Raw genomic sequence first — 57,671 nt, 5'->3', positions numbered from 1 at the left:
CCAATGCGGTCGATCAGGCCGCGGCACGCGTGTCGCTGCGTTATATCGATGGCGATGGCAACGTGGCCACGCAGTACCCGCTGAATCCGAACGGCTCGCCCGACGGCATCACCGGCCTGACCACCACCGATGGCCGCACCACGATCATGATGCCGCATCCGGAACGCACCCCGCGTGCGATCAACCTCAGCTGGCATCCGGTCGATTGGAACGGCGATTCGCCGTGGCTGCGGATGTTCCGCAACGCAAGAGTATGGTGCGGCTGATACTGCGCACCGCATCGCTTTCGATGCGGTGAAAGTCGCGTGAAGAAACCGCCGGCCTGTCCGGCGGTTTTCTTTTGCATGGCCGACAAACTGATCGACAGCAATGAGTTACATCGCGTTACAGCGTGAAAACGCGTTATGGCGATTGCTCACATACAGCTAACAAAATCACGCAATAACACGTCGTTTCTGTGACGCAATTCGCGGTCATATGAATTTCAATGTCAAAGTCTTGACGTTGTTCAAACTGTACGTTAACACTGCATGCTCATTTCGACAGCGTTCAGTTCCGCAGTAAGCGCATGGATGGCGTGCACGCTGTAGGTATCTGCCAGCCATTGCGCACAACGCAGTAAATCAAGCGAAAAAACGCCCCCAGGGGACGTTGGACCACGCGGTCCGGCGTTGGCGTCGCTTTGCCTAAAACCAGCCTAATCAGGAGCCGCATCGATGAATCGGATTTATCGCAAGGTCTGGAACAAAGCACTGGGGCAGATGGTCGTTGCCTCGGAATTGGCCAGCAGCCAGTCCTCGGGTGTCGTCATCGATCAGCGCCGAACCTCTGGCGGACGCAACACCGCACTGCTCTCGGCCGCCATCGCGTTGACGCTTGGATGGGGCGCGGCAGGCGCCGTGCAGACGGCGCACGCGCAATCGGTGGAAGTGGGGGGCAATGCGAACTGCCTGGTGCTCAACAGCGGCATCGTCGACAGCTGCGTGGTCGACGGCAACGCCACGGCTTCGGGCACCAACGCGGTCGCCATCGGCAGCAACAGCACGGCGTCGGCGGCCAACAGCGTGGCGCTCGGCGCCGGCTCGAAGGCCAACCGGGCCAACACCGTTTCGGTGGGGGATGCCGGCAAGGAACGCCAGGTCACCAACGTCGCCGCCGGTACGGCCGCGACGGACGCGGTGAACAAGGCACAGCTGGACAAGGTGGCGGTCGCCGCCGAAGGCGCGACCCGCTATTTCAAGGCCGACGGTGACGGCAGCGACGCCGATGCAGCGAAGATCGATGGCGAGGGTGCACTGGCCGCAGGCGCCAGCGCCAACGCCGATGGCGACGGCGCAACCGCGCTGGGTCGCAGCAGCCAGGCGGTCGGCAATGCCACCACGGCAGTGGGCAGCGAAGCGCTCGCGATCGGCCTCGGGGCGAGTTCGTTCGGCCAGGGCAGCATGGCCTTCGGGGATGCCAGCATCGCGCTCGGCCAGAGTGCCGCGGCCTTCGGTCTGGGCGATGTCGCCCTCGGTGCATCGGCCGTGGCGGCCAGTGAAAATGGTGCGGCCACCGCGATCGGCGGCCTGGCGGAAGCCAGTGCCGATGGCGCGACCGCGATCGGTGGGGGTGCCTTGGCCATCGGCCCGGGCAGCACCTCGCTCGGCCGCGGTGCGGCCAGTGCCGGTGAAGCCTCGGTCGCGGTCGGCGCGTTCAGCGTCGCGGTCGCGGATTTCAGCGCGACCCTCGGCGCGAACTCGGCTGCGGTGGCGGTGGGAAGCGTGGCGCTCGGCGCCGGTTCGTACGCCGATCGCGTCGATACGGTATCGGTCGGCAATGCGGAAAACGGCCTGCGTCGCCAGATCACCAATCTTGCCGATGGCACCGAAGACAGCGACGCGGTGAACAAGGCGCAGCTGGATCAGGTGGGTGCGGTCGCAGCCAACACCGACAAGCGCTTCCAGGCCACCGGCAGCAGCGACAGCGATGCCGGTGCCCTCGCAGCAGGCGACAACGCGACCGCGATCGGTGAAGCCGCCAACGCGCTGGCCAACGGCGCGACCGCGCTCGGCAGCGGTGCCACGGTCACCGCGCAGAACGCGACGGCCGTCGGCTACAACGCCAGTGCCACCGGTCAGAACAGCGCGGCGTTCGGCACCAATGCGCAGGCCAATGGTCCAGGCAGTGTGGCGGTCGGCGGTGCAGCGGTGGATGCCGATGGCAACCCGCTGATCACCAACGGCGGCGTGCCGGTGGATACCGGGGCGACCAGCGCCGGCGTCGGCGGCACGGCCGTCGGTGCGAGCGCGGACGCCTCGGGTTTCGCCGCTTCGTCGTACGGCGTCGGCGCATACGCGGCCGGTGCGCAGGCCTCGGCGTTCGGTGCAGTGGCCAATGCCACCGGCGACTATTCCACCGCCGTCGGTACGCAGAGCGTGGCGACCGGCAACAGCAGCACCGCCATCGGCGGGCCGGCGGATCTGCTGCCGGGCCTGGGCTTCTTCGTGCAGACCCAGGCCAGTGGCGAAGCGGCCACCGCGGTGGGTGCGGGCGCGATTGCCAGTGGCGATTACGCGGTGGCCAACGGCACCCTGAGCGAAGCCTCGGGCACCGAGGCTACCGCCGTGGGCTACTTCGCCTACGCCCCGGGCGAGGGCGCCACGGCGCTCGGCGCGGAAACCTGGGCCAGCGGTGAACTGAGCACGGCGGTGGGCTTCTACAGCACTGCGCGCGGCGCGAACAGCGTTGCGCTGGGCGCCAACTCCACCGCTACCCGCGACAACACGGTCTCGGTCGGTGATGTCGGCAACGAGCGCCAGATCACCCACGTCGCCGCGGGCAGCGAAGCGACCGATGCGGTCAACAAGGCGCAGCTTGATGCAGTGGCAAGCTCGGCCTCGGCGACCTCGACGCAGTTCAAGGCCAACGGCGCTGCCAGTGGTGCGGTCGGCGCCTTTGCCGATGGCGAGGATGCACTGGCGGCCGGTGAGGCCAGCAATGCGCTGGGTGCCGGTGCCACTGCCGTGGGCGGTGGTGCGACCGCCGTCGGCGATGACACCGTCGCGCTGGGCCGCAACAGCAGCGCGACCGGCAACGGCAGCGTGGCCATTGGTGGCCTCGGCCAGGCGTATGACGAGTACAACCAGCCGCTGGTGGATGACCAGGGCAATGCGATCCTGATCGGTGCCACCGCGGCGCCGGACAGCGTCGCGGTCGGTGCCGGTGCACAGGCCACCGGCACCACCAGCAATGCATTCGGCAGCGGTGCACAGGCCACCGGCAGCAACAGCCTGGCCAGCGGCTACAAGGCCCGCGCCACCGGCGATTACAGCGTGGCGCAGGGTGACAACGCCTTCGCCAGCGGCGAGGAAACCACCGCGACCGGCGCATATGCGTGGGCCACCGCGGATGGCGCCACCGCCTTCGGCTCCAGTGCGTGGGCGACCGAAGCCAACGCCACGGCGGTGGGTCAGTCGGCCTGGGCCAGCGGCACCGGCTCGACCTCGATCGGCTACAACAGCTGGGCGCGCGGCAGCAGTTCCACCGCGCTCGGCCGCGGTGCTTTCGGCTACGGCGACAACAGCGTGGCCGTCGGTTTCCAGGCATTGGGCAACAGCATCAACAGCATCGCCATCGGCACCAACGTGGTCGCCGGCGGGGAGAGCGCGATCGGCATCGGTGCCGGCAGCAGCGCGACGGCGTCCAATGCGGTCGCGCTCGGCGCGGGTGCGGTCGCCGACCGTGCCTACACCGTCTCGGTCGGCAACGATGATCGGCAGCGCCAGATCACCCAGGTGGCCGCCGGTACCGAGGGCAGCGATGCGGTCAATCTGGATCAGCTGACTGCGGCGACCGACCAGTTCCAGGCCAGTGGCGAGGGTGTTGCCGTCGCCGGTGGCCAGGAAAGCGTGGCCGCCGGTGCTAACGCGGCCACCGATGGCGATTACGCCACCGCGGTCGGTTCAAGCAGCTTCGCGGCCGGCACGGGCGCGTCGGCGTTGGGCAGTGGCGCCTTCGCCCTGGCCGACAACGCCAGTGCCGTCGGCTTCAATGCCGTCGCCAGCGGTGCCAATGCGATCGCGGTCGGCGCCAATGCGCAGTCCACTGCCGAATACGCGACGGCGACCGGTGCCGAAAGCCTGGCCTCCGGCGAGCAGAGCACGGCGACCGGTGCGGCGAGTGTCGCCTCCGGCGCCGGCAGCCTGGCCGGCGGCGCGCTGTCGGAGGCCGCCGGTGAAGAATCGGTGGCCCTGGGGTACTTCAGCAGCGCCAGCGGCGAGGGTGCGACCGCGGTCGGTGCGGAAAGCGTGGTCAGTGGGACGCTGTCGGCCGGTTACGGGTTCGCCTCCGAAGCGACCGCCAACTACACCACCGCGATCGGTGGCTACGCGGTGGCGTCGGCCTTCAACGCGACCGCACTGGGCAGTTTCGCGCAGGCGACCGGCTCCAACAGCGTGGCACTCGGTGGCGATGCCGAAGCCTCCGGTGCGTACAGCACCGCCACCGGCCAGGGCAGCCTGGCCAGCGGCATCAACAGCGTGGCCGTCGGTGGTGCGCTGTTCGGCCTGCTGCCCACCGAGGCCTCCGGCAACTACTCCACGGCCGTCGGCGGTGGTGCATGGTCGCCGGGCGTCAACAGCACCGCGCTCGGCAATGCGGCCACTTCGAGCGGGGCGAACAGCGTCGCCCTCGGCGCCGACTCGATTGCCGACCGCGATGACAGCGTCTCGGTCGGCAGTGCCGATGCGCAGCGGCAGATCACCAACGTCGCGGCGGGCACCGACGGCACCGATGCGGTCAACGTGAACCAGTTGAATGCAGTGGCCGATGCGGCCGCCTCCACCAGCAAGTACTTCCAGGCCAGTGGCAGCGCCGACAGCGATGCCGGTGCCTACGTGGAGGGTGACAACGCGCTGGCCGCCGGTGAGGCCTCCAACGCCATCGGCAACGGTGCCACCGCGCTGGGCAGCGGCAGCACCGTGATCGGCACCGAATCCACCGCGCTGGGCTTCAACGCCACGGTCACCGGAGACAACGCGGTGGCGATTGGCAGCAATGCGAGCAGCAGCGCCGCAGGCGCGGTGGCCCTCGGCGATCTGAGCGCGGCCTCCGGCGCGGCCAGCGTCGCCATCGGCGGCGGTTCGTTGTCGCAGGGCTTCGGCGCGGTGGCGATCGGTGCCGGCTCCGAGGCTGCGGGCCTTGCCGCCACGGCCGTCGGTTACGGCGCCTGGGCGCTGGGGCGTGAATCCACCGCGATCGGCAACTTCGCTACCGCGGACGGCTGGCAGGCCAGTGCGTTCGGCGCGAATGCCACCGCAGGCTTCTTCGGCACTGCACTGGGCAGCAATACGCAGGCGGCCGACGTGGCGACCGCGGTAGGCCAGGGCACGCGTGCGGATATCGCCGGTGCCGCCTTCGGCGTGCAGGCCAATGCAGGCCTGTATGGCGTGGCGGTGGGCAACAACGCCGTCACCGGGGAAGACGGCGTGGCCGTCGGCTTCAACGCGCTGGCCGGTGCGGATGCGGGCAGTGTCACGCAGGGCATCCAGACCACCGCGATCGGCAGTGAAGCTTGGGCGACCGAAGACGGTGCCACCGTCGTCGGCTACAACAGCTACGCGCAGGCGGTGAATTCCACCGTGGTGGGCAGCAACACCTGGACCACCAAGGACGCCGACAACAGCGTCGCGCTCGGTGCCGGTTCGCTGGCTGATCGTGCCAACGCCGTCTCGGTGGGTGCCGCGCAGGCATGGACCGACGCGGCGGGCGTGGTGCATGAGGCCATTGATCGGCAGATCACCAATGTCGGTGCCGGTACGGAAGACACCGATGCGGTCAATGTCGCGCAGCTGAAGGAGGTGGCAGCAACGGCTGAAGCCACCAGCAAGTACTTCCAGGCCAGCGGCAGCGCTGACAGCGACGCCGGTGCGTACGTGGAAGGCGACAACGCGCTGGCCGCCGGTGAGGCGTCCAACGCCATCGGCAACGGCGCCAGCGCGCTCGGCAGCGGGGCAACGGCCGTCGCCGACAACGCCACCGCGGTCGGCTTCAACGCCTTGGCAAGCGCCGAAGGCGCCGTGGCCCTGGGCAGTGACGCGCAGGCGACCGGCGAAGACAGTGTCGCGGTCGGCAACGGCGCCAGTGCCAGCGAGATCGGTGCCAGTGCCACGGGCGCCGGTGCGCAGGCGGGCGGTGCTTACGCCACGGCGACCGGCAGCCAGTCCACGGCGGCGGGCCAGCAGGCCACCGCCAACGGCTTCCGCGCGAATGCCTCCGAAGCCGGTGCATCGGCCTTCGGCAGCTACAGCGAAGCGACCGGGCAGCTCTCTTCCGCGCTGGGCTACGGGGCGGTTGCCTCCAACGCCTATGCCGTAGCGGTGGGTGCCGCCTCGACCGCCTCCGGCGCGGGTGCGGTGGCGGTGGGTGAATCGTCTGAAGCCACCGGCGATGAGAGCGTGGCAATCGGTGGCACGACCTTCTACGGTCTGCTGCCGTCGCGCGCCTCGGGCACCGGTGCTTCCGCCTTCGGTGCAGGTGCGTGGGCAACCGATGATTACGCCACCGCGATCGGCTGGAACTCGTGGGCCGATGCGGGCAATGCCACCGCACTGGGCGCCAGTGCCAGCGCGGAGGGCGTGAACAGCGTCGCGCTCGGCGCCGGTTCCACCGCGGATCGCGACAACTCGGTCTCGGTCGGTACGGCCACCGCGCAGCGGCAGATCACCAACGTCGCTGCCGGTACTGAAGGCACCGACGCGGTGAACGTCGACCAGCTCAATGCGGTCGCCGATGTCGCGGAAACCACCAGCCGGTACTTCCAGGCGTCAGGCAGCGGCAATGGCGATGACGTCGGCAGCTATGTCGACGGGGCGTATGCCACCGCGGCGGGCGAAGCGGCCAATGCGTTCGGCACCGGGGCCTCGGCCTATGGCAGCGGCGCCCTGGCCTCCGGGCGCAACGCCTCGGCGTCGGGCTTCAACGCCTCGGCCACGGCCGATTCGGCGACCGCCATCGGTGGTGCGCTGTATTACGAAGATGACAATGGCAACGTGCTGCTGGACAAGGCCACCAGTGCCAGCGCCGTCGGTGCCACCGCACTCGGTGCGGGGGCGCAGGCGGACGGCAGCTTCAGTACCGCCACCGGTGCCGGCGCCACGGCAGCAGGGTTGCAGTCCTCGGCCTTCGGCTACAGCGCCGAAGCCGGCAGCGACTACAGCACTGCGGTCGGTACCTTCAGCGCCGCCAGCGGCGTGCGCACCACGGCGTTGGGCTACGGCGCCGAAGCCAGTGGGGATTACGCGTCCGCACTGGGCTGGGGCAGCGCCGCCTCGGGCAGCTACGCCAATGCACTGGGCTACGCGTCGCAGGCCAGCGGCGACAACAGTGTGGCTGCCGGTTCCAACGCCTGGGCCACCGCGGCACGCACCACGGCGGTCGGGCAGCTGGCTTGGGCCACCTCGCAGGGCGCCACCGCGATCGGCCAGGACAGCTACGCGTACAGCGGCATCAATGCCACGGCGCTGGGCACCAGTTCGTCGGCCAGTGGCGCAGGCAGCGTCGCACTCGGCGCCGGTGCCCGCACCAGCGAGGCCAACGTGGTCTCGGTCGGCGGCGGCAACGGCACCACCGGCCCGGCCACGCGCCGCATCACCAATGTCGGGGATGCGGTCAACGCCAGTGACGCGGTGACCAAGTCGCAACTGGATACCGTGGCTGCCACCGCCGATGCGGTCGGCAAGCACTTCCAGGCCAGCGGCAGCGGTGTGGCCACGGCCAGCGGCAGCGATGCGCTCGCCGCCGGTTCCGGCGCGACCGCCAGCGCGACCCGCAGCAGTGCGCTGGGTACCGCCGCCGTCGCCTCGGCGACCGGTGCCACCGCGGTCGGCGCCGATGCCTCGGCACGCGGTGCCAACAGCACCGTGCTCGGCCGCCAGGCCTCGACCAATGCGACCAACGGTGTGGCGATCGGCAACGGCGCGTTCGCCAGCAACGGGGCCAACAGCATCGCGATCGGTTCGGCAGCGGGCGTCTCCGGTGCCAACGCTGTGGCGCTGGGTTCGGGGTCGCGCGCAGTGGAGGCCAACGTGGTCTCGGTGGGTGGCGGCAACGGCACCGACGGCCCGGCCACGCGCCGCATCGTCAACGTCGGCGCCGGCCGCATCGCGGCAGGCAGTACCGACGCGGTGACCGGTGGCCAGCTCAACACCACCAACCAGCGTGTCGGTGCGGTGGAAACCCGGGTCGGTGATATCGACACCCGGATCGGCTCGGTCGAGAACGTCACCGCCAATGCGCTGACCTATGACGACAGCAGCCGCGACACACTGACCCTGTCGGGTCTGCAGGGCACCACGCTGGACAACGTCGGCAGCGGTTCGATCGCGTCCGGCAGCCGCCAGGCGATCAACGGCGGACAGTTGTTCCAGTCGCTGACCGATGTCGCCACCTTCCTCGGCGGCGGCGCCAGCGTGGGCATGCAGGGTGTGTTCGTCGCGCCGAACTATGTGATCCAGGGGGCGACGTACAGCAACGTGGGCGACGCACTGGGTGCGCTGGACCGCAAGGTCAGCGACCTGGACCAGCGCGTGGCCGGTGGCGGCAGTGGCGGTGCACGTGCACGCACCGCCGCAGTGGCCACCGCCAGCGTCGCACCGGACGCCAGTGTCATGAGTGCTGCCAGCGAGGACGCGATTGCGACGGTACAGGGCACGCCGACCGCGGCGAGCGTGGGCAGCAGTCAGCCGCTCAGCGCGCCCGCCGCCGCACCGGCCGCGGTCAATGCGGTGGTGATGGGCGACGGTGCCGTGGCCAGCGGGGCGTCGGCCACGGCGATCGGCCAGGGCGCGACCGCCTCGGCCGCCAACTCCGTGGCACTGGGCCAGGGCTCGGTCGCGGATCGTGCCGATACGGTCTCGGTCGGCAGCGTCGGCAACGAGCGTCAGGTCGCCAACGTGGCGGCCGGTACGCAGGCCACCGATGCGGTCAACAAGGGCCAGCTGGACGGTGGCATCGCGACCGCCAACAGCTACACCGACCAGCGCTTCACCTCGATGGCCGACAGCTTCGATATCTACAAGGGGGAGATCGACCAGCGCCTGCGTCACCAGGACCGTCGCATTGATCGCCAGGGTGCGATGAGCGCGGCCATGCTCAACATGGCCACCAGCGCCGCCGGCGTGCGCACCCAGAACCGCGTCGGTGTCGGCGTCGGTTTCCAGGGTGGCGAATCGGCGTTGTCGCTGGGCTACCAGCGCGCGCTCAGCGAGCGCGCCACGGTGACCCTGGGCGGTGCCTTCAGCAGTGATGACAGCTCGGTCGGCGTGGGTGCCGGCTTTGGCTGGTAAGCCGTTTCAACGCGGGGCCGTGCGCGGCCCCGCTGCAACGTAATGCAAGGCCTGAGGGGGCGGGTCACGGGAACCCTGGCCAGGGCCGGCCAGGGAGCTCGCATGGAGTGTTGGCCTGAACAGTCGTTTGATCCATGACCTTGAAGAGGACGTCAACGTGACCAGTAAGCAGAACCTTCGCATCAATGTGCTGGCAGCCGCCGTGCTGTCGTTGTCCGCAGGCGCCAGCGCCTATGCCGCGGGCCTGCCGGCCAAGGAGTCGGTGCGCCAGCCGGCGGCCGCCCAAGGCGCAGAGCGCATCATCGTCAAGTACCGCACGGGGACCGCGGCGGCCACGGATCGTTCGGCCAAACTGACGGCCGTGCAGTCGGCGGTCGCCCGCGCCAGCGTCGGTGGTTCCGCCGCCGGGCGTGCCAGTGCGGTGAACCCGCAGATCGTGCGCAAACTCGGCGTCGGTGCCGACCTGATCCGCCTGCAGGGCCGCCTGAGCCCGGCCGAACTGCAGAAGGTGCTGGCCGAGATCAAGGCCGATCCCTCCGTGCAGTACGCCGAAGTGGACGTGAAGCTGCAGCGCACCGACGTGCGCCCGCGGAATGCCACACCGCAGCTGGTGCCGAACGATCCGTACTACGCGCAGTACCAGTGGCATCTCAACAGCGCCACCGGCGGCATCAATGCGCCAGCTGCGTGGGACGTCGCCCAGGGCGAGGGCGTGGTGGTGGCGGTGCTCGACACCGGCATCCTGCCGCAGCATCCGGATTTCTCCGGCAACCTGCTGGCGGGTTACGACTTCATCAGCGACGCGGAAACCTCCCGCCGCGCCACCGATGACCGCGTCCCGGGTGCGCTGGATTACGGCGACTGGGTCGAGAATGACAACGAGTGCTACGCCGGCTCGCTGGCCGAGGACAGCTCCTGGCACGGTACCCACGTGGCCGGCACGATCGCCGAGTCCACCAACAACGGCGTGGGCATGGCCGGTGTCGCGTACAAGGCGCGTGTGTTGCCGGTGCGCGTGCTCGGCAAGTGCGGCGGCTACCTGTCCGACATCGCCGACGCGATCACCTGGGCCTCCGGTGGCACCGTCGCCGGCGTGCCGGCCAATGCCAATCCGGCCGAGGTCATCAACATGAGCCTGGGTGGCGGCGGCGCGTGCGATGCGCTGTACCAGGATGCGATCAACGGTGCCGTCTCGCGGGGCACGACCGTGGTGGTCGCGGCCGGCAACTCGGCCTCCAACGCGGCCAACTTCCGTCCGGCCAGCTGCGCCAACGTGGTGGCGGTCGGTGCGGCCCGGATCACCGGTGGCATCGCCTACTACTCCAACTTCGGCACGGTGGTGGACCTGTCCGGCCCGGGCGGCGGCGGCAGCGTGGACGGCAATCCGGGCGGTTATGTATGGCAGGCGGGCTATGACGGCGCGACCACGCCGACCTCCGGTGCCTACAGCTACATGGGCATGGCCGGCACCTCGATGGCGTCGCCGCACGTGGCGGCGGTAGCAGCCCTGGTGCAGGGCGCGGTCACCGCGGCCGGCAAGGACCCGCTCAGCCCGGCCGCGCTGGAAACGCTGCTCAAGCAGACCGCGCGCGCCTTCCCGGTGACCATCCCGACCGCCACGCCGATCGGCTCCGGCATCGTCGATGCCAAGGCCGCGCTCGACAAGGCGCTGGAAGAAGAGTGCACCGAGAACTGCGGCCCGGTCGCCACGCCGCTGACCAACAAGGTTGCCGTCGGTGGCCTGAGCGGCGCCGGTGGCAGCGAAGCGCTGTACAGCTTCGAGGCACAGGCCGGCAAGGTGCTGAGCCTGCTCACCTACGGTGGCAGTGGCAACGTGTCGGTGTACGTGAGCCAGGGCAAGGAGCCGACCGCCACCGCGTTCGACGCCAAGTCCACGCGCCCGGGCAACAGTGAAACGGTGCGCTTCACCGCGCCGGTGGCCGGCACGTATTACATCAAGGTGGTCGGCGAGTCCGCGTTCAGCGGCGTGAGCATTCTGGCCAACCAGTAATACCGCAGCACCCCGAACGGGAGTCCGTCATGTGACGGGCTCCCGTTTTTGCATCTGGACGGTGTGCAATACCGCGTAGGATCGCGGTGAACTGCTAAAGTCGCAGCGGTTGCCAGGAGAATGTTCTTGAACGCGGTTGCCCAGGATTCCACTGCAGCATCCCCGGCCGAATCCCGCATCGTTGCGGTATTGCTGGAGAAAGGTCGGCTCAAGGACGGCGACCTGGCCCGTGCGCGCCCGCTGCACCGTGAATCCGGCGGCAGCCTGCTGGGCTTGCTGGTCCGGCTGGGGCTGGTCTCCGAGCGCGACCATGCACAGACCAGCGCCGAGGTGCTTGGCCTGCCCCTGCTCGACGCCAAGGCGGTGCCGGAATCGCCGCCCGAAGCCCTGCTCGATGGGCTGCCGCTGACGCTGCGGTTCCTCAAACAATTCCATGTCTGTCCGCTGGCGCTGCACGACGACGCGATCGATCTGTGGGTGTCCGATCCGCAGGACCCGTATGCGGCCGATGCGGTCCAGCTGGCGATCGGGCTGCCGGTGCGCCTGCACGTCGGCCTGCGCTCGGAGATCGATGACCTGATCGAGCGCTGGTTCGGCCAGGGCCGCAGTGCGATGGGCGCGATCATCGAGACTGCCGACGGCGAGGGCGCCGCGGTCGACGACATCGAACACCTGCGCGACCTGGCCTCCGAAGCGCCGGTCATCCGCCTGGTCAATCTCGTCATCCAGCGCGCGGTGGAACTGCGCGCCTCGGATATCCACATCGAGCCGTTCGAGAATCGCCTGAAAGTGCGTTACCGCGTGGACGGCGTGCTGATCGAGGGCGAAAGCCCGCCGGTCAACCTGACCGCCGCGGTGATCAGCCGCATCAAGATCATGGCGCGGCTGAACATCGCCGAGCGCCGCCTGCCGCAGGACGGCCGCATCATGCTGCGCGTGCAGGGCAAGGAGCTCGACCTGCGCGTGAGCAGCGTGCCGACCGCGCACGGCGAAAGCGTGGTGATGCGCCTGCTCGACCGCGATACGGTGGTGTTCGATTTCCATCGCCTGGGGTTCACCGACGCCTTCCTGCCGCAGTTCCGCAAGGTGCTCGAACAGCCGCACGGGATCCTGCTGGTCACCGGCCCGACCGGCTCGGGCAAGACCACCACGCTGTACACCGCGCTGAGCCAGCTCAATACCGCCGACGTCAAGATCATCACCGTCGAAGACCCGGTCGAGTACCAGATCGAAGGCATCAACCAGATCCAGGCCAAGCCGCAGATCGGGCTGGATTTCGCCAATGCGCTGCGCAGCATCGTGCGCCAGGATCCGGACATCATCATGATCGGCGAAATGCGCGATCTGGAAACCGCGCGCATCGCGATCCAGTCCGCGCTGACCGGCCATCTGGTGCTCTCCACGCTGCACACCAACAACGCGGCCGGCGGCATCACCCGCCTGCTCGACATGGGCGTGGAGGATTACCTGCTCACGTCCACCATCAACGGTATCCTGGCCCAGCGCCTGGTGCGCCGGCTGGAGCCGCAGCACGCGCAGCGCTATGCCGCCTCGCCGGAGGAGATCGAGAAGTTCGGCCTGCGCCGGCTGCAGCCGGACGGCGAGATCTTCCTGTACCGCGCGCAGCCCTCGGCGATCGCGCCGACCGGCTATCTCGGCCGGACCACCATCGTCGAATTCCTGGTGATGAACGATGCGCTGCGCAGTGCGGTGATGCGTCGCGCCGGGATGGGCGAGATCGAGCAGATCGCCCGCGCCGCCGGCATGCGCACGATGTACGAAGATGGCCTGTCCAAGGCGCTGCAGGGCCATACCACGCTGGAAGAAGTGCTGCGCATGACGGAGGAATCCTGATGCGCGTGCGCGACCGAAAGCGGGAGCACGGCTGAGCATGGCCCAGTACCGCTACAAGGCGCTCAACGCCCATGGCGAACTGTTCGATGGCCAGATGGAGGCGGCCAGCGAAGCCGAGGTGGCCGCGCGCCTGCAGGACCAGGGCCACATGCCGATGGAAGCACGGCTGGCCAGCGAGGGCGTGGCTGGTGCCTCATCCTGGGCGGCGCTGCTGCGCCGGAAGCCGTTCGACGGCGGCGGGCTGGTGCAGTTCACCCAGCAGCTGGCCACCCTGCTCGGTGCGGGGCAGCCGCTGGACCGCGCGCTGAGCATCCTGCTGGAGCTGCCCGAAGACGAGCGTACACGCCGGGTGGTCACCGACATCCGCGACATCGTGCGCGGCGGTGCGCCGCTGTCGACCGCGCTGGAACGCCAGCACGGGGTGTTCTCGCGGCTGTACATCAACATGGTGCGCGCCGGTGAAGCCGGGGGCAGCCTGCACGACACGCTGCAGCGGCTGTCGGATTACCTGGAGCGCAGTGCCGAGCTGAAAGGCCGCGTCATCAATGCGCTGATCTACCCGGCGATCCTGCTGGCGGTGGTCGGCGGCGCGCTGTTGTTCCTGCTCGGCTACGTGGTGCCGCAGTTCGCGCTGATGTACGAAAGCCTGGACGTCGCCCTGCCGTGGTTCACCCAGTGGGTCCTCACCGCCGGCCTGGTCGTGCGCGAAGGCTGGATCATCATGATCGTGGTGCCCGCGGTGATCGCGCTGGTGGTGGAGCGCCGCCTGCGGCAACCGGCCGCGCGCCTGGCCGTGGATGGCTGGCTGCTGCAGCGCAAAGGCATCGGCCCGCTGCTGGCCAAGCTGGAGACCGCGCGCCTGGCCCGCACTCTGGGCACGTTGCTGCGCAACGGCGTGCCGCTGCTGTCCGGCCTGGGGATCGCGCGCAACGTGCTGGGCAACCGCGCGCTGGCCGCCGATGTCGACACCGCCAGCGACGAGGTCAAGAACGGCAACGGCCTGTCGGCGTCGTTGTCGCGCGGCAAGCGTTTTCCGCGCCTGGCGCTGCAGATGATCCAGGTCGGCGAGGAATCCGGTGCGCTGGATACGATGCTGCTCAAGACCGCCGATACGTTCGAGCAGGAAAGCGCGCGTGCGATCGACCGTCTGCTGTCGGCACTGGTGCCGGTGATCACTCTCGTGCTGGCCTCGGTGGTCGGCCTGGTGATCGTGGCCGTGCTGGTACCGCTGTACGACCTGACCAATGCCATCGGCTGACCGGCCGCTGGAGAATACCCCCGTGATTCGATGCAAGGAGCCTGCCATATGCAACGTCGTCGCCTGACCCGCTTCACTTCCGCGCGCCACCAGTCCGGCATGAGCCTGCTGGAAATCATCATCGTGATCGTGCTGATCGGTGCGGTGCTGACCCTGGTCGGCAGCCGCGTGCTCGGCGGTGCCGATCGTGGCAAGGCCAACATCGCCAAGGCACAGGTGCAGACCATGGCCGGCAAGATCGACAACTACCAGCTGGACACCGGCAAGCTGCCGGCCAAGCTGGATGATCTGGTCACCCAGCCGGGCGGCAGCGCCGGCTGGCTCGGCCCGTATGCCAAGCCGGCCGACCTCAATGATCCGTGGGGTCATGCGCTGGAGTACCGCGTGCCGGGCGAGGGCCAGCCCTACGATCTGATCAGCCTGGGCAAGGACGGCAAGGTGGGCGGCAGCAGTTACGACGTGGACATCCGGTACGAGTAACCGGCCTTGGGAGCACCGTGGCCCGTGTCGAGCAGACCGCCGCATCGCGTGTCCACGGGCAGCCATGCACGCGGTCTGTCGCTGCTGGAGATGCTGCTGGTGGTCGCCCTGATCGCGATCATCGGCGTGGTCACCGCCACCGCGATGAACGGTGGCATCGAGGGCCTGCGCCTGCGCAATGCGGGCAAGGAGATCGCCACCCAGCTGCGCTACACACGCACCCAGGCGATCGCCACCGGGCAGACCCAGCGCTTCGTGATCGATCCGCGCGCGCGCAGCTGGCAGGCCGCGAACGGTCGCCATGGGCAGATTCCCGCCGCGCTGGACGTGCAGTTCCGCGGCGCGGGCCAGCTCAGCACCGCGCCGGGGCAGGGCAGCATCGCCTTCTTCGCCGACGGTGCCGCCAGTGGCGGCAGCATCGCGCTGAGCACGCGCGGTGCGGTGTGGGACATCCAGGTGGGGTGGATCACCGGCGAAGTCCGTGCGGGCCCGCGTCGGGAGGGCCGATGAAGAAGCACCAGCGCGGCTACTCGCTGCTCGAGGTGATCATCGCGTTCGCCCTGCTGGCGTTGGCGCTGACCCTGCTGCTGGGCAGCCTGTCCGGCGCGGCGCGCCAGGTTGGGCAGGCCGAGGTGCGCAGTCGCGCCACGTTGTACGCGCAGTCGTTGCTGGCCAGCACGGGCGTGGAGGCGCCGCTGCAGGAGGGCAGCACGCAGGGCGAGTGGGAGCAGGGCAAGTACCGTTGGCGGCTGCAGGTCGAGCCGTATGCGGAGCCGCGCACGACCACCGCGCCGGTGACGACCGACGTCGGCGGCCCCACCCTGGCCCAGATCACCCTGCAGGTGCGCTGGGGCGAAGGCAACGGCGAGCAGCTGCAGTGGCGCAGCCTGCGCCTGCTGTCCCCCGTACCGGGCACACCGCGATGACGCTGCGCGCGCGCCGTGTCCGCGGTTTCACCCTGATCGAAATCCTGCTGGCCACCGCGCTGCTGGTGGGCGGCCTGGCACTGGCCTTTGCCACCGTGCGCTCGGCGATGATGATCAGCCAGCGCGGCGAGCGCATGGCCGCGCAGAACGAGCGCATGCGCGCGGTCGAAGGCTTCCTGCGCCGCCGCCTGTCGACCGCGTTGGTGATCGCGACGTCGCCGCCGGATCCCACCCGCGACCCGGTGTATTTCCTGGGCGAGCCGCAGCGGATGTTGTTCGTCTCCGATCTGCCCGGGTATCTCGGGCGGGGTGGGCCGTATGCGCATGAACTGCAGGTCCGGCGCGCGGGCGCGCAGCAGCAGCTGGAGGTCGGGTTGACCCTGCTGCAGAACGGCGAAGCGATCGAAGAAGCTCCGCCGCGCCCGCCGGAGATGTTGGCCGATCAGCTGCGCGAGGTGCGCTTCCGCTATCGCGGCACGGATCCGCGCACCGGCCAGCTCACCGAGTGGCTGGACCGCTGGGAGGACACCCGGCGCCTGCCCTTGCTGGTCTCGATCGAGATCGTGCCGCTGCAGGGGCCGGCGTGGCCGCCGATGATCGCCGCATTGCCGCCACCACGGACGGATCGCCCATGAGGCCGGCGCGCGGTGCGGCGCTGGTGCTGGTGCTGTGGTTGATCGCCCTGCTCACGGCGGTGATCGGCGCATTCGCGCTGAGCGCGCGCGTGGAGCACATGCAGCAGCGGGTGATCGGCGATGACGCCATCGGCCAGGAATATGCGCGTGCCGGGCTGGAATACGCCCTGCATCGCCTGCAGCCGCGCGCCAGCCAGCCGGCGTGGGTGGCCGATGGCCGCCGCTACCGGTGGACCTTCGATGCGCGCCGGATCGATCTGGCGATCCTCGATGAGAACGGCAAAGTGAACCTGAATCTGGCCGATGCCAGCCTCCTCAGCGCCTTCCTGCGCGCGATGGGTGAAGCGCCGGACCGGGCGCAGCTGCTGGCCGGGGCCATCGTCGACTGGCGCGATGCCGACAGCCTCAAGCAGCCTGGCGGGGGCGCGGAGACGCCGGATTACGTCGCGGCCGGCCTGCCCTATGGCGCGCGCAATGCGCGCTTTGAGACCGTGGGGGAGCTGCAGCGCGTGCTCGGCATGGATGCGGACCTGTATGCGCGGATCGAACCGATGCTGACCCTGTACAGCCGCCAGGCACGGCCGGACCCGCGGTTCGCGGCCGGCCCGGTGTTGACCGCGCTGGGGCTGGATGCAGAACGCCTGCTGGCCGAACGCGAGCGCGCCGCGGCCGCGGATGACGCCGGATTGCCGGTCGCACCGCTTGCAGGTGGCAGCGGCACCTATAGTATCGAGAGTCGCGCCACGGACGAACGCGGCCGGATATCGGTACTGCGCGCCGTGGTGAGGATGGGGTCGGCAGGCACGCCGGGAACGGCATACACAGTACTTCGCTGGGAACAGGGAATGGCAGCAAGATGACGGCATGGCGTGACAGTCTGGTGCGGGCCCGGGGGCGCGTGTCGCCTGGCGTGGGCAGCAGCCTGCGCTGGTGGCGGCAATCATTGCTGGCCTGGCTGCCGGTGCGCTGGCAATGGGCGATGGGCTGGTCGCGCTCGCGCCTGCTGCTGCAGCGCGACGGTGACGTCCTGCGCCTGCAGCGCCAGACCGGCGAACAGATCGAGGCGATCGCCGACCTGCCGTGGCCGGTCTCGCCCGGCGCGGTCGATGGCGTTCTGGATGCGCGCCTGCGCGGCCTGCCGCGGCATTGGCTGCTGCCTGCCGACACGGTGCTGCGCCGCCCACTGCGCTTGCCGGCGGCGGCCGCCGAGCGGCTGCGCGACGTGGTCGGTTTCGAGATTGATCGGCAGACGCCATTCGATGCCAGCCAGGTCAGCTACGACGTACGCGAGCTGGGGGCGTTGCCGGATGGCCAGCTGCAGGTGGAGCTGGTGGTTATCCCGCGTCCGCAGCTGGAACAGTGGGCACAGCAGGCCGGGCCCTGGGCACAGGCCGTGGCCGGCGTGGATGCGGTCGACGCCGAGGGCCGTCCACTGGACGTCAATCTATTGCCGGTCGCGCAGCGGCAGCCGTATCGGGACCCGATGGCGCGCTGGAACGCGATCCTGGCGATCAGCGCGATCGTACTGATCGCGCTGGCCGGTCATCAGCTGCTCGAGAATCGCCAGGCGGCGGCGGATGCGCTGCGCGCGCAGGTCGATGACGCCGCACGCGATGCACGCCGGGTCGCCGCCGAGCGGCAGCAGGTGCAGAGCCTGGTCGAAGGCGCTGCGTTCCTGGAGGGCAAGCGCGCCGAACATGCCAGCACGGTGGAGATCTGGAATGAACTCACCCGCCTGCTGCCGGACGGCACCTATCTGGAAAAAATGTCGATCGAAGGCACGACGCTGCAGCTGATCGGGCTCAGCCGCGAAGCCTCGCAGCTGGTGCCGCTGCTGCAGGATTCGCCGCTGTGGCGCAAGGTCAACCTGACCGGCGTGCTGCAGGCCGATGGCGCGACCAGCGGCCGCGACCGCTTCACGCTGACGGCCGAGCTGCAGCCGCTGCCCGGCGCCACGCCACCTGCGAAGGAGGTTGCCGATGGCAGCACAACCGACGCGCCGTGATCGCTGGCTGGCGCTGGGTCTGCTGCTGGCGGTGATTGCCGTGGCCTACCTGCTGCTGGTGCATCCGTGGTTGACCCGCCCGCTGCTGGCGATCAACGCCGATATCGCCGCCGTGCAGGAGCGCCAGCAACGCGTGGACACGCAGTTGGCGCAGCGTGGGCAGATCGCCACCCAGCTGCGTGAGGTGCAGGCGGCGCTCGAAGGCCGCCCCGGCTTCCTGCGCGAGGCCACCGCTGAATCCGCCGCGGCCGCGCTCTCCAGCCGCCTGCAGGATGCCGTGGCCTCGGCCAGCCCGGGCAACCGCAGCTGCACCATCAGCAACCGCACGCCGCTGCCGGATGCCAGCCGTGAGCCGGCGTTCCCGCGCGTGGCGCTGCAGGTGCGCCTGCGCTGTGGCGTGCCGGAGATGGCCGCGGTCCTGCATACGCTGGAGACGGGCACGCCGCGCCTGTTCGTGGACAACCTCAATCTGCTCGCGCAGCGCTTCCAGCAATCCCCCAGCGAAACCGGTACGGGCCTGGACGTGTCGTTCGAACTGGTCGGGTATCTGCGCCCGGGCGCCGCGCTGGAGCCCGGTGCGGCGCCACCACCGCCGCCATCGCCGTTGCCGGCCGGGCCGGCCGCCGACCCGGGCGCGGCACCGCCCGCCGATGCGGCAGAACCCCCGTCGGGTGATGCGGCCGACCCAGCGCCTGCACCGGCCGCTGCCGAGGAGGTCGAGCATGAAGCTTGAAGCAGCCGGCCTGCGCACCTGGTGGCTGGGTGGCATCGCACTGTGGGCGCTGGCGATCTGGGGGGCGACGCTGTTCGGGATGGGCAGCCGCATCGCCCCGGCCACCGATGGCGATGCCGGGGCCGCGCCGTTGCCGCGACTCGGGCCCGCTGCGCCCGAACGCATGGCCTCGGCCAGTACCTATGCACAGATCGGCGCGCGCCCCTTGTTCGCCGAAGACCGTCAGCCGCGCCCGTACCTGCTCGGTGGCACCGAGCAGGGCACGGCCAGCAGCGTATCGCTGACCGGCGTGCTGCTGACGCCCGGCTTCGGCATGGCGATCCTGACCACCGACCAGCGCCAGTCGCTGCGGCTGCGCTTGAACGGTGAAGCGGTCAACGGCTGGCAGCTGCTGGCGCTGGAACCGCGCCGCGCCACCGTCAGCGGCCCGGGCGGCACGCAGACGCTGGAGCTGCCCGTGTTCAACGGGCAGGGCGGCGAACCACCGACCGTGCTGGGCGCCACGCCACTCACCTCGGTACCGCCGGCCGGCACCGGCGCGCGTCCGATCAACAGCGTGGCAGCACCGATGCCGCCACCGCCGGCTCCCGCGCCTGCGCCCCAGGCCGCCGCCGCACCCTCGAATGCAGCGCCCACCGCGCAGAATCCGCAGGGGCCCAGCGAAGAGCAGATGAAGGCGATCCGCGAGCGCATCCAGGCGCGCCGCCAGCAACTGCAGCAGCAACAGCAACAGCAGTCGCAGCAACCGCCCGCGGGCGGCTCCGGCCACAACCCTTAGAGTGACAGCATGACCCTGCGCCTTTTCCCCGTGTCTTTCCTCGTCGCCCTGTTGGTGGGCTGCACCACCGTGCCCGCGCCGGAGGTACGCCGCGATGCGGTGCTCGACAGTCACCAGGTGGTTGCCGGCGACGGCTCCGGCGCGGGCATCGAGGCCGAACCGCTGGGCAACCATGGCGCCCCGCAGGCGGTGATCCGCCGCGGCACCGGCACCATGATCAACCGCAGCGCCGCGGCCGCACCGCAACCCTCGCTGGGCAATGCCTCCACCGGCAACGCCACGTTCAACTTCGAAGGCGAATCGGTGCATGCGGTGGTCAAGGCGATCCTCGGCGACTTCCTCGGCCAGAACTACGTGATCGCGCCGGGCGTGCAGGGCACCGTGACGCTCGCCACGCCCAAGCCGGTGTCCTCCGCACAGGCGTTGAACCTGCTGGAAATGGTGCTGGGCTGGAACAACGCCCGCATGGTCTACAGCGCGGGCCGTTACAACATCGTGGCCGCCGACCAGGCGCTGGCCGGGACGGTCTCGCCGAGCACCGCCTCGCCGGCCAATGCGCGTGGCTTCGAAGTGCGCGTGGTGCCGCTGCAGTACATCTCCGCCACCGAGATGAAGAAAGTGCTGGAGCCGTACGCGCGCCCGAACGCGATCGTCAACGTCGACAACGGCCGCAACGTGATCACCTTGGGCGGCACCCGCAGCGAGCTGGAAAACTACCTGCGCACGGTGGAGATCTTTGACGTGGACTGGCTGTCGGGCATGTCCGTGGGCGTGTTCCCGATCCAGTCGGGCAAGGCCGAGCAGGTCGCCGCCGATCTGGAAAAGGTGTTCGGCGAGGAGAGCAAGACGCCCAGCGCCGGCATGTTCCGTTTCCTGCCGCTGGAGAACGCCAACGCCGTGCTGGTGATCACCCCGCAGGCACGTTACCTCGACCAGATCCAGCAGTGGCTGGACCGCATCGATACCGCCGGCGGCAATGCGCGGCTGTTCTCCTACGAGCTGCGCTACGTCAAGGCCAAGGACCTGGCCGAGCGCTTGGCCGAGGCGTTCGCCAACGAGAACGGCCGCGGTGGTCGTGGCAGCAGTTCGCTGGCGCCGGGCGCGTCGCCGATGGACATCGGAAGCCGCGATGGCAACAGCAACAGCAACTTCTCCAACACCGGCAGCAGCAACGGCAGCAGCCGCGGCGGACTGGGCGAAGGCACGATGAGCCTGCCGCAGCGCCAGTCCGGCAACGCCAGCTTCAGCCTGGAAGTGCAGGGCGATACCGTCGGTGTTTCGGCGGTGGAGGAAACCAACACCTTGCTGGTGCGCTCCACCCCGCAGGCCTGGCGCTCGATCCGCGAGGTCATCGAAAAGCTCGACGTGATGCCGATGCAGGTCCACATCGAAGCGCAGGTGGCCGAAGTCGCGCTGACCGGCGACCTCAGCTACGGCGTGAACTGGTTCTTCGAGCAGGCCGTCGCCACCGGCAAGACCGAGAGCGGCATCGACCTGCCGAGCGCGCTGGGCCGCTCGATCTGGGGCAGCATCTCCGGCACCGTCGGCAACGACGGCGTGGGCTGGACCTTCCTCGGCAAGAACGCGGCCGCCGTGGTCAGCGCACTGGACAAGGTCAGCAACCTGCGCCTGCTGCAGACCCCGTCGCTGTTCGTGCGCAACAACGCCGAAGCCACCCTCAACGTGGGCACGCAGATCCCGATCAACTCGGTGTCGGTCAATACCGGCGTGGGCGGCGACAACACCTACAGCCAGGTCCAGTACCTCGATACCGGCGTGATCCTCAAGGTGCGACCGCGCATCACCCGCGATGGCGTGGTGTTCCTGGACATCGTGCAGGAGGTCAGTTCGGCCGGTGCGATCCCGGCCGGGTGCGACCCGACCCGCACCACCTGCAATCCGCCGATCAATACCCGCAAGATCTCTACCGAAGCGGCGGTGCAGAGCGGCGACACCATCATGCTGGCCGGCCTGATCACCAACTCCGACGACGACGGCGCCAGGGGTGTCCCGGGGCTGAGCAGGATCCCGGTCATCGGCGCGCTGTTTGGCAGCAAGACGAAGAAGTCCGAGCGCTCCGAGGTGATCGTGCTGCTGACCCCGACCATCGTGCGCAACGCGCAGGAGTCGCGGAACCTGACCGACGAATACAGCAGCCGCTTCCGCGCGATGGAGCCGTTCCCCGAGCCCAAGGCCAAGCGCTGAGTGTTGCCCGGCCCCCGCTGTCACCGCGGGGGCCGATCTTGTTACGCTGGCCGCGCCCAAGGGAGGCTGCGATGACACAGCGACACGGCGAAGACGGCAGCACGCGGAGGTCCGCATGAGCACGGTCATCCTGCTGCCGATCGGGGTCGATGATGCCGCGCTGGACCGTTGCCTGGCCGCGCTCGATGCCGGCACCGCGCGCGCTACCGCGATCTGGCTCGCCGACGATGGCCAGGCCGGGCCACGCGCGCAGGCGGTGATCGAACACTGGCTCGCGCAGACGCCCCTGCAGGCCGAGTACACCCGCCGCGCCCGCGCCATCGGTGAAGTGGCCCACCTGGATGAGATGCTGGCCGCGTGCACCGGCGCCGATGTCGTGGTGCTCGCCCCGGATGCGATCCCGGCACCGGGATGGCTGCAGCAGCTGCAGGCCTGCCTGGCCCGCGATCCCTCGATCGGCTCCGCCACGCCGTGGTGCAACGCCGGTGAGACGGCGGCCTGGCCGCGGCTGGGCGAGATCAACCCTCTTCCGGACGACCTGGATCTGGCCCCGCTGGCGCAGGCCTGCGCGGCGATGCCGCCGCTGCATCCCGAGCTGCCGTCCGCGGTGACCCACGCGGTGCTGTTGCGTGGCAATGCGCGGCGCAAGGCGGGCGGCCTGGACATGCACAGCTATGCCTCGTGGAATGCCGCCCTGATCGACCTCAGCCTGCGCATGGCCGGGCTCGGCTGGCGGAATGCACTGTGCGAGACCGCGTTCGTCGCCCGGGTCGCCGAAGGCGTGACCGGCGAGGGCGACATGGAGGCGCTGGCAACGCGCTGGCCGGCCTGGCCGCCGCGGCTGGCCGGCTTTCTGATGGCCGATCCACTGCAGCAGGCGCGCCACGACCTGCAGCAGCATCACCGGCAGGCGATAATGCCGAAGGCGCAGGGCGATCTGTTCGCGCCGCCCGTCATTGCCGCCCCGGAGTCGCCTGTTTGAGCCCTGCCATCGCCGCCATCATCGTCAGCTACCAGAGCGCCAGCACCTTGGACGCCTGCCTGCTGCGCCTGCGCGAGGCGCGCGACATCGCCGAGATCCGCGTGGTCGACAACGACTCCACCGACGGCACCCTGGACATCGTGCAGCGGCATGCCAGCGCGGATGCGCGGGTGCGCTTCATCGCCAACCCGGACAACCCCGGCTTCGCCGCGGCCAACAACCAGGGCGTGGCCGACAGCCAGGCGCCGTGGCTGGCCTTCATCAACCCGGACCTGATGGTCGGTCCCGAGACCCTGGCCGTGCTGCGCGAACGCGCGCTGCCGCTGGGTGACTGCGTCCTCGGTGTCGAGCAGGTCGACGAAGACGGTCGCCCGGACGATGCGGTGCGCCGTCGCGACCCGGATTTCGCCGCGATGCTGCGCAACCCCGGGCAGGGCGGGAAACTCGCCATCCCTGTCGACCGCAGCCAGCCGCTGCAGATCGTGCCGGCCCTGTCCGGCGCATTGCTGCTGATGCCGCGCGCGCTGTTCGACCGGATCGGGGGATGGGATGCCGGCTATCGCCTGCACGCCGAGGACCTGGACCTGTGCCGTCGCGCGCGCGAGGCCGGGGCGGTGATCGCCATCGCCAACGACCTGCAGGTCACCCATGTGCGTGGTGTCTCCAGCCGCTCGCGGCCGTTCTTCGTGGAGTGGCACAAGCACCGCGGCCTGTGGCGGTACTTCCGCCGGTTCGAGGCGCCGCAGCGTCCCTGGCCGGTGCGCTGCGCGGTGTGGGGCGCGATCTGGGCGCATGCCCTGGTGCAGGTGCCGCGCCTGCTGCGTCGCCGGTAGACTTCCGCTGCCCGGCCGTTGGTCGTACACAGTGGCAGGCGCATACTCTTCAGCATGATCATCCAGTCCCTGCTCGACACCGACCTGTACAAATTCACCATGATGCAGGCGGTGCTGCATCAGTATCCCGGCGCGCAGGTGCAGTACCGGTTCAAGTGCCGGACCCCGGGCATCGACCTGGCGCAGTTCATCGACCAGATCAACGCCGAGATTGACCACCTGTGCAGCCTGCGCTTCAGCGCCGAAGAGCTGGACTACGTGCGCGGCCTGCGCTTCGTCAAACCGGACTTCGCCGATTTCCTCGGCCTGTTCCACCTGGACCGCAAGTACATCGCGCTGCGCCCGTCGACCACCGTTCCCGGTGAGATCGAGCTGGACATCACCGGCCCGTGGCTGCACACCATCCTGTTCGAAGTCCCGCTGCTGGCGATCATCAACGAGGTCTGGTTCCGCAACACCACCAACTCCGATTTCAGCGAAGGCGAGCGCCGCCTGCAGGCCAAGACCGCGCTGCTGCGCGATACCCCTGGTTTCGAGCTGTGCCGGATCGCCGATTACGGCAGCCGCCGCCGCTACTCGCGCGCGTGGCATGCGCGCATGCTGCCGATGCTGCGCGACGCGCTCGGTGCGCAGTTCGTCGGCACCAGCAACGTGCATTTCGCCCGCCTGTACGGCATGACGCCGCACGGCACCATGGCCCACGAATATCTGCAGGCGTTCCAGGCGCTGGGCCCGCGGCTGCGCGATTCGCAGGTCGCCGCGCTGGAATCGTGGGCGCGCGAGTACCGGGGCGACCTGGGCATCGCGCTGTCCGACGTGGTCGGACTGGAGGCCTTCCTGCGCGATTTCGACATGTATTTCTGCAAGCTGTTCGATGGTGTCCGCCACGACTCCGGCGACCCCTTCACCTGGGGCGACCGCATGCTGGCGCATTTCCACAGCCGCCGCGTCGATCCGCGCAGCAAGGTGCTGGTCTTCAGCGATGGCTTGAACATCGAAAAAGTGATGCAGCTGTTCGACTACTTCCGCGGCCGTTGCCAGGTGGCGTTCGGGGTGGGCACGCACCTGACCAACGACCTGGGGCCGACCCCGCTCAACATCGTGATCAAGATGGTCCGCTGCAACGGCCAGCCGGTCGCCAAACTGAGCGATTCGCCGGGCAAGAGCATGTGCGACGATCCGGGCTATCTGGCGTATCTGCGGCAGGTGTTCGAGCTTTCACCCGAGTGAGACGCCTTAAAAAGCGACAATGGGACGTCATCCGCGTCACTAAGTGACCTTGAGCGTCACTTTTCCGAGAAAATGTGATCTTCATCACGTTGCACTGGCTAGCTCCGGCAACTTGGCCTACGATTTGCGTGATGGAAGTCACATTCGTTGGTCATCACATGGAGCTGTCTAGTGAAGGTGCTATCTGTTTTCGGAACGCGTCCTGAAGCTATCAAGATGGGGCCGCTGGTGCGCGCACTGCACGCCGCGCCGGGAATCGAGTCCATCGTCTGCATCACCGGCCAGCACCGGGCGATGCTCGACCAGGTCATGTCCCTGTTCGAGATCCACCCGGATCACGACCTGGATGTGATGGTCGCCGACCAGACGCTCAACGGCCTGTGTTCCCGGCTGTTCGCCAAGCTCGACGCGTTGTACGAAGCGGTAGCGCCGGATCGCGTGCTGGTGCACGGCGATACCAGTACGGCGATGACCGCCGCGTTGGCCGCCTTCCATCGCCGCATTCCGGTGGCGCATGTGGAAGCCGGGTTGCGGACCGGTGACCTGCAGCAGCCCTGGCCGGAAGAAATGAACCGCCGCGTCATCGACGTGGTCGCCGACCATCTGTTCGCGCCGACCGACAGCTCACGCTACAACCTGGAACAGGAAAACCTGGCCGGGCGCATCAGTGTCACGGGCAACACCGTCATCGATGCACTCAAGCAGACAGTCAAGCGGATCGACGAGGATGCAGCGCTGCGCGCATCGATCGATGCGCAGTTCCCGTTCCTGCAGCCCGAGCGCAAGCTGCTGCTGGTCACCGGCCATCGCCGCGAGAACTTCGGTGGCGGTTTCGAGAACATCTGCCGCGCGCTTGCGGAACTGGCACGGCGCGAAGACCTGCAGATCGTCTACCCGGTGCATCTCAATCCGAACGTGCAGGGGCCGGTCCATGCGCACCTGGGCGGCCTGGACAACGTGCATCTCATCGCGCCACAGGATTACCTCAATTTCGTCCGCCTGATGCAGCGCGCGCACGTGGTGCTGACCGATTCCGGTGGCGTGCAGGAAGAAGCCCCCGCGCTGGGCCGCCCGGTGCTGGTGATGCGCGATGTCACCGAGCGTCCCGAAGCGGTGCAGGCCGGCGTCGTACACCTGGTCGGCACCGATCCCGACCGCATCGTTGCCGCCGTGCACGCGGCCTGCGACCGGCCGGCCGTGGCCGCCCACTTCATCCCGGATGCCAGCCCCTACGGCGATGGCCGTGCCTCGGCACGCATCGTCGCCGCGCTGCGCGGTGAGCCGTTCGATGAGTTCGTGGCCGCCCACGTCTCTGCCGTTTCCCACTCCTCCCTTTCAGAAGTGACGCCATGACCCAGACCAACCGTAGTACCGATCGTTTCCGCAAGGTATTACCGCTGGCCCTGGTGATGGCCCTTCCACTCAGTCCTGTCCACGCTGCCGACACCCCGGCCGGTCAGTTCACGGAGTGGGCCGCCGATGCCACGGTGACCCGCAGCATGACGCTGCGTGAGTTGGGTTTCCGTCAGCCGCTGACCCTCAGTGGCCAGGAAAGCCAGCGTGAGATCTATCTGCCGGTACCGGCGGGCGTGCCGACCCGCGACGCGCAGCTGCAGCTCGATGGGCGCTACGTGCGCGGCCATACCGGCCGCAGCTCGGGGTTGTGGTCGGTCGATGGCGACCCGGTCGCCGCGCGCTCGATCACCGATGCGCAGGGCGATGCCAGCCAGCTGCTCGGCATCGACGGCCTGCCGCGCGACAACGGTTTCGTCCGCGTGGGCGTGGGCTGGTGGTCGGTGGTATCGGATTACCGATGCGCCGATCAGAGTGCCCCGGCCAACGTATTGCGGTTGTCGCCGGAGTCGCGTTTCAGCTACAGCTTCGATGGTCGCGCGGTGAACACCGTGGCCAAGGCCTGGGGCGCACTGCCCACACGGGTACGCCTGCTGGTCGATGGCAAGGCGCTGCAGGCGCCGGCCTATGACGCGGCGTGGCGGGTAGGTGCGGCGCTGCGCAACGGCGGCAAACAGGTCGACGTGGTGGCGCTGCCGGTGGTGGGTGGCACGGTCGATCTGACCGGGATCAGCATTCCGGCCAGCCTGCAGGCTGTTCCGGCCTACGCGGCGCTGGCCGCCGGCGGCAGCCAGCATCGCATCGCCTCGCTGGCCGAAGTCGGCGCCCTGCTGTCGCTGCGCGACAGTGGTCCGCTGGCCGTCGACGTGGCCATCAGCACCGATCCGCTGCGTGCCGCCGTACGGGCCGCGCTGGATGCGCTGGCGGTCGAGGTGGGGGCCAGTGGCGGCGATGCCGCCGCGGCGTTCACCGCGTGGCGCGGCAGCGACATGGTCGCGCTGGAGAAGGGCGCCGGCGGCGCATCGGTCAGCGTTGCGGCGGTGGCCGGGCGCCCGACCCTGGTGGTCGCCGCCGAGGCCGGGGCGAAGGTTGCCGGGCTGCTCACCGAGCAGTGGCGCGCGTATGCACTGGGCCGCACCCTGCAGGTGGCCCAGGCCACCCCGCCGGCGGTGGGCGAGAACGCGGTGCTGCTCAGCCGCCTCGGCAACATGTCCGGTACGCTGGACATCGTGACCCGCGGCGACCGCACCGCCAGCTTCGAGCTGGGCGCATTGTCGGCCGATGGCCGCCTGCCCGACCAGGTCGTGGTCGATGTGTCGGCCGCACCCAACGCGGCCGGGCAGGGCGCGGTGGCCAGCATCTATTTCAACGATTACCTGCTGGGCGCCAGGGTGCTCGCCGCCGACGGCAAGCCGCAGCGGCTGGTCGCCAAGGTTCCGGCCTATGCATTGGCGGCCCGCAACGAAGTGCGCGTGAGTTTCCTGCGCCAGCCGGCGCGTCCGTATTGCCACGATCCGGCCACCGCGTTCCCGGTGTCGATCCTGCCCAGCAGCCACCTCACGCTGGCCAAGCGCACCCTTGATATGGACTTTGTCGGCGCGGCCAGCCAGCTGGCGCATGCCAACGAAGTGTTCGTGCCGGCCACCTGGCTGCAGGACGCCCCGGCGTCGTTGGCCAAGGTCATCGCCATCGCCAGCGCGGTTGGCGTGTCGGCGCAGGCGGCCGAACTGAAGGTGGTCGATGCCGGCACCGCGATCACCCCGGGTCACCCGTACCTGGCCTTCGCGCTGGCCCCGTCCGGCGTCGACCCGGCCGGACTCAAGGACGGTCGCCTGGTGGTCGGCGGCGGCAAGCAGCCGTTGCTCGATCTGGCCGGACTGGACCGCGCCGCTGCGGTGCAGGTGGTGGATGCCGGCGGCCACACCGGCGTGATCTACAACGACCTGGGCGCGCAGGGACCGCTGCTGGACCAGCCGTTCCGCCTGCTGCGCGGTGATCTGGCCGTGCTGGATGGCAGCGGTGTGGTGACCGACTTCGACAGCAAGGATCCGTATGGCGCGCGCGTGGCCGATGCCGGCAACCCGCAGCCGTGGTGGCAGCAGCACATGGTGTGGTTGCTGGTCCTCGTCGGGTTGGTCGTGTTCGCGCTGCTGGCCGCCCGCGTCACCCAGATCCGCCGCCGCCGCAAGTCCGGCAACACGGGGCACTGACCGCCGTGGACGGTCTGTCCTGGAACATCCAGCTGGCCAACTACTACGCCACCCTGGAAACGGTGGCGGCGGCAGTGGCCGTGCTGATCCTGATCTCCAGCCTCGATGACCTGTTCATCGATGTCTGGTACTGGGTCCGCGAAAGCTGGCGCACCCTGACCGTCAAGAAGCGTCGCGAGTATCGTCCGCTGACCCAGCAGGACCTGCTGCAACGCCCCGAACAGCCGTTGGCGATCATGGTGCCGGCCTGGGCCGAGTACGACGTGATCGCGCAGATGGTGGAGAACATGATCGATGTGCTCGACTACCGCGAGTACATCGTCTTCGTCGGCACCTATCCCAACGATGCCGAGACCATCGCCGAAGTGGAGCGCATGCGCCGGCGTTACAAACGCCTGCGCCGGGTGGAGGTGCCGCATGCCGGCCCGACCAGCAAGGCCGATTGCCTCAACTGGCTGATCCTGTCGATCTTCGATTATGAAAAGCGGCACGATATCGAGTTCGCCGGGGTGATCCTGCATGACAGCGAGGACGTGCTGCATCCGATGGAGCTGCGCTTCTTCAACTACCTGCTGCCGCGCAAGGACATGATCCAGCTGCCGGTGACCTCGCTGGACCGCGAGTGGTACGAGCTGATCGCCGGCGTGTACATGGATGAGTTCGCCGAATGGCATGCCAAGGATCTGGTGGTGCGCGAGAGCGTGTCGGGCATGGTGCCCTCGGCCGGCGTCGGCACCTGTTTTTCGCGCAAGGCGCTGCTGGCCTTGAGCGCGGCCACCAACAACCAGCCGTTCAACACCGACAGCCTTACCGAGGACTACGACGTGGGCGCGCGCCTGGCGGCGATGGGCATGCATTCGATCTTCGCCCGGTTCCCGGTGCAGTTCCGCGTGCGCCGACCCTCGTGGTTCGGCTGGGGACCGGTGCGTGAAAGCACCCAGTCGATGGCGCTGTGCGTGCGCGAGTATTTCCCCGACAACTTCCGCGCCTCCTACCGGCAGAAAGCGCGCTGGGTGCTTGGCATCGGCCTGCAGAGCTGGGAAACGCTGGGCTGGCGCGGCTCGCTGGCGACCAAGTACCTGCTGGCGCGCGACCGCAAGGGCATCGTCACCTCGTTCGTCAGCATCATCGCCTACATCATCTTCCTGCAGCTGCTGCTGTTCTGGCTGCTCAAGGTGACCGGGGTGTGGACCACCCAGTTCCCGACCATCTTCCAGGCCGGTACCTGGCAGATGAACATCGCCCTGATCACCACCGCCGCCCTGGCCAGCCGCGTGGTGCAGCGCTTCTACTTCGTCAACAAGCTGTACGGGTGGGAACACGCGTTGATGTCGATCCCGCGCATGGTGGTCGGCAACATGATCAACTTCATGGCCACCGCGCGTGCGTGGCGCATGTTCCTGCTCTACCTGCTGTTCGGCAAGCGCATGGTGTGGGACAAGACCATGCACGATTTCCCCAGTGCTTCGCAGCTGGTTCAGACCCGCAAGCGGCTGGGCGAACTGCTGACCACCTGGCAGGCGGTCGAGCCGGAGCGCCTGGAACAAGCACTGCAACAACAGCAGGGCGGGCGCCAGCAGCCGCTGGGCCGCATCCTGGTCTCGCAGGGCTGGCTGGACGATGAAACGCTGGCCGAAGCCATCGCCTTCCAGGGCGACCTGGCGCGTGCCGTCATCGACGTGGACTACCTTCAGGCCGGGCAGTTCCCGCTTTCGGTGGAAGCGTGCGTGCAGTGGCGCCTGTTGCCGCTGCCGGGCAGCACGGCCGATACCCTGTCGATCGCGGTGGCCAACCCGCTCAGCGAGGCCGAGCAGGCGCAGCTGCTGCACGACGTGCACGCGACTGCCGTGGAGCAGTCGATCGCGCGCGAGAGCGAGATCAATGCCGGCCTGCGTCTGATCAGCGGTGAAACCTACCGCATCGACGCGGTGCCGTTGCTGGGCGATCTGCTGGTGGAAATGCGCCTGATCGCCCGGGACCAGTTCGAACGCGTGCTGGACGAGTACAAGCCGCAGCGCGATGGGCGCATCGGCGACTACCTGGTCAAGCACGGCGTGGCCACCGAAGCGGCGATCGCCGAGGCGGTGCGCGAGCAGCATCGCCGTTCCGGCCAACCTCAATACAGCGCCGACGGAGAGCTGAAGGTATGAGAACCACCCTGCTTTCCAGCGTGATCGCGCTGGGCCTGATCGGCCTGGGCAGCGCCACTGCCTTCGCGCAGGAACCGCTTCCGCTGTCGGGGAACGCGTACCGCATCGCCGAGCAGGCATTCGGTGCGTACGACCGCGGCGATTTCCAGCAGGCCTACCGCACGGCCAGCGAAGCAGTGCGCCTGCGCCCGGACGTGGCGCGGCTGCGGCTGCTGCAGATATATGCGGCGCAGAAGCTGGGCCGTGCCGACGAGGTGCGTGCGCTGGCACGGCGCGCGATCGCCGATGGCATCGCCGATCCGGCCCTGCCGGGGCTGGCCGCCGCCGCGCCGCGTGGCGGCACCGCTACCGGCACCGGCGTGCGTGGGGCTGCCGCGGCCCGCCCGACCGCGGCCGAGCTGGCCTACCAGCGCGCGTTCCCGCTGGCGGCACAGGCCTATGAGGCGTTCAACAGCGACCGCATGGAAGAAGCCGCCAGCAAGGCCGAGCAGGCGTTCCGCCAGCAGCCGCAGCAGGGCGCCTGGGCGATCCTGTGGGTGGCCTCTTTGGAGGCGGGCGGAAAGCTCGATGAGGCGCAGCAGGCCGCCGCCACGGCATTGACGCTGGGCGCACCGAACCGCACCGATATTCTCGCCGCGCAGCTGCGCATCCAGCGCGAGCAGGCCGTGGTGCCTGCGCAGGAAGGCTACCAGGCGCTGATCGCCCTGCGTCCGCAGGATGCAGTGGCGCCCGCACGCCGGGCCGTGGCACTGGCCCCGGAGTCGGGCAGCCATCGCCTGCTGCTGATGACCGCGCTGCTGCTCAGCGACCAGCTGCCCGAGGCGGTCGATGCCGCCTCCGACGCGATCGCGCAGGACGCCGACGACACCAATGCCCTGGTGATGCGCGGTTACCTGCAGCAGCGGCTGGGACGCAGTGCGCAGGCCAATGCGGATTTCGACCGCGTGCTTGCCCAGGATTGGCTGGATGGCCAGCAGCAGCGCAACGTGCGGCTGCTGGCGGTGGATGCGGCCCTGGCCGCGGGCGACCGCGACCGTGCCGAGCAGCTGCTGGCACCGCTGAAGGCCGATCCGCTGACAGATGAAGATGCCGATACCCGCCGCGCCATCGCTGATGCGGTGGCCCTGCGCACCCGCGCGCTGCGCTCGACGCGGCCGGGCCTGGCGCTCACCGAGGCGACCTATCCGGCACCGATCCAGCAATGCCGTGAAACGCCCTATGGCACGCAATGCGAGCTGACCCCGACCGACCTGCAGGGCGAGGGCGGCGCAGCCCAGCGTGCCTATGCGGCCTTTGGCCGGCAGGACTACCAGCAGGCCATCGAGGAGGCGCGCAAGGCCGTGCAGGCCGCGCAGGACAGCGCGCCGCTGCAGGCCTTGTTGACCACCTCGCTGGCCGCGGGCGACCGCAGCCAGCAGGCCGAAGCACGCCAGCGCCTGGATACCGCACTGGCCACCACGCCGGAGGATGCCGGCCTGCTGATGCAACGTGGCTATCTCAACCAGCGCGCCGGTGATCCACGCCATGCACTGGGCGATTTCCAGGCGGCGGAGGCGACCGGCAAGGCACCGCCGACGGTGGTGCTGGACCAGGCCTACGCCAACGCTGCACTGGGCCAACACACCGAGGCGGTGACCCTGCTGCGCGGTGCGATCGACAGTGCCGACGCAGGCACGTTGCCGCTGGACACCGCGCAGCGCTACAACACGCGCAGTTCCATCGCCAACTACTCGCGCGAGTGGGGCATGACCTTGTCGGCCGGCTACCGGGGCGCACGCCAGGCGGCGACCAATCTGGGCGGTGCGGCGATCAGCACCCCCGGCGATTCGGTGTTCGGCACGCTCGAAGCGTTCTGGCGACCCGAGAAAACCAACAACCGCCATGGCACGCTGGAGCTGTATGCGCGCCTGGCCAACACCCTGTACGACGAAGGCGGCACCTTTGAATCGCTGCAGGCGATCGACCCGTGCACCGGCATCCCCAGCGAGGATGCGCGCGCGCGCGCGGAGCGACTCAGCCGCTCGCGTTCGATCGCCGGCTGGCCGTCCACCATCGGCTCGTTCGGGGCGCGCTACACCTTCGGCCAGACCGGACTGAGCGCCGGCCTCGAGCGCCGCCAGTTCCTTGGCACGGCGACCCGCAACGGCGGCGTCTATCCGGATTCTGCGGCCATCCAGTGCCGCATCCAGGTGGAGTCGAGCCAGCCGCTGCAGATGACCACCGCGGCCCGCTACCGGCTGAAGGACAACGCCGGCGGCTGGATGTCCTACCTGACCTACGGCTTCTACCACGGCACCGGCGTGCGTACCGACGTCAACCAATGGTGGACGCTCAGCGGTTACGCCCAGGCCGGCTTCACCTGGGATGACAACCGTGCGCAGTTCAGCGTCGATCAGATCGACAGCAACGGCGACACGGTCGCGCGGCTGACGGACTCCGAGGGGCGCCTGCGTCGCCAGCAGTGGTTCGGTGCGGCCGAACTGCGCGCAGGACGCAGCTATCGCTTCGGCGCCGACCAGACCCGCTGGGTACTCAGCCCGTATCTGGTGATCGGCGCGGACTGGATCGACCAGCGCTCGAAGGTGCGGGGCATCGCGTATCCGCTGATCGGCGCGCAGTCCTTCGACCTCTCCGACACCGATCGCAGCTGGTCGCTGGGCGCGGGTCCCGGCGTGGGCGTGCGCTACTGGTTCCGCGAGGACCACTACAACGCGGCGCGGTCCTACCTGGACCTGGCCGTGCAGTACCGGTTCGCCCTCGGCGGCGGCGATACGCAGCGCGCCAAGGGGCTGTTCGCCACCGCTACCCTGTACTACTGACATGGAAAAGGCATGATCGACATGGACAAGCATTCCCCGCTCGAACCCACCTCGCCACGCCGTCGCCTGCGTGCGCGCCTGCCGCTGCTGGCAGTGTTGTGCGCGTTGGCCGGTGCGGGTGCCGCGCAGGCGCAGGCACCGGCCAAGCCCACGCCGCCGGCCGCGGCCGCCAAGGACGACTCGGCCATCGTGCTGGTCGGCAAGGACGGCTGGTTGTTTCCGGCCTGGGGCAGCCTCAGCGACGTGGACATGCAGGCGGTCGACGCGTCGACCCGCCTGATCGCCGAGGCCAAGGCCCGCCTTGCCGCACGCGGCATCCGCCTGGAACTGTTGTTGCTGCCGGACAAGGTGCTGTTCTACGAAGATCGCCTGCCCGAGGGCAAGGTGGTGAGCGCCTCGGTTGAAAAGCGCTACGACACGCTGCTGGGTTCGCTGCAGAAGGCCGGCGTCGAAGCGCTGGATGCGCGCAAGGTACTGGCCGGCGTCCACGCCGCGGGCAGCGATGTCTTCTATCGCAGCGACCAGCACTGGACCCAGGCTGCCGCCGATGCCACCGCCGATGCGCTGGCGGCACGGATCAAGCAGGCCGTCCCGAACCTCGCGGGTGAACCGGGCTCGGGCACGCCGCTGGGCAAGGAAACCCGTGAACGCCGCTATGGCGATCTGGCGGAGCTGTTCCTGCCGCCGGAACAGCGTGCCGCGGTCGGCCGCGAGACCTTCACCGTCCGCCGCGTCGCGGAATCGCAGGGTCTGCTCGACAGCGGCAAGGCTCCGGTGCACGTGACCGGGCACAGCATGGTGCAGCCCTATTTCGGTTTCCCGCAGAAGCTCTCCAATGCGCTGGACCGTCCGGTGACGGTCAACTGGAAGGCCGGCAACGTCGGGCCGTGGATCATGCTGCTGGAGTACCTGGAGTCCGATGACTTCCGCACCAATCCCCCGCAGGTGCTGGTCTGGCAGATGTTCGAACCGGTATACGGATTCGGCCCGCAGGCCCAGGGCCAGTGGGACAACGCCTCGATCATGACGCCGCAGCAATGGACCGCGCGCTTGAACAAGGCACTGGGGCAGTAACCCGATGAGTGCACGTCCCGGCGCGCCCGCGCCCCTGCCACCGGCCGCGCCGGCCCGTGCCCATCTTCCCACCACCGTGGTGGTGATCGTGCTGCTGGTCATCGGCCTGCTCGCCGGTGGCTGGATGCTGGGCAAGGCGAAGATCCCCGCCGCGTCGCTGGCCCCGGCGCGCTGGGCCGACGGCGAAGCCGGCCGCGCGATCAACGAAGCGCTCAAGCTGCCGGTACAGGCCCAGGCCGACCTCGCCACGGCGGCGCTGCGCTATCGCCTGCTGGGCGATCTCGGCCCGCAGGTCGCGCTCGGCTGCCCGGACTGGCTGTTCTACCGCGATGGCCTGCGCCCGCAGCCCGGTGCCGGCGCGCAGGTGCTGGCCCAGCGCGTACGGCTGATGCAGCACTGGTCGGCCCAGCTCAAAGCGCAGGGTGTACAGGTGCTGGTGGTGGTGGTGCCGGACAAGTCGCGGGTCGAACAGGCACACACCTGCGGGCTGCGCCATTCGGCGAGCATGCGTGCGCGGCTCGGCCAGTGGCAGCAGGCGCTGCACGCCGCGCAGGTGTCTTCGACCGACCTGCTGCCGGTGCTGCAGGGCGCCGACGCGCCGATGTTCTTCCGCACCGACGTGCACATGAACCGGCTCGGCGCGCAGCGTGCCGCCGATGCCGTGGCGGCCTCCGCGCTGCCGCTGCTGGGTGGCCCGGGCGGGCAGGCCTTCGAGGTCGGCGCACCCGGGCCGGCCAAGCCGCGGATGGGCGATCTGATCGTGCTGGCCGGGCTGGAAAAGGCGCCGCCGGCCTGGCGCCCGACGCTCGACCAGGAGCCGGAACAGGTGATTGCGCCGGTGCGCAGCGGCGGCCTGCTCGATGACACCCCGCCGGTGGAGGTGCTGCTGCTGGGCAGCTCCAACGGCCGCCGCAGCCTGTTCGCCGAACGCCTGGGCCATGCGCTCGGGCGCGAAGTGTGGAACCAGAGCCTGGATGGCGGGCAGTTCTCCGGCGCGTTGCTGGCCGCCTGGCCGCAGCGCGCGCAATGGCCACCGACGCTGAAGCTGGTGGTCTGGGAATTTTCTGAAATGGCCCTGTCCTTGCCGTTGACCGACGGTGAGCAGGCAACGCTGGCCGAGATCGACTGAGCGCTACGGACGATGCTTTTCAACTCCTTCCTGTTCCTGCTGGTTTTCCTGCCGATCGCACTGGGCGTGCATTACGCCCTGGGTGCGGTGCGGCCACGCCTGGCCGCGCTGTGGCTGTGCGTGGCCTCGATCGTGTTCTACGGTTGGTGGAACCCGCAGTTCGTGATCCTGCTGTCCGGCTCGATCGTCTTCAATTACCTGGTCAGCCTGGTGATCCTGTCGCTGGCCAAACGGCCGAAGCTGCAGTTGCTGGCCACCGCACTCGGCGTGGCCGCCGACCTGCTGTTGCTGGTGCACTACAAGTACTTCGCGGCGATGGTGAACTTCGTCGGCGAGATGGGCTTGAACGTCGGCCCGATGGATGCGCTGATCCTGCCGCTGGGCATTTCCTTCTTCACCTTCACCCAGATTGGCTACCTGCTCGACTGCCGCGCCGGCGTGGTCAACGACCGCAGCCCGCTCAGCTACGTGCTGTTCGTGACCTTCTTCCCGCACCTGATCGCCGGCCCCATCCTCCACCACAAGGAGATGATGCCGCAGTTCAGCAAGCGCGAAACCTACCGCTTCCATGCCGACAACCTGTCGGTGGGGGGCATGCTGTTCGTGATCGGGCTGGCCAAGAAGGTGTTGCTGGCCGACAGCATCGCCCCGTATGCGGATGCGGGCTTCGCGGCTACCGGCGAGGTCCAGTTCTGGGGCGCCTGGGCCACCGCGCTCAGCTATGCGCTGCAGCTGTACTTCGACTTCTCCGGCTACTCGGACATGGCGCTGGGCCTGGCCCGGATGTTCGGCATCCGTTTCCCGCTGAACTTCAATTCGCCGTACAAGGCGAGCAGCGTGATCGACTTCTGGGCGCGCTGGCACATGACCCTGACCCGCTACATCACCGCCTACCTGTACTACCCGGTGGCGATGGCGGTGACACGCTGGCGCACCCGCCACGGGCGTGCCACCGGACCGACCGCGGTGGCGTCGGCCGGCGGCTTCGCCTCGATGATCGTGCTGCCCACGGTGTGGGCGATGGGCCTGGCCGGCATCTGGCACGGCGCGGGCCTGCAGTTCCTGATCTTCGGCCTGCTGCATGCCGGCTACCTGTCCATCAACCATGCCTGGCGCGTGTTCGTCGTCGGCCGCAAGCCGGCCGCGCTGCGCCAGCTGCGCTGGTACCAGCACGCCGGCTACGTGCTGCTTACCTTCGCCGCGGTGCTGGTGGCGCAGGCGTTCTTCCGCGCCGACGGCGTGCACGATGCGTGGGAGCTGGTCCAGGGCATGTTCGGCATGCGCGGCTGGGAAAGCCTCGAGAACCTGGGCTACCTTGGCGGCATGGGCCTGGCCGACAGCTGGCGCCTGCTGGCCGGCCACCACGTGCAGCTACTCTACATCGTGGTGCTGCTGGCCATCGTCTGGCTGGCACCGAACGCCCAGCAGATCATGGGCGTGTACGGTCCGTCGCTGGCCAAGCCGAGCCCGGCCCCGCGTGCGTGGATGCGCTGGCAGCCCAACTGGCAATGGCTGCTGGTGATGCTGCTGATGCTGGGGCTGTCGCTGCTGAGCCTGCACAAAGAATCCCGTTTCCTCTACTTCCAGTTCTGACAAGGTGAACCCGATGGATATCCAGACCCTCCAGGCCCAGTTGATCGACATCGTCGAAGCAGTGATCGGCACCCGCGTGCAGCCGGACGAATACATGGAGTCGCTGTTCGACTCGATGTCCAAGGTGCAGCTGATGGTCGAAGTGAAAGACCGCCTCGGCGTGACGTTGCCGGTCGATGAGATCGATGCGCTGGTCGACTCGGTGCAGGTGCTCGCCGATTACGTGGCCGCGCACCAGCGCTGAGCCATCCCCCCCTGCAGGAGGCACCCGCATGCGTTTCGATTTCGACCACTGCCGCTTCGTCGCGCTGGAGCACGCGCCGCATGCGCCGGCGCTGCACGACGCCGACGGCACCCTGGACTGGGCCGCGCTGCATGCGGCGACCCAGGCATGGATCGTGCGCGCGCAGGCGGCCGGCGTGCTGCCGGGGCATGCGCTGGTGATCTCAGGGCACAAGCAGTCCGCCTTCGTGGTGGCCATGCTCGGCTGCCTGCAGATGGGCGTCACCTACGTGCCGGTGGACACCATCAACCCGGCGGCGCGGCTGCAGCGCATCACCCAGCTCACCCATGCCGGCGCGGTCTACGATGCGGCGACGGACACCTTCGCTCCCGGGGCCGACGCACCGCGCGCGCTGAGCGTGCCGGACCTGGCCTACATCATGTTCACCTCGGGCAGCACCGGCGACCCCAAGGGCGTGCAGATCGGCCGCGACAGCGTGGCGCTGTTCACCGGCTGGATCCGCGACTGCCTGCAGCTGGGCGAAGCACCGGCCTTCCTCAACCAGATGCTCTTCAGCTTCGACTTCTCGCTGTTCGACCTGTGCGGTGCGCTCGGCCTCGGCGGCAGCTGCGTGCTGTGCCCGCGCGAGGTGATCGCCGACAGCGAACGGTTTGTCGAACACCTGCGTCAGTCGGCGGTGGCGGTGTGGGCGTCCACGCCTTCGTTCGTGCGCCAGCAGATGCTCAACCCGCGCTTCAACGCCGAGCACCTGCCGTCGCTGCAGGTGTTCGTGTTCGGTGCCGAATCGCTGACCCCGCGCGTGGCCGAAGAACTGTGGGCGCGCTTTCCACAGGCGCGCATCATCAACTCCTACGGTCCCACCGAGGCCACCTGTTCCACCACCTGGGTGGAGATCGACCCGGCCCTGCGTGCGGCCGCGCCCAACCCGTTCCCGATCGGGGTGGCCAAGCCCTACGCCGAGGTCTTCATCGACGACGGCGAGATCTGCATGTCCGGCGACCACGTGATGCGCGGTTATCTGGATCGACCGGATCTCGACCAGGGGGTGTTGTTCGAGCATCACGGCAAGCGTGCGTACCGCAGTGGCGACCTTGGCGATCTCGACGACCAGGGCCGGGTGTATTTCCGCGGGCGCAAGGACGACCAGATCAAGCTCAACGGTTACCGCATCGAGCTGGCCGAAGTGGACGCGTCACTCTCCACCCTCGACGGTGTAGTGGCGGGTGCGGCGGTGGTGCTGCGCCGGCCCGACGGCAGCCTGGTGCGTATGATCGGCTTCGTCGAACTGTCCCGGCCCGGCGAGGGCGTGGTGCAGCCGCTGCCGGATGCGCTGCAGGACTGGAAGGAACAGCTGGGCCGCCGCGTTCCGCCGTACATGATTCCCTCTGAACTGATCGCCGTGGATGCGTTGCCGACCGGCAACAGCAACAAGGTCGATCGCCGCCAACTCGAGCAGCGCTATGCATTGGCGCGCACGCTCCGCAGCCAGGAACCCAAACGATGAAGCTCTCTCCGATCCCGTTCGCCCTCGCCCTGCTGGCGCTCGCGCCGCTGGCCGGCCACGCCCAGCCCGCCGGCCAGGAGGGCCGCCTGGCCCAGCTCTATGCCCCGCGGCCGCCCGCCGGCTCGGCCTTCGTGCGCGTGCTCAATCCCGGCAGTGCCGCGCTCAAGGTCGCGGTGGGCAACGGTGCCGAGCAGAGCATCGGCCCGGCCACGCGGGCGACCCGCTATGCCATCGTCGAGGGCGGCAAGCCGTTCACCCTGCGCGTGGCCGGTACCCCGCGCAGCCAGCCGAAGGTCGTGGCGGGCAGCTTCAGCACGCTGGTGCTGGACCCGGCGGCACCCTCCAAACCGCTGCTCGCGCTCGCCGACGGCGGCGGCACCAGCGACGCGCTCAAGGCGGAGATCCGCTTCTACAATCTTGCCAGCGGCTGTCCGCAGGGCCGCCTGGCGATGGCCAACAAGGGCGCGGTGGTGTTCCCGGCGGTCGCCGCCGGCAGCAGCAGCGCGCGCGGCATCAACCCGGTCAAGGCGCGCCTGGTTGCCGGGTGCGGCGGCAAGGAGAGCGCACCGGTGGCACTGCCGGCCCTGCAACCGGGGGACCACTACAGCCTGTTCCTGACCGGCAGCGCCACCGCCCCGATCCTGCAGGGCCAGCTCAGCGGCACCGACGCGGTGGGCCGCTGACCCATGCAGTCGCGTCCGGTATTCCGCGAAGACCACGAACTGTTCCGCGAGCAGGTACGGCGTTTCATCACCGCGCAGATCGCCCCGCACTACGCGCAGTGGGAACGCGATGGCATCACCCCGCGCGCGCTGTGGCGCGCGGCGGGCGAGGCCGGCCTGCTCAACTGCCAGCTGCCTGAGCCCTACGGCCTCGGCGGTGATTTCGGCCACGCCGCCTGCGTGATCGAAGAGTTGGCGCGCGCCAACTACCTGGGCATCGGTTTCTCGATCCACTCGGACATGGTCGCGCCGTACCTGATGCAGTACGCCAGCGCGCCGGTACGCGAGCGCTGGCTGCCGGCGATGGCGCGCGGCGAAGCGATCGGTGCGATCGCCATGACCGAGCCCGGTGCGGGCAGCGACCTCAAGGCGATCCGCACCCGTGCCGAACGCCAGGGCGATCACTACCTGCTCAATGGCCAGAAGACCTGGATCACCAACGGCAGCAATGCCGACGTCGTGGTGGTGGTCGCCACGGTAGCGCCCGAGCTGGGCGCGCGCGGGCTGACCCTGTTCTGCGTGGACACTGCGTTGCCCGGCGTCACCCGCGGCGCGCCGATGGCCAAGATCGGCCAGCACGCACAGGACACCAGCGAGGTGTTCTTCGAGAACGTGGCGGTGCCGGTCTCGCATCTGCTCGGCGACGAACAGCGCGGCTTCGACTACCTCGGCGAACAGCTGGCCGCCGAGCGCATGGCCATCGCCCTGCGTGCGGCGGCGTCGGCCGAAGGCATGCTGGCGGAGACCGTGGCCTACGTGCGTCAGCGCAAGGCGTTCGGCCGCTTCCTGATCGACCACCAGAACACCCGCTTCGTCCTCGCCGATGCGGCGGCGAAGCTGGCGATGCTGCGCAGCTTCCTGGACGAGTGCCTGGGGCAGCAGATGCAGGGCCGGCTGGATGCCACTGTGGCCGCGATGGCCAAGCTCAACGCAACCGAACTGCAGGGCGCGGTGCTCGATGACCTGCTGCAGTTGCACGGCGGATACGGGTACAGCAGTGAATACGGTATCGGCCGCGCCTGGACCGACGCACGTGCGTTGCGCATCTTCGGTGGCAGCAGCGAGATCCTGCGCGAGATCATCGGCCGCACGTTGTAACCGCGGCGGCCCCGGCAGGTACCGACCGTTGGTCGGTACGCCCTACGCGCGCCCTACAACCCCCAGTGCCGCCGCAGCGCCTTGGCCTGCGGCGTGTCCTGCGACAACCACGGGTCGAGCGCGTATACGAGGATGTGCTCGGCACCGCTGTCGGCCGCCCAGGCCAGCTGCCGTTCGATCCGCGCCGCATCCGCGGTCTCGCCCTTGAACTGGGTCCCGTCGCTGTTCTCGCCGGGCAGTTCGCGGAACAGCTCCACGATCGCATCGAATGCGACGCCGCGCTGGGTCAGCATCGCCAGCAGCGGCTTGAGCTGCTGCACGTTGCCGGCGCCGGCAACGCCCACGCCGTCCTGCACCATCGGCCGCAGCGGCACCCGGTCCAGCACAGTGGCCCACACCGTCTCGAGGCGGCCGGTGGTTTCCAGCCGGCTGAAGTAGGTCGAGATCGCACAGTCGCCGCCCTGCGCATGCGCGGCCTGCTGCAGGCCCTGCAGCCACTGCGCCAAGCCCTGCACGCGTGCCGCGTCGGCCCAGTGGTACTGCTCGATTTCATAGGGCACGTACCAGCCACCGAAGGCCTGCAGGCGCGCCCACGGTGCCTGTGCCAGCCACTGCTGCGCGCGTCCCAGGCTGTCGGCGAAGAAGGCCTGCAGGGTGGCGTCATCGCCGCCGATCGCCTTCCACCAGGATTGTTCGAACGGCAACCCCATCCGCACCGTCATGCCGGCTTCGCCCGCGGCGGTAAACACCATCCGCAGGCTCGCATCGGGCAACTGCCAATCGCCTTCCGGGGCGCCGTGGATGCCCGCCCACTGCAGCACCAGCTGTTTGCAACCCAACCGCTGTGCCAGCTGCACCGAGCGCTGCCAATCGGCCATCGTCCAGTCCAGGTGGCTGCGCCAGGGTTGCAGGAACGTGCCATCGACCTGGGTGGGGATCGAGCAGCCGGGCAGGGCGGCCAGCGCGCCGACCGCCGGCGCCAGCAGCGCCGCGCGCAGCAGCCGGCGACGCAAGGGCGAAGGCAGATCGGGAAACACGGGGGAATCGCTCATGCCGCCATCATCCCAGAGCCGCGTTGTAGAGGGGTGAACCCTGGCTTGCGCCGACGACGCTCAGCCCAGGTGGCTCATTCCAGCGCGTAGCGCAGCACGAACAGGCCGGCCACCAGCCACACGGCCGGATGCACTTCGCGCCAGCGCCCGGTGCCGGCCTTCAGCACCGCATACGCGATGAAGCCGAACGCCAGGCCATTGGCGATCGAGTAGGTGAACGGCATCGCCAACGCGCACAGCGCAGCCGGGACGGACTCGGTCAGATCGCCCCATTCCACGTCCACCAGTTCGCGCAGCATCAGCCCGGCCACGAACAGCAGGGCGGGCGCGGTGGCGTAACCGGGCACCATCTTGGCCAGCGGCGAGAACAGCAGCGCCGCCAGGAACAGCGCGGCCACCACCAGTGCGGTCAGGCCGGTACGGCCACCGGCCTGCACGCCCGAGGCGCTTTCGGCGAACGCGGTGGTGCTGCTGGTCCCGAGCAGCGAGCCGGCCACGATCGCAGTGCTGTCGGCCAACAGGGCCCGCCCGAAGCGTTTCTGTGCGCCCGGCAGCTTGAGCAGGCCGGCACGACCGACCACGCCGTACAGCGTGCCGGTGGCATCGAACACTTCCACCAGCACGAACACCAGCACCACCTGCAGCAGCACCGCCATCGGCGCGCCGCCGTCGTGGTGCAGCAGCCCGGGCAGATCGAGCTGAAGGAAGGTCGGGGCCAGGCTCGGCGGCAGCGAGATCAGCTCGGTGTACTTCACCTCGCCCAAGGCCCATGCGGCGCCCGTTACCGCCAGGATGCCGATCAGGATCGCGCCACGCACCTTGCGCGCCTCCAGGATGGCGATCAGCAGGAAGCCGGCCAGCGCCAGCAGCGGCGGCGCCGTATTGAGCGGACCCAGTGCGACCAGGGTGTCGGTGTTGGCAATGATCACGCCGGACTTCTGCAGCGCGATGATCGCCAGGAACAGGCCGATGCCGGCCACGATCGCCGCCCGCAGCGAGGGCGGAATGCCCGCCACCAGCCAGGCGCGCACGCCGGTCAGCGACAGCACCAGGAACACCAGTCCGGAAATGAAGACAGCGGCCAGTGCCTGCTGCCAGGGCAGGCCGGCCGCGCCGACCACGGTGAATGCGAAGAACGCGTTCAAGCCCATGCCGGGGGCCATGCCGACCGGGAAATTGGCGGCGAACGCCATCACCAGCGAACCCAGCGCGGCGGCCAGGCAGGTGGCGACGAACACGGCATCCGGATCCATGCCGGTGGTGGCCAGGATGTCCGGGTTGACGAAGACGATGTAGGACATCGTCAGGAAGGTGGTCAGGCCGGCCAGCAACTCGGTGCGCACGGTGGTGCCGTGCTGCTGCAGTTGGAACAGGCGTTCGGGGAGGGACATGGTGGAATCTCGTGACGATAAGGCGTCACGACCCACGGTCGTGACTTACCGGAATGCAGAACAGCCGCGCGGTGCGCGTCTGCGTCACGACCCACGGTCGTGACCTACCGGAATGCAAACGGCCGCGCAGTGCGCGGCCGTTCTTCATCCCCTTACTTCAGCGCCTTGAAGCGCAGCCGCTTCGGCGCGGCGTCGTCGCCCATGCGGCGGCGCTTGTCTTCTTCGTACTCGCGGTAGTTGCCCTGGAAGAACTCCACGTGCGAGTTGCCTTCGAAGGCCAGGATGTGGGTCGCGATGCGATCCAGGAACCAGCGGTCATGCGAAATGACGAAGGTGTTGCCCGGGAACTCCAGCAGCGCATCTTCCAGCGCACGCAGGGTTTCGATGTCCAGATCGTTGGACGGTTCATCGAGCAGCAGCACGTTGCCACCCTGCAGCAGGGTCTTGGCCATGTGCAGGCGGCCACGCTCACCACCGGACAGCGAACCGACCAGCTTCTGCTGGTCCTGGCCCTTGAAGTTGAAGCGGCCGATGTACGCGCGCGACTGGATCTCCACACCGTTGATGTTGAGGATGTCCAGGCCGCCGGCGATTTCCTGGAAGACGTTGTGGTTGCCCTCCAGCGCGTCGCGGCTCTGGTCCACGTAGGACAGCTTGACGGTCGGGCCAACCACGATCTCGCCGGTATCGGGCTTTTCCTGGCCGGTGATCATCTTGAACAGGGTCGACTTGCCGGCACCGTTGGGACCGATGATGCCGACGATCGCGCCACCGGGCACCAGGAAGTTCAGGTCGTCGAACAGCAGGCGATCACCGAACTTCTTGGAGACATTCTTGAACTCCATCACCGCATTGCCCAGGCGCTCGCCCGGCGGGATGAAGATTTCATTCGTCTCGTTGCGCTTCTGGTAATCCACCGACTGCAGCTCTTCCAGGCGGGCAAGACGCGCCTTGCCCTTGGTACGGCCGCCCTTGGCGTTCTGGCGCGACCATTCCAGTTCCTTCTGGATCGCCTTCTGGCGGGACTTTTCCTGGTTGTCTTCCTGGCGCAGGCGGTCGTCCTTCTGGGTCAGCCAGTCGGTGTAGTTGCCCTTCCACGGAATGCCGCGGCCGCGGTCCAGTTCCAGGATCCACTCGGCGGCGTTGTCCAGGAAGTAGCGGTCATGGGTGACCGCCACGACGGTGCCGGTGTAGCGCGCCAGGAACTGTTCCAGCCATTCCACGGACTCGGCGTCCAGGTGGTTGGTCGGTTCGTCGAGCAGCAGCATGTCCGGCTTCTGCAGCAGCAGGCGGCACAGCGCCACGCGGCGCTTTTCACCACCGGACAGGGTGCCGACCACGGCTTCCCACGGCGGCAGGCGCAGCGCATCGGCGGCCACGTCCAGCTGGTTTTCCAGGGTGTGCGCGTCGCCGGCGGCCAGGATCGCCTCCAGGCGCTCCTGTTCCTTGGCCAGCTTGTCGAAGTCGGCGCCTTCCTCGGCATAGGCCAGGTACACCGCGTCCAGCGCGGCCTGGGCCTGCAGCACCTCGCCCACGCCTTCCTCGACCGACTCGCGCACGGTCTTGGTCGGGTCCAGCTCCGGTTCCTGGGCCAGGTAGCCGACCTTGATGCCGGCCTGCGGACGGGCTTCGCCCTCGAAGTCGGTATCCACGCCGGCCATGATCTTGAGCACCGTCGACTTGCCCGAGCCGTTCAGGCCGAGCAGGCCGATCTTGGCACCCGGGAAGAACGACAGCGAGATGTCCTTGATGATCTGCCGCTTGGGCGGGACCACCTTGCTGACGCGGTTCATGGTGTAGATGTATTGCGAGGACATGAGGTCTCCGAAGGCGCAACCCTGCGCCCGTTCCAAACGGAACAGGAACAGATGGAAGAAAAGGATGTCCCGATTATAGCCGGAAGCGATCAGGGCCGCCGGGAGCCACCGGCCCTGGGGCTTGCCGCCGCCTGAATGCGGGGTCAAAGCCCTTGAATTGGAAACCGTTTCCAGCCGGAGACCGTTCAGACGCCGTGCGCATGATGGAGCCATCAACCCACCAAGCGAGGCCAATCATGCGCATGAATCGATTTGTGGTCGGGGCCGTTGCCTCGCTGCTGGCCTTGGGCACCGTGGCCCCGGCCTTTGCCGATGACCACCGTGGCCGCGGTCACGACCGCCGGGAGTGGCGTGATGACCGCCGCGACAACCGCCACGATCGCCATGACCGGCACGATCGTCATGACCGTCGCGAGGTCCGCCATGACCGCCGTTACGATCATCGCTACGACAATCGTGGTTACTACCGTCCGGGCCCGCCGCCGCCGCGTGTGGTCTATCGCCCGGCGCCGGGGTACGGCTCCTACGGCTGGGCGCGTGGCCACCGCTACCGTGAGTACTACGGCGGCCCGGTCTACGTGGTCAACGATTACAGCCGCTACTCGGTGCGCCGCCCGCCGCGCGACCACCACTGGATCCGCGACGACCGCGGCAACCTGCTGCTGGTCGCCATCGCCACCGGGATCATCGCGGACTATGTGATCAACAACCGGTAAGGCCGGGTCCGGTCACTGCGGAAGTGAACAGCAACGGCGCCCTTCGGGGCGCCGTTCCGGTTTCCCCGGCGGGCCGTCGCGGCTGGCGTCCTGGCCTGCATGCGGCGGTGCCGCCGATGGGCGGCGCCATTGGTCAGCCCCGCCCCCGCGGACTACAATCCAAGGCTCGCGCTGTACCCCCTCTGCCTGCCTGGAGTAACCGATGTTCCCGCGTGACGTCCGCATCGAAACCTACGATCCCGAACTGGCCAAGGCCATCGCCGCCGAAACCCAGCGCCAGGAAGACCACGTCGAGCTGATCGCCAGCGAGAACTACACCAGTCCGGCAGTGATGGAAGCCCAGGGCAGCCAGCTGACCAACAAGTACGCCGAAGGCTATCCGGGCAAGCGCTACTACGGTGGCTGCGAATACGTGGACATCGCCGAGCAGCTGGCCATCGACCGCCTCAAGCAGCTGTTCGATGCCGACTACGCCAACGTGCAGCCGCACAGCGGTTCGCAGGCCAACCAGGCCGTGTACTTCGCGCTGCTGCAGCCGGGCGACACCATCCTGGGCATGAGTCTGGCGCATGGCGGCCACCTGACCCATGGGGCCAAGGTCAATGCCTCGGGCAAGCTGTTCAACGCCGTCCAGTACGGTGTCGACGAAGCCGGCCTGATCGACTATGACGAGGTCGAGCGCCTGGCCCTGGAGCACAAGCCGAAGATGGTCGTCGCCGGCTTCTCGGCCTACTCGCAGGTCATCGACTGGGCGCGCTTCCGCGCGATCGCCGACAAGGTCGGTGCCTACCTGTTCGTGGACATGGCGCACGTGGCCGGTCTGGTCGCCGCCGGCGTCTACCCGAGCCCGCTGCCGCACGCCCACGTGGTCACCTCGACCACCCACAAGACCCTGCGCGGCCCGCGTGGCGGCATCATCATCGCCAAGGGGGCCAGCGAAGAGCTGCAGAAGAAGCTGCAGTCCATCGTGTTCCCGGGCATCCAGGGCGGTCCGCTGATGCACGTCATCGCCGGCAAGGCCGTGGCCTTCAAGGAAGCGCTGGAGCCGGGCTTCAAGGCCTACCAGCAGCAGGTGGTCAAGAATGCCCAGGCGATGGCGACTACGCTGATCGCGCGCGGCTACAAGATCGTCTCCGGCGGTACCCAGAACCACCTGATGCTGGTCGACATGATCGGCAAGGATGTCTCGGGCAAGGATGCGGAAGCCGCGCTCGGCCTGGCCCACATCACCGTCAACAAGAACTCCGTGCCGAACGACCCGCGTTCGCCGTTCGTGACCTCGGGCCTGCGCCTGGGCACCCCGGCGGTCACCACGCGCGGTTACCTGGAGCAGGACTGCGTGGACCTGGCCAACTGGATCGCCGACGTGCTCGACGCCCCGGCCGACGAGGCCGTGATCGCCCGCGTCCGCGACGCGGTCAGCGCGCAGTGCCGCAAGTACCCGGTCTACGGTTGATATGGACGCGGGCCGGCAACGGCGTACCTACGCCGTGCTGGCCCTGGTCTGCGGCATCGTCGGGATGGCCGGCGGCGGCACCTTCGCCGCCATCGGGGTCTGGGTCGCGTTCGTCGAACCGGCCTATCTGGACCGGGCCTCGCGCCTGTTGATCGGCGGCTGGGGCGCGGCGGGGCTGATCGGGGTAGGCGGCTGGCTGTGGTTGAGCAGCCGCTATCTCCGGCACGGCCGCGCAGGTCTGCAGGACAGCGGGCGCTGGGCGTGGGGTGCGCTGGCCATCGGCGCGCTTGCCGCCGTGGCGGTCGTGGGGATGGCGTTCTGGCAGGCCACCGCGAGTCCGATGGCACTGGTCCTGCTGCTGGCAGGGCCGCCGCTGATGCTGCCCGCGGTCATGCTGGTGCGGCTGCGGCACAGCCGGGGCAACTGACCGGATGGACCTCCATCGCAGGCGGCAGCGCGCCCTGCTGCTGCACGTCGGTGTGGTTGGACTCCCCCATGCCGTGGCGGCGTTCGTGCTGGTGGGTCTTTGCCTGCGCGACGTGCTCCACCAGTACGGTGGGGCGGGCGACGCGCCGGGCTGGGCAGCGGCGTGGTTCGGGACCGCAAGTCTCATCGTCATGACCTGGCTCACCCTTGCCCGGCGGTGGTGGCAGGGCGGCCCCGGCACGGTTCCGGCGGCGTCGACGGTCTGGTGGGCAGGCCTGCTGCTCGCCCTGGTAGCAACGGGCATTGCCTGGACCGGCCTGGTGCGGTCGATCTTCCACCTTCATCTGTCCGATGCGGCCGTGCCAGCCGCTGCCCTGGTCCTGATGGCAGGGCTCCCGCTGCTCTCCTGCGCGGCGCACCTGCTGTGGTTGCGTCTGCGCGCCCGCTAGGCAGGGCTGGCCTCTTCCCCTGTCCATTTGCTGTAGCCGGTCCCTCTCAGGTACCGTTGCGACGCTGCCGTGACCACGGCATGACGTTTTCCTGATGCAAGGCGTTCCATGTATTGTCCGTTCTGCCAGCATGCCGACACCCGTGTGATCGATTCGCGCGTCTCTGAAGACGGCGCGACGATCCGGCGTCGTCGCGAGTGCGAGGCCTGCAACGAGCGCTTCAGTACCCTGGAAACCATCGAGTTGAAACTGCCGGCCATCGTGAAAAGCGACGGCAGCCGCGAGGCCTTCGATGCCCGCAAGGTGCGCAGTGGTTTCGATCGCGCGCTGCAGAAGCGCCCGGTGCCCGAAGACAAGATCGAACTGGCGGTGCGCGCGGTGATGCAGCAGGCGCGTATCTGCGGCGAACGTGAAATCCCCTCGATCAAGGTCGGCGAGTTCGTGATGAACGAACTGCGCAAGCTCGATCACGTGGGCTACGTGCGTTTCGCCTCGGTGTACCGCAGCTTCGAGGACGTGGCCGATTTCCGCGAGGAGATCGAGAAGCTCGAGCGCGAACTGCCCTCCAGCACCGAACAGCTGCAGCTGCTCGGCGACGTGATCGCGCTGACCAAGAAAAAGAAAGGCTGAGCCGCACCGCATCACGGCCACCACGGCTGGGCTACCATCGCGGCTGCCTGCCGCCGGACGCCCACCGCCATGACTGATTTCACCGCCCTCGACCACCAGCACATGACGCATGCGCTGCGCCTGGCCGAGCGCGCCGCGTATACCGCGCGGCCCAATCCGATGGTCGGCTGCGTGATCGCACGCGATGAGGTCGTGGTGGGTGAGGGCTGGCACCAGCGCACCGGCGGCCCGCACGCGGAAGTGTTCGCGCTGCGCCAGGCCGGCGAACAGGCGCGCGGCGCCACCGCCTACGTCACCCTGGAGCCGTGCGCACACCATGGCCGTACCCCGCCGTGCGCGCTGGCCTTGATCGAGGCGGGCGTGAGCCGGGTGGTCGCGGCGATGCGCGATCCGTTCCCGAAGGTCGACGGCGGCGGTTTCGTGCTGCTGCGCGAGGCCGGCATCGAGGTGGCCGAAGGGCTGATGGCCGCGCAGGCGCGCGAACTCAACCAGGGCTTCCTCTCCCGCATCGAACGCGGCCGTCCCTGGGTGCGGGTGAAGCTCGCCGCCAGCCTGGATGGGCGCACGGCGATGGCCGATGGCCGCTCCAAATGGATCACCGGTGCGGCCGCCCGCGAGGATGTCCAGCACTGGCGCGCGCGTGCCGGCGCGATCCTGACCGGCGCCGCCACGGTGCTGGCCGACGACCCGATGTTGACTGTCAGGCTGACCGATACCGAGGCGCTGCCGCCGCTGCGCGTCGTGCTCGATGCGCGGCTGCGCTCGCTGGACTGCGCACGCGTGCGCGAGGGCGGGGCGCCGACGTTGTATGTGCATGACGCCGCGGTCCGTCCGCCGGAGGCTGCCGACGCCGAATTCGCCAGCGTGCCCAGCCATGACGGGCGACTGGATCTGAGCGCGGTGCTGGCCCTGCTCGCCGAACGCGGCATCAATGAGGTGCATACCGAGGCCGGCGCGACGCTCGCGGGCGCGTTGCTGGCCGGCGGCTGGGTCGACGAACTGCTGCTCTACCAGGCCCCGACGCTGCTCGGCGAGCATGGCCGGCCGCTGCTGTCGGGCCTGGGCATCCACGCGATGGACGATCAGCGCCGGATGCGCGTGGTGGATCAGCGCCAGGTGGGCGGCGACCTGCGGTTGCTGCTGCGCCCATAAAAAACGGGTCCCTTGCGGGACCCGTTCGATCATGGCGCGGCGCGGAGGCCGCGGCCCGATCAGTAACCGACGCAGGCACCCCTCTCTCCAAGGGCGCAGCGCGCAGTCGGTGAGCTTAACACTTATTTAACTTAAAGCCCCCAGTCAGGGTGCCCTGTTACACTAGCCGGGCCGGTTCGCCGGTACACAAACGTCTTCAGGGCGGGGTGCGATTCCCCACCGGCGGTAGGTGCGCAAGCACGAGCCCGCGAGCGCTTCCCGTTCCCCGGGAAGGTCAGCAGATCCGGTCCGATGCCGGAGCCGACGGTATAGTCCGGATGAAAGAAGACGGTGCGGCCGGGCCTTGCGCTCGGCGTGCACCTATATGCCTTGCGGCGTTTTTCGCTCACTTTCCGCGGAGAACGTTACTTGTTTACTGGAATCATCGAAGGCGTCGGCCGTCTGGCCGCACGCGACACCCTTGGCGGCGATGTCCGCTTTACCTTTGACGTAGGCACCCTGCCGTTCGATAACGTGCAGATGGGCGAGAGCATCGCCATCAACGGGGTCTGCCTCACCGTCATCGCGCACGACGCCACCCGCTTCCAGGCCGACGCCTCGACCGAGACGCTGGGCCTGACCACGCTGGGCCAGCTGACCGTCGGCGCCGTCATCAATCTCGAACGCGCGATGCGCCCGACCGATCGCCTCGGCGGTCATCTGGTCAGCGGCCATGTCGATGGCCTCGGCCAGGTGCTGTCGGTGCATGACGATGCGCGTGCCCAGCGCTGGCGATTCGCTGCGCCGGCCGCGCTGCTGCGCTACATCGCCAAGAAGGGCTCGATCTGCGTGGACGGGGTCAGCCTGACCGTCAACGAAGTGGACGAGCAGGGCTTCGAGGTCGCGCTGATCCCGCACACCGTGGCCAACACCGCCTTCGCCGCGACGGCCGTCGGCAGTGCGGTCAATCTCGAGATCGATCTGGTCGCCCGTTACGTCGAACGTTTGTTGGGTGCAGGAGCACGCGCATGAATTTCGCCACTATCCCCGAGATCCTCGAGGACATCCGCCTCGGCCGTATGGTCGTCATCGTCGATGACGAAGACCGCGAGAACGAAGGCGATCTGATCATGGCCGCCGAGCTGGTCAAGCCCTCGGACATCAACTTCATGGTCACCCATGGCCGGGGCCTGGTGTGCCTGCCGCTGACCCGCGAGCGCGCCGCCGACCTGGGCCTGGCCCCGATGGTCCAGGCCAATACCGCGCAGTTCCAGACCAACTTCACGGTCAGCATCGAAGCCGCCGAAGGGGTCACCACCGGCATCTCGGCCTACGACCGTGCGCACACCATCCGCACCGCGGTGAAGCCGGACGCCAAGCCGGCCGACCTGCACCAGCCGGGCCACATCTTCCCGCTGATCGCCCAGCCGGGCGGCGTGCTGACCCGCGCCGGGCATACCGAGGCCGGCGTCGATCTGGCCCTGCTGGCCGGCCTGGAGCCGGCCGGTGTGCTGGTGGAGATCCTGAACCCGGATGGCAGCATGGCGCGCCGCCCGGAGCTGGAGGTGTTCGCCCGCGAGCACGGCCTGAAGATGGGCTCGATCGCCGACCTGATCGCCTACCGCCTGGCCACCGAGAAGACCGTCGAGCGCGTCGACGAGCGCGAGATCGAGACCGAGTTCGGGCCGTTCACGCTGGTCACCTACCGCGACCGGATCGCCCACGACCTGCACTTCGCCCTGGTCCGCGGCACGCCGGACAGCGAGCCGACCCTGGTCCGCGTGCAGGTCGAAAATCCGCTGGCCGACCTGCTGCACTGGCGCCGCGACGATTTCGGCGTGGCCTCCACCGATGCCCTGCGCGCCATTGCCGCCGCCGAGCGCGGCGTGATGGTGGTGCTGTCCGCGCCGCGTGATACCAACAGCCTGCTGGCCCGCCTGCGCCAGCAGCCGGCGCCGGTCACCCCCGGCAAGGACAAGGACGTGAGCCAGTGGCGCCGCAACGGCGCGGGGGCGCAGATCCTGTCCGACCTGGGTCTGGGCAAGCTGCGCGTGCTGGGCACGCCGCGCCGCCAGATCGGCCTGGCCGGCTATGGCCTGGAAGTGGTCGAGACCGTGGGGAACACGTCATCGCATGCGCGCTGACGCCCCATGATTTGCTTTGCAAACCGCGGGCCCCTCTTACCATCACCCAGACCCCCGCCGCTTCGCGGCAGCCCCCTGACTCAGGGGGCTGTTGCACCCGAGCCGTGCCGTAACGCGCGGCGACCCGGCTACACGCGCCCATGCGCTAGAATATTCACCTATTAAATGGACCCCACGCCGAACATGAGCCATTACGAAGGCGACCTCCGTACTCCGGAAAAGGCCCGTTTCGCCATCCTCGCCAGCCGCTGGAACGCCCGCATCACCGACGTGCTGGTGGCCGGCGCGCGGCAGAGCCTGGCCGGCAACGGGATCGACGAGTCCGCCATCGACGTGATCCGCGTGCCCGGCGCATGGGAACTGCCGCTGGTCGCCGCGCGTCTGGCGGCGGCCCATCAGCATGCCGCGATCATCACCCTGGGCTGCGTGATCCGGGGCGATACGCGCCATTACGAACACGTGGCCGACCGCTGCGCCGAGGGCCTGATGCGCGTGCAGCTGGACTTCGGCGTGCCGGTGCTCAATGGCGTGCTGGCGGTGGAGCGGGTCGAGGATGCCGAAGCCCGCGCGGGCGGCAGCCACGGCAACAAGGGTGAGGAAGCCGCACTGACGGCGTTGGAAATGGTCAATCTTCTGGAGCAGCTGCCATGAACAAGTCAAACCAGGGCAAGCCTGCTGGAAAGCCCGTCCGCCGCGATGGCGTCGACCCCGTGCTGCGTTCGCGCGCCCGTCGTCGTGCGCTGCAGGCGATCTATGCGTGGCAGATCTCGGGCGGCAACGCGCAGAGCGTGATCGCCCAGTTCGCCCACGAGCAGGCGCGCGAAGTTGCCGATCTGGCCTACTTCGAAGCGCTGGTCCACGGGGTGCTCGACAACCGCAAGGATCTCGACGCGGCGCTGGATCCCTATCTGGACCGCGGCATCGAAGAAGTGGATGCGATCGAGCGCGCCGCGCTGCGCGTGGCCGCCTATGAAATGCGCTTCCGCCTGGACGTGCCGTACCGCGTCGTGATCAATGAAGCGATCGAATCGGCCAAGCGTTTTGGTTCCGAGCATGGCCACACCTACGTCAATGGTGTGCTGGACCGCGCCTCCGTCGAGTGGCGCAAGGTCGAATCGGGTCACTGATCCGCCGCATGTCGCTTGCCGAATTTGCTCTGATCGACCGCATCCGTGCGCGCACCACCGCGCGGGCCGATGTCGTGCTCGGCATCGGCGATGACGCGGCGCTGCTGCAGCCGCGTGCGGGTGAGCAACTGGTGGTCACCGTCGATACGCTCAACAGCGGCGTGCATTTCCCGGCGGAAACCCCGGCCTACGACGTCGGCTGGAAAACCCTGGCGGTGAACCTGTCCGATCTGGCCGCGATGGGCGCCCGCCCGGCGTGGTGCACGTTGGCGCTGTCCCTGCCGGACGCCGACGCGGACTGGATCGAGGCGTTCGCCGATGGCTTCTTCGCCCTCGCCGACGAACACGACATCGTGCTGATCGGGGGCGACACCACGCGGGGGCCGTTGTCGCTGTCGGTCACCGCGATGGGCCAGGTTGCGCCCGGCCAGGCCCTGCGCCGCGATCGCGCGCAGGTGGGGGACGACATCTGGGTCAGCGGCAGCCTGGGCGATGCGGCCGGCGCTCTGCGCCTGTGGCAGCAGAACCGGCTGAAAGTGGCGGTCGCCACGCTGCTCGGCGATGACGAAACGCTGCGCCAGCGCCTGCTGCGTCCGACCCCGCGGGTCACGCTCGGCCTGCGCCTGCGTGCGTACGCGCATGCGGCCGTGGATATCTCCGATGGCCTGCTCGCCGATCTGGGCCACATCGCCGCATGCAGCGAAGTGCGCGCCGAGGTCGATGCCGATGCATTGCCGATCTCACCGGCGCTGCGCGCGCTGCTGGGGCGCGATGGCGCCCGCGACTGCGCGCTGCGCGGTGGCGATGATTACGAACTGTGCTTCACCGTCGCGCCGTCGCAGCGCGAGGGAATCGAGGCCTTGTCGGCGTCGTTGGGCCTGCAGCTGACCCGCATCGGGCGGATCGTGGAAGGACAGGGCGTGCACTGCGCCGATGCGGACGCCACCGATGGTGGCTACGAGCATTTCGCCACACGCCGTTAGAACGGCTTACACCGGCGGCAGCACTTTCCCGGGGTTGAGAATCCCCTCCGGATCCAGCGCGGCCTTGATCGCGCGCATCGCCGCCAGCGTGGCCGGGGTGAACGCCTGCGCCATGAAATCGCGTTTGGCCAGGCCGATGCCGTGTTCGCCGGAGAGCGTGCCGCCCAGCGCGAGGGTCAACGCGAACACGCGCGGGAGCGCCGCATGCGCGCGTGCGTTTTCACCGGCATCGTCCGGGTGGTAGAGGATGTTGACGTGCAGGTTGCCGTTGCCGGCATGGCCGAAGGTGACGATCGGCAGATCGAACTCCGCCGACAGCGCCTGCACCCCGGCGACCAGCGCGGGAATGCGCGAGACCGGCACCACCACGTCTTCGTTGATCTTGCCCGGGGCGATGCTGCGCAGCGCCGGTGACAGGGCCTTGCGCGCGGCCCACAGGGTTTCGCGCGCGCTGCCTTCCATCGCCACGTCCAGCGCGATCAGACCGTCGCCTTCGGCGGCCGCGGCCAGCGCCTGCAGCAGGTAGGGCAGGGTATCGTGGTCGCCGTCGGCCTCCACCAGCAGCATCGCGCCGGCCTCGGGCACCTCGGCCCCATTGCGTCGCAGCAGCTCAAGGCTGCGCGCATCCATGAATTCCAGGCGGGTGGGCACCACCGGCTGCGCCATCAGGCGAGACACCGCCTGCGCGGCGGCATCCGCATCGCGGTAGAGCACGCGCAGACCGGCCTGCGTCACCGGCAGCGGGGTCAGCTTCAAGGTGGCTTCCACGATCAACGCCAGCGTGCCTTCGCTGCCGACCAGCAGGTGGGTCAGGTCGTAACCGGTGGCGTCCTTCGTGTACGGGCCGCCGCAGGTGATCAGTTCGCCGGCGCCGGTGACGGCGACCAGGCCGAGCACGTTGTCGCGGCTGGTGCCGTACTTCACCGCGCGCGGTCCCCCCGCATTGCAGGCGAGGTTGCCACCGATGCTGCAGATCTCCGCACTCGAGGGATCCGGTGGCCAGAACAGGCCGTGCGGCATCAGCGCCTGCTGCAGGTCGCCGTTGAGCACGCCGGGTTCGACCACGACGCAGCGGTCGCCGGGCCGGATGGCGAGGATGCGGTTCATGCGCGCGAACGAGAGCACGATGCTGCCTTCGATCGGCACCGCGGCGCCGGTGGTGCCGGTGCCCGCGCCACGCGCGACCAGCGCGATGCGGTGCTCGCGGCAGGCGCGGACCAGGGCGACCACCTGCTCGCGATCGCGTGGGAACGCGACGCCGGCAGGACGCGTATGCCGCCAGGAGTTGTCCTGCGCATGTGCCTCGAGTGCGCGGTCATCGGTGCGCCAGCCGTCCTCGCCCAGCAGGGCATGCAGGGTGGCAGCGAACGCGGCGGGCAGGGCAGGGGTCATCATCAGGTCCGGGAATCCAGGGGCGCGAGTTGGATCGCTCGCCAGCCGATCACGGCCAGCGTCAGGGGCAGCCAGACCCAACGCAGTTCGGAAAGGACGGTCGCCATGCCGCGCGCGCTGAAGAACTGCGGCGCGAAGGGCGAGACGCGGATCGGTCGCCACGGGGCGAAGAAGCGTTCGCCACTCCACGGCCACCACAGCGCGACGCCGAGACCGCCGGAGGTCAGCGCATCCAGCAACGGGTGCGACAGCGCGCAGATACCGACGAACGCGGCCGCCTGCACTGCCGTGGCGCGCAGGCGGCGGTGCAGCAGCGCGGCGAGCAATGCCATCAGCGCGGCGAACAGCATCGAATGACTGGCGCCCCGATGGCCGAAGCTGTCGGCGTAGGGAATGTGCAGCGCGAAGGCGAGTACGTCCGCATCCGGCAGCATGGCCGCGACGACGCCGGCGGCGAGCAACGGCGTGGCGATGCGGCCGCGATCGGCGGCGCACCACAGCGCCAGCGGAATGGCGGCGTGGGTGAAGATGGAGGGCATCAGCAGTCTTCCAGCCGGAACGCGTCGCGCAGCCAGTTCAGCTGCGGCGGATCGCCACTGCCTTCGACCACGTCGAAACGGCAGGGCTGCTCGGCGAGCCAGGGATGGGACTGCAGGAACAGCTGCGCGGCGAGCACCAGCTTGCGTCGCTTGCGCCGGTCCACCGAGGCCGCGCCGCCACCGAAGCGGTCGTTGGCGCGGTAGCGCACTTCGACGAACACGACGACGTCGCCGTCGCGCATGATCAGGTCGATCTCACCGCCGCGATAGCGCGCGTTGGTGGTGACCGGGCGCAGCCCGGCATCGCGGAGATGGGCCTGGGCGGCGGCTTCCACCGCCGCACCACGCACCGCGCGCCCGGTCGGCACGTGCTTCAGTTGCTGGTGGCGATCGGCATCGGCCGGCCGCCGCTGAAGGTCGACCACGCCGGCACCCGCAGCACGTTGCCGTTGCTGTCCAGGAACAGGGTGCCGGTGGCGCCGGCCAGGCCGCCTTCGGTCGCGACCTTGTCCAGGTAGGCGCTGATTTTCCAGGCATCGAAGCCGAACGCGAACAGGCGGCCGGACGCGCCGCGCGCCGAGGGCAGGATCTGGCCGGCGGTGGAGGCGGCCGGCAGGCCGGGCACGCCGCGCACGTTCCAGGCTTCGTTCGGATAGACGATGCCGTCCAGCGCCATGTCTTCCTCGGGCTTGCCGGCACCGACGGTCAGCTGCGAGGTGCCGACACGGGTCGCACCACCGGCGCCGGCCAGTGCCAGCTGCGGGGTCAGCGCACGCGCCTGCGGGGCCTTGACCGCCAGCAGCACGCCATCGATGGCGCCGGCGCCACGCACCTGCGCACCGATGTCGCCGACCGTGTCGCTCACGCCGATCGTGGCCACCACCTGGCCACCGCGCTGCGCAAAGCGCTCGCGGAAGGCGGCGGCGGCACGGCGGCCGTTGTCATCGTTGCTGTGGATCACCAGCACCTTGCTGCGCTCGCGGCCGCGCAGGTACTCGGCGGCGATGATGCCGTCGTCTTCCGGGGCCAGCGAGAAACCGGCGCTGCCAGCCGGCGGGGTGTCCTTGCCGCGGTTCAGGGCGAGCACCGGCACCGGCAGCTCGCGGCGGCCGAACACGGCATCCACTTCGTCGCGGCCGAGCGGGCCGACGATGAAATCGGCACCGGCGGTCACCGCCTTGTCGTAGGCGGCCACGGCACCGGCGGCGGTGCCGGCGGTATCGATGAACTGGATGTCCGGGCGGCGGCGGGTCTCACCGTAGTAAC

The 57,671-nt window shown here is 69.0% G+C and carries 46 protein-coding genes and 1 riboswitch (2 of these 47 only partly in view); of the genes, 39 read left to right on the top strand and 7 right to left on the bottom strand.

Translation table 11 applies throughout. The annotated features are described in order from the left end of the window. From purL to ABE434_RS07030, 28 genes are all read left to right on the top strand, one after another. Positions 1-266, top strand: the end of a protein-coding gene (gene purL, locus ABE434_RS07165) for a phosphoribosylformylglycinamidine synthase (RefSeq protein WP_346478338.1). 3,619 nt of this gene lie to the left of the window's left edge; the window shows 266 of its 3,885 coding nt (coding positions 3,620-3,885); its start codon lies off the left edge, out of view; it ends in the stop codon at positions 264-266. Between the two features lie 450 nt (positions 267-716). After that, positions 717-9,326: an ESPR-type extended signal peptide-containing protein gene (locus tag ABE434_RS07160; RefSeq protein ID WP_346478337.1), complete on the top strand. Its 8,610-nt coding sequence runs from the start codon at positions 717-719 to the stop codon at positions 9,324-9,326. A 157-nt stretch (positions 9,327-9,483) separates the two neighbouring features. Next, the gene (locus ABE434_RS07155; RefSeq protein ID WP_346478336.1) at positions 9,484-11,337 is read left to right on the top strand and encodes a S8 family peptidase; all 1,854 of its coding nucleotides are present in this window, start codon (positions 9,484-9,486) and stop codon (positions 11,335-11,337) included. Positions 11,338-11,463: 126 nt separating this feature from the next. Next, positions 11,464-13,191, top strand: a complete 1,728-nt coding sequence (gene gspE / locus ABE434_RS07150; protein ID WP_346478335.1) for a type II secretion system ATPase GspE — start codon at positions 11,464-11,466, stop codon at positions 13,189-13,191. A 37-nt stretch (positions 13,192-13,228) separates the two neighbouring features. Continuing rightward, positions 13,229-14,449, top strand: coding sequence for a type II secretion system F family protein (locus tag ABE434_RS07145; protein WP_179460725.1), 1,221 nt, complete (start codon positions 13,229-13,231; stop codon positions 14,447-14,449). 48 nt (positions 14,450-14,497) lie between these two features. Continuing rightward, positions 14,498-14,929, top strand: coding sequence for a type II secretion system major pseudopilin GspG (gene gspG / locus ABE434_RS07140; protein WP_346478334.1), 432 nt, complete (start codon positions 14,498-14,500; stop codon positions 14,927-14,929). Positions 14,930-15,019: 90 nt separating this feature from the next. After that, complete coding sequence (locus ABE434_RS07135; RefSeq protein ID WP_319206877.1) at positions 15,020-15,439, top strand: GspH/FimT family pseudopilin; 420 nt, start codon at positions 15,020-15,022, stop codon at positions 15,437-15,439. Further along, the gene (locus ABE434_RS07130) at positions 15,436-15,855 is read left to right on the top strand and encodes a prepilin-type N-terminal cleavage/methylation domain-containing protein (RefSeq protein WP_346478333.1); all 420 of its coding nucleotides are present in this window, start codon (positions 15,436-15,438) and stop codon (positions 15,853-15,855) included. The genes ABE434_RS07135 and ABE434_RS07130 overlap by 4 nt, the downstream gene beginning before the upstream one ends. Next, the gene (locus ABE434_RS07125; RefSeq protein ID WP_346478332.1) at positions 15,852-16,490 is read left to right on the top strand and encodes a type II secretion system protein J; all 639 of its coding nucleotides are present in this window, start codon (positions 15,852-15,854) and stop codon (positions 16,488-16,490) included. Before ABE434_RS07130 ends, ABE434_RS07125 begins: the two co-directional genes overlap by 4 nt. Then, positions 16,487-17,350, top strand: coding sequence for a type II secretion system minor pseudopilin GspK (locus ABE434_RS07120; protein WP_346478331.1), 864 nt, complete (start codon positions 16,487-16,489; stop codon positions 17,348-17,350). Before ABE434_RS07125 ends, ABE434_RS07120 begins: the two co-directional genes overlap by 4 nt. Next, the gene (locus ABE434_RS07115; protein WP_346478330.1) at positions 17,347-18,495 is read left to right on the top strand and encodes a PilN domain-containing protein; all 1,149 of its coding nucleotides are present in this window, start codon (positions 17,347-17,349) and stop codon (positions 18,493-18,495) included. Before ABE434_RS07120 ends, ABE434_RS07115 begins: the two co-directional genes overlap by 4 nt. After that, entirely contained in the window at positions 18,470-19,228 is a 759-nt protein-coding gene (gspM, locus tag ABE434_RS07110) for a type II secretion system protein GspM (protein WP_346478329.1), read from the top strand. The genes ABE434_RS07115 and gspM overlap by 26 nt, the downstream gene beginning before the upstream one ends. After that, a complete protein-coding gene (locus ABE434_RS07105; RefSeq protein ID WP_346478328.1) occupies positions 19,218-20,006 on the top strand; it encodes a hypothetical protein in 789 nt (262 codons plus the stop codon). Before gspM ends, ABE434_RS07105 begins: the two co-directional genes overlap by 11 nt. Positions 20,007-20,015: 9 nt before the next feature. Next, the gene (gspD, locus tag ABE434_RS07100; RefSeq protein ID WP_346478327.1) at positions 20,016-22,211 is read left to right on the top strand and encodes a type II secretion system secretin GspD; all 2,196 of its coding nucleotides are present in this window, start codon (positions 20,016-20,018) and stop codon (positions 22,209-22,211) included. Positions 22,212-22,326: 115 nt separating this feature from the next. Then, on the top strand, positions 22,327-23,193 hold the full coding sequence (locus ABE434_RS07095) for a glycosyltransferase (RefSeq protein WP_346478326.1): 867 nt from the start codon (positions 22,327-22,329) through the stop codon (positions 23,191-23,193). After that, entirely contained in the window at positions 23,190-24,026 is an 837-nt protein-coding gene (locus ABE434_RS07090) for a glycosyltransferase family 2 protein (protein WP_346478325.1), read from the top strand. Before ABE434_RS07095 ends, ABE434_RS07090 begins: the two co-directional genes overlap by 4 nt. Before the next feature lie 54 nt (positions 24,027-24,080). Then, on the top strand, positions 24,081-25,256 hold the full coding sequence (pncB, locus tag ABE434_RS07085) for a nicotinate phosphoribosyltransferase (RefSeq protein WP_346478324.1): 1,176 nt from the start codon (positions 24,081-24,083) through the stop codon (positions 25,254-25,256). Positions 25,257-25,427: 171 nt separating this feature from the next. Further along, positions 25,428-26,609 (top strand): UDP-N-acetylglucosamine 2-epimerase (non-hydrolyzing), encoded by a 1,182-nt coding sequence (gene wecB / locus ABE434_RS07080; protein ID WP_346478323.1) that lies wholly within the window; start codon positions 25,428-25,430, stop codon positions 26,607-26,609. Further along, positions 26,606-28,819 (top strand): hypothetical protein, encoded by a 2,214-nt coding sequence (locus ABE434_RS07075; RefSeq protein ID WP_346478322.1) that lies wholly within the window; start codon positions 26,606-26,608, stop codon positions 28,817-28,819. Before wecB ends, ABE434_RS07075 begins: the two co-directional genes overlap by 4 nt. A 5-nt stretch (positions 28,820-28,824) precedes the next feature. After that, positions 28,825-30,969 carry a glycosyl transferase family protein gene (locus tag ABE434_RS07070; protein WP_346478321.1) on the top strand — a complete coding sequence of 715 codons (2,145 nt, stop codon included), beginning with the start codon at positions 28,825-28,827 and terminating at the stop codon, positions 30,967-30,969. Further along, on the top strand, positions 30,966-33,788 hold the full coding sequence (locus ABE434_RS07065; protein WP_346478320.1) for a hypothetical protein: 2,823 nt from the start codon (positions 30,966-30,968) through the stop codon (positions 33,786-33,788). The genes ABE434_RS07070 and ABE434_RS07065 overlap by 4 nt, the downstream gene beginning before the upstream one ends. Positions 33,789-33,809: 21 nt before the next feature. Further along, positions 33,810-34,862 (top strand): twin-arginine translocation pathway signal, encoded by a 1,053-nt coding sequence (locus tag ABE434_RS07060; protein ID WP_346478319.1) that lies wholly within the window; start codon positions 33,810-33,812, stop codon positions 34,860-34,862. Between the two features lie 4 nt (positions 34,863-34,866). After that, entirely contained in the window at positions 34,867-35,991 is a 1,125-nt protein-coding gene (locus ABE434_RS07055) for a cell division protein FtsQ (RefSeq protein ID WP_346478318.1), read from the top strand. Between the two features lie 12 nt (positions 35,992-36,003). Beyond that, positions 36,004-37,584 carry an MBOAT family O-acyltransferase gene (locus ABE434_RS07050; protein ID WP_346478317.1) on the top strand — a complete coding sequence of 527 codons (1,581 nt, stop codon included), beginning with the start codon at positions 36,004-36,006 and terminating at the stop codon, positions 37,582-37,584. A gap of 13 nt (positions 37,585-37,597) precedes the next feature. Beyond that, the gene (locus tag ABE434_RS07045) at positions 37,598-37,828 is read left to right on the top strand and encodes a phosphopantetheine-binding protein (protein ID WP_038690541.1); all 231 of its coding nucleotides are present in this window, start codon (positions 37,598-37,600) and stop codon (positions 37,826-37,828) included. A gap of 28 nt (positions 37,829-37,856) precedes the next feature. Continuing rightward, positions 37,857-39,332 carry an AMP-binding protein gene (locus ABE434_RS07040; protein WP_346478316.1) on the top strand — a complete coding sequence of 492 codons (1,476 nt, stop codon included), beginning with the start codon at positions 37,857-37,859 and terminating at the stop codon, positions 39,330-39,332. Further along, positions 39,329-40,015, top strand: coding sequence for an alginate O-acetyltransferase AlgF (locus tag ABE434_RS07035; RefSeq protein WP_346478315.1), 687 nt, complete (start codon positions 39,329-39,331; stop codon positions 40,013-40,015). The genes ABE434_RS07040 and ABE434_RS07035 overlap by 4 nt, the downstream gene beginning before the upstream one ends. 3 nt (positions 40,016-40,018) lie before the next feature. Next, the gene (locus tag ABE434_RS07030) at positions 40,019-41,152 is read left to right on the top strand and encodes an acyl-CoA dehydrogenase family protein (protein WP_346478314.1); all 1,134 of its coding nucleotides are present in this window, start codon (positions 40,019-40,021) and stop codon (positions 41,150-41,152) included. A gap of 53 nt (positions 41,153-41,205) precedes the next feature. Here ABE434_RS07030 and ABE434_RS07025 read toward each other — a convergent pair whose 3' ends face one another. The 3 genes from ABE434_RS07025 to ettA all read right to left on the bottom strand — a co-directional run bounded on the left by ABE434_RS07025 (position 41,206) and on the right by ettA (position 45,412). Continuing rightward, positions 41,206-42,204 carry a DUF4434 domain-containing protein gene (locus ABE434_RS07025; RefSeq protein ID WP_346478313.1) on the bottom strand — a complete coding sequence of 333 codons (999 nt, stop codon included), beginning with the start codon at positions 42,202-42,204 and terminating at the stop codon, positions 41,206-41,208. A 74-nt stretch (positions 42,205-42,278) separates the two neighbouring features. After that, on the bottom strand, positions 42,279-43,595 hold the full coding sequence (locus ABE434_RS07020; protein ID WP_346478312.1) for an NCS2 family permease: 1,317 nt from the start codon (positions 43,593-43,595) through the stop codon (positions 42,279-42,281). Positions 43,596-43,747: 152 nt separating this feature from the next. Further along, a complete protein-coding gene (gene ettA, locus ABE434_RS07015; protein ID WP_176990420.1) occupies positions 43,748-45,412 on the bottom strand; it encodes an energy-dependent translational throttle protein EttA in 1,665 nt (554 codons plus the stop codon). A 236-nt stretch (positions 45,413-45,648) separates the two neighbouring features. On the opposite strand from ettA, the gene ABE434_RS07010 reads away from it, so the two are divergent. The 11 genes from ABE434_RS07010 (at position 45,649) to thiL (ending at position 54,474) form a co-directional block, all read left to right on the top strand. Beyond that, the gene (locus ABE434_RS07010) at positions 45,649-46,128 is read left to right on the top strand and encodes an RcnB family protein (RefSeq protein ID WP_176990419.1); all 480 of its coding nucleotides are present in this window, start codon (positions 45,649-45,651) and stop codon (positions 46,126-46,128) included. A gap of 202 nt (positions 46,129-46,330) precedes the next feature. Continuing rightward, the gene (gene glyA / locus ABE434_RS07005; protein ID WP_346478311.1) at positions 46,331-47,584 is read left to right on the top strand and encodes a serine hydroxymethyltransferase; all 1,254 of its coding nucleotides are present in this window, start codon (positions 46,331-46,333) and stop codon (positions 47,582-47,584) included. Position 47,585: 1 nt separating this feature from the next. Continuing rightward, entirely contained in the window at positions 47,586-48,011 is a 426-nt protein-coding gene (locus ABE434_RS07000; RefSeq protein WP_346478310.1) for a hypothetical protein, read from the top strand. A gap of 4 nt (positions 48,012-48,015) precedes the next feature. After that, entirely contained in the window at positions 48,016-48,459 is a 444-nt protein-coding gene (locus ABE434_RS06995; protein ID WP_346478309.1) for a hypothetical protein, read from the top strand. 108 nt (positions 48,460-48,567) lie between these two features. Beyond that, positions 48,568-49,089: a transcriptional regulator NrdR gene (gene nrdR / locus ABE434_RS06990; RefSeq protein WP_019182518.1), complete on the top strand. Its 522-nt coding sequence runs from the start codon at positions 48,568-48,570 to the stop codon at positions 49,087-49,089. Positions 49,090-49,158: 69 nt separating this feature from the next. Further along, the gene (gene ribD, locus ABE434_RS06985) at positions 49,159-50,241 is read left to right on the top strand and encodes a bifunctional diaminohydroxyphosphoribosylaminopyrimidine deaminase/5-amino-6-(5-phosphoribosylamino)uracil reductase RibD (protein WP_346478308.1); all 1,083 of its coding nucleotides are present in this window, start codon (positions 49,159-49,161) and stop codon (positions 50,239-50,241) included. Positions 50,242-50,429: 188 nt separating this feature from the next. After that, positions 50,430-50,574, top strand: a riboswitch (FMN riboswitch). A 75-nt stretch (positions 50,575-50,649) separates the two neighbouring features. After that, positions 50,650-51,252, top strand: coding sequence for a riboflavin synthase (locus tag ABE434_RS06980; RefSeq protein WP_346478307.1), 603 nt, complete (start codon positions 50,650-50,652; stop codon positions 51,250-51,252). Beyond that, the gene (gene ribB, locus ABE434_RS06975; protein ID WP_346478306.1) at positions 51,249-52,364 is read left to right on the top strand and encodes a 3,4-dihydroxy-2-butanone-4-phosphate synthase; all 1,116 of its coding nucleotides are present in this window, start codon (positions 51,249-51,251) and stop codon (positions 52,362-52,364) included. Before ABE434_RS06980 ends, ribB begins: the two co-directional genes overlap by 4 nt. Before the next feature lie 183 nt (positions 52,365-52,547). After that, on the top strand, positions 52,548-53,015 hold the full coding sequence (ribH, locus tag ABE434_RS06970; protein ID WP_019182514.1) for a 6,7-dimethyl-8-ribityllumazine synthase: 468 nt from the start codon (positions 52,548-52,550) through the stop codon (positions 53,013-53,015). After that, positions 53,012-53,491 carry a transcription antitermination factor NusB gene (nusB, locus tag ABE434_RS06965; protein WP_176990411.1) on the top strand — a complete coding sequence of 160 codons (480 nt, stop codon included), beginning with the start codon at positions 53,012-53,014 and terminating at the stop codon, positions 53,489-53,491. Before ribH ends, nusB begins: the two co-directional genes overlap by 4 nt. A gap of 8 nt (positions 53,492-53,499) precedes the next feature. After that, entirely contained in the window at positions 53,500-54,474 is a 975-nt protein-coding gene (thiL, locus tag ABE434_RS06960) for a thiamine-phosphate kinase (protein ID WP_346478305.1), read from the top strand. Positions 54,475-54,480: 6 nt separating this feature from the next. Here thiL and ABE434_RS06955 read toward each other — a convergent pair whose 3' ends face one another. The 4 genes in view from ABE434_RS06955 to ABE434_RS06940 are tightly spaced (at most 5 nt apart) and all read right to left on the bottom strand, a layout consistent with a single transcriptional unit that may run on beyond the window. Further along, positions 54,481-55,866, bottom strand: coding sequence for an FAD-linked oxidase C-terminal domain-containing protein (locus ABE434_RS06955; protein WP_346478304.1), 1,386 nt, complete (start codon positions 55,864-55,866; stop codon positions 54,481-54,483). Positions 55,867-55,868: 2 nt separating this feature from the next. Next, the gene (locus tag ABE434_RS06950; protein WP_346478303.1) at positions 55,869-56,405 is read right to left on the bottom strand and encodes a metal-dependent hydrolase; all 537 of its coding nucleotides are present in this window, start codon (positions 56,403-56,405) and stop codon (positions 55,869-55,871) included. Further along, complete coding sequence (locus ABE434_RS06945; RefSeq protein ID WP_176990454.1) at positions 56,405-56,773, bottom strand: YraN family protein; 369 nt, start codon at positions 56,771-56,773, stop codon at positions 56,405-56,407. Before ABE434_RS06945 ends, ABE434_RS06950 begins: the two co-directional genes overlap by 1 nt. A 5-nt stretch (positions 56,774-56,778) precedes the next feature. Beyond that, positions 56,779-57,671: the 3' portion of a penicillin-binding protein activator gene (locus tag ABE434_RS06940; protein WP_346478302.1), read on the bottom strand. 829 nt of this gene lie beyond the right edge of the window; only the last 893 of its 1,722 coding nucleotides appear in the window; its start codon lies off the right edge, out of view; its stop codon occupies positions 56,779-56,781.

It is taken from the genome of Stenotrophomonas sp. TWI1183 (genome assembly GCF_039673115.1).
Taxonomy (GTDB): Bacteria; Pseudomonadota; Gammaproteobacteria; order Xanthomonadales; family Xanthomonadaceae; genus Stenotrophomonas; species Stenotrophomonas maltophilia_AA.
The sequence above is the reverse complement of the archived record's forward strand: the minus strand, read 5'-3'. Positions and strand labels throughout refer to the sequence as shown.

Coding starts and splice junctions, on each gene's coding strand:
- ABE434_RS07160 (WP_346478337.1), top strand. CDS start 717: ATGAATCGGATTTATCGCAAGGTCTGGAACAAAGCACTGGGGCAGATG.
- ABE434_RS07145 (WP_179460725.1), top strand. CDS start 13,229: ATGGCCCAGTACCGCTACAAGGCGCTCAACGCCCATGGCGAACTGTTC.
- gspG (WP_346478334.1), top strand. CDS start 14,498: ATGCAACGTCGTCGCCTGACCCGCTTCACTTCCGCGCGCCACCAGTCC.
- ABE434_RS07135 (WP_319206877.1), top strand. CDS start 15,020: ATGCTGCTGGTGGTCGCCCTGATCGCGATCATCGGCGTGGTCACCGCC.
- ABE434_RS07130 (WP_346478333.1), top strand. CDS start 15,436: ATGAAGAAGCACCAGCGCGGCTACTCGCTGCTCGAGGTGATCATCGCG.
- ABE434_RS07125 (WP_346478332.1), top strand. CDS start 15,852: ATGACGCTGCGCGCGCGCCGTGTCCGCGGTTTCACCCTGATCGAAATC.
- ABE434_RS07120 (WP_346478331.1), top strand. CDS start 16,487: ATGAGGCCGGCGCGCGGTGCGGCGCTGGTGCTGGTGCTGTGGTTGATC.
- ABE434_RS07115 (WP_346478330.1), top strand. CDS start 17,347: ATGACGGCATGGCGTGACAGTCTGGTGCGGGCCCGGGGGCGCGTGTCG.
- gspM (WP_346478329.1), top strand. CDS start 18,470: ATGGCAGCACAACCGACGCGCCGTGATCGCTGGCTGGCGCTGGGTCTG.
- ABE434_RS07105 (WP_346478328.1), top strand. CDS start 19,218: ATGAAGCTTGAAGCAGCCGGCCTGCGCACCTGGTGGCTGGGTGGCATC.
- gspD (WP_346478327.1), top strand. CDS start 20,016: ATGACCCTGCGCCTTTTCCCCGTGTCTTTCCTCGTCGCCCTGTTGGTG.
- ABE434_RS07095 (WP_346478326.1), top strand. CDS start 22,327: ATGAGCACGGTCATCCTGCTGCCGATCGGGGTCGATGATGCCGCGCTG.
- pncB (WP_346478324.1), top strand. CDS start 24,081: ATGATCATCCAGTCCCTGCTCGACACCGACCTGTACAAATTCACCATG.
- ABE434_RS07075 (WP_346478322.1), top strand. CDS start 26,606: ATGACCCAGACCAACCGTAGTACCGATCGTTTCCGCAAGGTATTACCG.
- ABE434_RS07065 (WP_346478320.1), top strand. CDS start 30,966: ATGAGAACCACCCTGCTTTCCAGCGTGATCGCGCTGGGCCTGATCGGC.
- ABE434_RS07060 (WP_346478319.1), top strand. CDS start 33,810: ATGGACAAGCATTCCCCGCTCGAACCCACCTCGCCACGCCGTCGCCTG.
- ABE434_RS07055 (WP_346478318.1), top strand. CDS start 34,867: ATGAGTGCACGTCCCGGCGCGCCCGCGCCCCTGCCACCGGCCGCGCCG.
- ABE434_RS07050 (WP_346478317.1), top strand. CDS start 36,004: ATGCTTTTCAACTCCTTCCTGTTCCTGCTGGTTTTCCTGCCGATCGCA.
- ABE434_RS07045 (WP_038690541.1), top strand. CDS start 37,598: ATGGATATCCAGACCCTCCAGGCCCAGTTGATCGACATCGTCGAAGCA.
- ABE434_RS07040 (WP_346478316.1), top strand. CDS start 37,857: ATGCGTTTCGATTTCGACCACTGCCGCTTCGTCGCGCTGGAGCACGCG.
- ABE434_RS07035 (WP_346478315.1), top strand. CDS start 39,329: ATGAAGCTCTCTCCGATCCCGTTCGCCCTCGCCCTGCTGGCGCTCGCG.
- ABE434_RS07030 (WP_346478314.1), top strand. CDS start 40,019: ATGCAGTCGCGTCCGGTATTCCGCGAAGACCACGAACTGTTCCGCGAG.
- ABE434_RS07025 (WP_346478313.1), bottom strand. CDS start 42,204: ATGAGCGATTCCCCCGTGTTTCCCGATCTGCCTTCGCCCTTGCGTCGC.
- ABE434_RS07020 (WP_346478312.1), bottom strand. CDS start 43,595: ATGTCCCTCCCCGAACGCCTGTTCCAACTGCAGCAGCACGGCACCACC.
- ettA (WP_176990420.1), bottom strand. CDS start 45,412: ATGTCCTCGCAATACATCTACACCATGAACCGCGTCAGCAAGGTGGTC.
- ABE434_RS07010 (WP_176990419.1), top strand. CDS start 45,649: ATGCGCATGAATCGATTTGTGGTCGGGGCCGTTGCCTCGCTGCTGGCC.
- glyA (WP_346478311.1), top strand. CDS start 46,331: ATGTTCCCGCGTGACGTCCGCATCGAAACCTACGATCCCGAACTGGCC.
- ABE434_RS07000 (WP_346478310.1), top strand. CDS start 47,586: ATGGACGCGGGCCGGCAACGGCGTACCTACGCCGTGCTGGCCCTGGTC.
- ABE434_RS06995 (WP_346478309.1), top strand. CDS start 48,016: ATGGACCTCCATCGCAGGCGGCAGCGCGCCCTGCTGCTGCACGTCGGT.
- nrdR (WP_019182518.1), top strand. CDS start 48,568: ATGTATTGTCCGTTCTGCCAGCATGCCGACACCCGTGTGATCGATTCG.
- ribD (WP_346478308.1), top strand. CDS start 49,159: ATGACTGATTTCACCGCCCTCGACCACCAGCACATGACGCATGCGCTG.
- ribB (WP_346478306.1), top strand. CDS start 51,249: ATGAATTTCGCCACTATCCCCGAGATCCTCGAGGACATCCGCCTCGGC.
- ribH (WP_019182514.1), top strand. CDS start 52,548: ATGAGCCATTACGAAGGCGACCTCCGTACTCCGGAAAAGGCCCGTTTC.
- nusB (WP_176990411.1), top strand. CDS start 53,012: ATGAACAAGTCAAACCAGGGCAAGCCTGCTGGAAAGCCCGTCCGCCGC.
- thiL (WP_346478305.1), top strand. CDS start 53,500: ATGTCGCTTGCCGAATTTGCTCTGATCGACCGCATCCGTGCGCGCACC.
- ABE434_RS06955 (WP_346478304.1), bottom strand. CDS start 55,866: ATGACCCCTGCCCTGCCCGCCGCGTTCGCTGCCACCCTGCATGCCCTG.
- ABE434_RS06950 (WP_346478303.1), bottom strand. CDS start 56,405: ATGCCCTCCATCTTCACCCACGCCGCCATTCCGCTGGCGCTGTGGTGC.